The 41,052-nt window shown below is 60.0% G+C and carries 37 protein-coding genes and 4 pseudogenes; 20 read left to right on the forward strand and 21 right to left on the reverse strand.

Annotated elements, in window-relative coordinates:
- Positions 1-133: 133 nt before the first annotated feature.
- Positions 134-703, forward strand: a complete 570-nt coding sequence (locus tag QCE48_RS30375) for a hypothetical protein (protein ID WP_309784545.1) — start codon at positions 134-136, stop codon at positions 701-703.
- Positions 704-742: 39 nt separating this feature from the next.
- On the opposite strand, the gene QCE48_RS30380 is transcribed toward QCE48_RS30375, so the two are convergent.
- Positions 743-1,882, reverse strand: a complete 1,140-nt coding sequence (locus tag QCE48_RS30380) for a porin (RefSeq protein WP_309784544.1) — start codon at positions 1,880-1,882, stop codon at positions 743-745.
- Positions 1,883-2,438: 556 nt separating this feature from the next.
- Between QCE48_RS30380 and QCE48_RS30385 the strand changes: the two are divergent.
- A pseudogene (locus QCE48_RS30385) lies at positions 2,439-3,242 on the forward strand (acetyl-CoA hydrolase/transferase C-terminal domain-containing protein); the annotation flags it as partial.
- 1,214 nt (positions 3,243-4,456) lie between these two features.
- Here the strand turns inward: QCE48_RS30385 and QCE48_RS30390 are convergent.
- The 4 genes from QCE48_RS30390 to QCE48_RS30405 form a co-directional block, all read right to left on the reverse strand.
- Positions 4,457-4,756: a porin gene (locus tag QCE48_RS30390; protein WP_309794413.1), complete on the reverse strand. Its 300-nt coding sequence runs from the start codon at positions 4,754-4,756 to the stop codon at positions 4,457-4,459.
- A 127-nt stretch (positions 4,757-4,883) separates the two neighbouring features.
- Positions 4,884-5,096, reverse strand: coding sequence for a hypothetical protein (locus QCE48_RS30395; protein WP_309784542.1), 213 nt, complete (start codon positions 5,094-5,096; stop codon positions 4,884-4,886).
- On the reverse strand, positions 5,097-5,363 hold the full coding sequence (locus QCE48_RS30400) for a hypothetical protein (RefSeq protein WP_309784541.1): 267 nt from the start codon (positions 5,361-5,363) through the stop codon (positions 5,097-5,099).
- A 34-nt stretch (positions 5,364-5,397) separates the two neighbouring features.
- On the reverse strand, positions 5,398-5,685 hold the full coding sequence (locus tag QCE48_RS30405; RefSeq protein WP_309784540.1) for a hypothetical protein: 288 nt from the start codon (positions 5,683-5,685) through the stop codon (positions 5,398-5,400).
- 59 nt (positions 5,686-5,744) lie between these two features.
- On the opposite strand from QCE48_RS30405, the gene QCE48_RS30410 reads away from it, so the two are divergent.
- The 6 genes from QCE48_RS30410 (at position 5,745) to QCE48_RS30440 (ending at position 11,278) form a co-directional block, all read left to right on the forward strand.
- Positions 5,745-5,873, forward strand: coding sequence for a hypothetical protein (locus QCE48_RS30410; protein WP_309794416.1), 129 nt, complete (start codon positions 5,745-5,747; stop codon positions 5,871-5,873).
- A gap of 983 nt (positions 5,874-6,856) precedes the next feature.
- A complete protein-coding gene (locus QCE48_RS30420; RefSeq protein WP_309784538.1) occupies positions 6,857-7,789 on the forward strand; it encodes an MBL fold metallo-hydrolase in 933 nt (310 codons plus the stop codon).
- Positions 7,790-7,892: 103 nt separating this feature from the next.
- Positions 7,893-8,459 (forward strand): YbhB/YbcL family Raf kinase inhibitor-like protein, encoded by a 567-nt coding sequence (locus QCE48_RS30425; RefSeq protein WP_309784537.1) that lies wholly within the window; start codon positions 7,893-7,895, stop codon positions 8,457-8,459.
- A gap of 215 nt (positions 8,460-8,674) precedes the next feature.
- Positions 8,675-9,673, forward strand: coding sequence for a bestrophin family ion channel (locus tag QCE48_RS30430; protein WP_309784535.1), 999 nt, complete (start codon positions 8,675-8,677; stop codon positions 9,671-9,673).
- A 36-nt stretch (positions 9,674-9,709) separates the two neighbouring features.
- Positions 9,710-10,630: an RNA polymerase sigma-70 factor gene (locus tag QCE48_RS30435; RefSeq protein WP_404982528.1), complete on the forward strand. Its 921-nt coding sequence runs from the start codon at positions 9,710-9,712 to the stop codon at positions 10,628-10,630.
- Positions 10,631-10,798: 168 nt separating this feature from the next.
- Positions 10,799-11,278 carry a carboxymuconolactone decarboxylase family protein gene (locus QCE48_RS30440; RefSeq protein ID WP_309784534.1) on the forward strand — a complete coding sequence of 160 codons (480 nt, stop codon included), beginning with the start codon at positions 10,799-10,801 and terminating at the stop codon, positions 11,276-11,278.
- 327 nt (positions 11,279-11,605) lie between these two features.
- Here QCE48_RS30440 and gudD read toward each other — a convergent pair.
- From gudD to QCE48_RS30460, 5 genes and pseudogenes are all read right to left on the reverse strand, one after another.
- Positions 11,606-11,745: pseudogene (gene gudD, locus QCE48_RS32010) on the reverse strand (glucarate dehydratase); the annotation flags it as partial.
- A gap of 155 nt (positions 11,746-11,900) precedes the next feature.
- Positions 11,901-12,503 (reverse strand): hypothetical protein, encoded by a 603-nt coding sequence (locus QCE48_RS30445; protein WP_309784532.1) that lies wholly within the window; start codon positions 12,501-12,503, stop codon positions 11,901-11,903.
- 64 nt (positions 12,504-12,567) lie between these two features.
- Positions 12,568-13,737 (reverse strand): zinc-dependent alcohol dehydrogenase, encoded by a 1,170-nt coding sequence (locus QCE48_RS30450; RefSeq protein ID WP_309784531.1) that lies wholly within the window; start codon positions 13,735-13,737, stop codon positions 12,568-12,570.
- A gap of 626 nt (positions 13,738-14,363) precedes the next feature.
- Positions 14,364-15,854 (reverse strand): arylsulfatase, encoded by a 1,491-nt coding sequence (locus tag QCE48_RS30455; RefSeq protein ID WP_309784530.1) that lies wholly within the window; start codon positions 15,852-15,854, stop codon positions 14,364-14,366.
- A 156-nt stretch (positions 15,855-16,010) separates the two neighbouring features.
- Entirely contained in the window at positions 16,011-17,447 is a 1,437-nt protein-coding gene (locus QCE48_RS30460; RefSeq protein ID WP_309784529.1) for an anaerobic sulfatase maturase, read from the reverse strand.
- Between the two features lie 476 nt (positions 17,448-17,923).
- Between QCE48_RS30460 and QCE48_RS30465 the strand changes: the two genes are divergently transcribed.
- Together QCE48_RS30465 and QCE48_RS30470 are read left to right on the forward strand one after the other, a co-directional pair.
- Positions 17,924-18,325: a DUF202 domain-containing protein gene (locus tag QCE48_RS30465; protein WP_309784528.1), complete on the forward strand. Its 402-nt coding sequence runs from the start codon at positions 17,924-17,926 to the stop codon at positions 18,323-18,325.
- A gap of 97 nt (positions 18,326-18,422) precedes the next feature.
- The gene (locus QCE48_RS30470) at positions 18,423-19,244 is read left to right on the forward strand and encodes a hypothetical protein (RefSeq protein ID WP_309784526.1); all 822 of its coding nucleotides are present in this window, start codon (positions 18,423-18,425) and stop codon (positions 19,242-19,244) included.
- Positions 19,245-19,347: 103 nt separating this feature from the next.
- Here QCE48_RS30470 and QCE48_RS30475 read toward each other — a convergent pair whose 3' ends face one another.
- Genes QCE48_RS30475 through QCE48_RS30490 form a run of 4 tightly spaced genes read right to left on the reverse strand, consistent with a single transcriptional unit; the run spans position 19,348 to position 23,399 of the window.
- Complete coding sequence (locus tag QCE48_RS30475; RefSeq protein ID WP_309784525.1) at positions 19,348-20,241, reverse strand: DUF2950 domain-containing protein; 894 nt, start codon at positions 20,239-20,241, stop codon at positions 19,348-19,350.
- A gap of 25 nt (positions 20,242-20,266) precedes the next feature.
- The gene (locus tag QCE48_RS30480) at positions 20,267-21,463 is read right to left on the reverse strand and encodes a DUF3300 domain-containing protein (protein WP_404982523.1); all 1,197 of its coding nucleotides are present in this window, start codon (positions 21,461-21,463) and stop codon (positions 20,267-20,269) included.
- A 54-nt stretch (positions 21,464-21,517) separates the two neighbouring features.
- Positions 21,518-22,306 carry a hypothetical protein gene (locus QCE48_RS30485; protein ID WP_309784524.1) on the reverse strand — a complete coding sequence of 263 codons (789 nt, stop codon included), beginning with the start codon at positions 22,304-22,306 and terminating at the stop codon, positions 21,518-21,520.
- Positions 22,307-22,358: 52 nt separating this feature from the next.
- Positions 22,359-23,399 (reverse strand): HAD family hydrolase, encoded by a 1,041-nt coding sequence (locus QCE48_RS30490; protein ID WP_309784523.1) that lies wholly within the window; start codon positions 23,397-23,399, stop codon positions 22,359-22,361.
- A gap of 497 nt (positions 23,400-23,896) precedes the next feature.
- Here QCE48_RS30490 and QCE48_RS30495 point away from each other — a divergent pair, with 497 nt between their 5' ends.
- The 3 genes from QCE48_RS30495 (at position 23,897) to QCE48_RS30505 (ending at position 27,246) form a co-directional block, all read left to right on the forward strand.
- Positions 23,897-25,603: an arylsulfatase gene (locus QCE48_RS30495; protein ID WP_309784522.1), complete on the forward strand. Its 1,707-nt coding sequence runs from the start codon at positions 23,897-23,899 to the stop codon at positions 25,601-25,603.
- Between the two features lie 142 nt (positions 25,604-25,745).
- On the forward strand, positions 25,746-26,879 hold the full coding sequence (locus tag QCE48_RS30500) for a formylglycine-generating enzyme family protein (protein WP_404982625.1): 1,134 nt from the start codon (positions 25,746-25,748) through the stop codon (positions 26,877-26,879).
- 73 nt (positions 26,880-26,952) lie between these two features.
- Positions 26,953-27,246: a DUF4148 domain-containing protein gene (locus tag QCE48_RS30505; protein ID WP_309784520.1), complete on the forward strand. Its 294-nt coding sequence runs from the start codon at positions 26,953-26,955 to the stop codon at positions 27,244-27,246.
- Positions 27,247-27,747: 501 nt separating this feature from the next.
- Here QCE48_RS30505 and QCE48_RS30510 read toward each other — a convergent pair.
- From QCE48_RS30510 to QCE48_RS30520, 4 genes and pseudogenes are all read right to left on the reverse strand, one after another.
- Positions 27,748-28,064: pseudogene (locus QCE48_RS30510) on the reverse strand (helix-turn-helix transcriptional regulator); the annotation flags it as partial.
- A gap of 85 nt (positions 28,065-28,149) precedes the next feature.
- The gene (locus tag QCE48_RS32015; protein WP_404982521.1) at positions 28,150-28,383 is read right to left on the reverse strand and encodes a penicillin acylase family protein; all 234 of its coding nucleotides are present in this window, start codon (positions 28,381-28,383) and stop codon (positions 28,150-28,152) included.
- 309 nt (positions 28,384-28,692) lie between these two features.
- Positions 28,693-28,980, reverse strand: coding sequence for an integrase core domain-containing protein (locus tag QCE48_RS30515; protein WP_309784518.1), 288 nt, complete (start codon positions 28,978-28,980; stop codon positions 28,693-28,695).
- Positions 28,981-29,267: 287 nt separating this feature from the next.
- A complete protein-coding gene (locus QCE48_RS30520; protein WP_309784517.1) occupies positions 29,268-30,152 on the reverse strand; it encodes a LysR family transcriptional regulator in 885 nt (294 codons plus the stop codon).
- Between the two features lie 141 nt (positions 30,153-30,293).
- Here QCE48_RS30520 and QCE48_RS30525 point away from each other — a divergent pair, with 141 nt between their 5' ends.
- A complete protein-coding gene (locus tag QCE48_RS30525) occupies positions 30,294-30,713 on the forward strand; it encodes a heme-binding protein (RefSeq protein WP_309784516.1) in 420 nt (139 codons plus the stop codon).
- A 272-nt stretch (positions 30,714-30,985) separates the two neighbouring features.
- Here QCE48_RS30525 and QCE48_RS30530 read toward each other — a convergent pair whose 3' ends face one another.
- The gene (locus QCE48_RS30530; RefSeq protein ID WP_309785067.1) at positions 30,986-31,615 is read right to left on the reverse strand and encodes a tyrosine-type recombinase/integrase; all 630 of its coding nucleotides are present in this window, start codon (positions 31,613-31,615) and stop codon (positions 30,986-30,988) included.
- Between the two features lie 838 nt (positions 31,616-32,453).
- On the opposite strand from QCE48_RS30530, the gene QCE48_RS30535 reads away from it, so the two are divergent.
- Together QCE48_RS30535 and QCE48_RS30540 are read left to right on the forward strand one after the other, a co-directional pair.
- On the forward strand, positions 32,454-34,718 hold the full coding sequence (locus QCE48_RS30535) for a filamentous hemagglutinin N-terminal domain-containing protein (protein WP_309784514.1): 2,265 nt from the start codon (positions 32,454-32,456) through the stop codon (positions 34,716-34,718).
- 487 nt (positions 34,719-35,205) lie between these two features.
- Positions 35,206-35,577 (forward strand): YciI family protein, encoded by a 372-nt coding sequence (locus QCE48_RS30540; protein ID WP_309784512.1) that lies wholly within the window; start codon positions 35,206-35,208, stop codon positions 35,575-35,577.
- A 266-nt stretch (positions 35,578-35,843) separates the two neighbouring features.
- Here the strand turns inward: QCE48_RS30540 and QCE48_RS30545 are convergent, their stop codons facing one another.
- Positions 35,844-36,677, reverse strand: coding sequence for an oxidoreductase (locus QCE48_RS30545; protein ID WP_309784511.1), 834 nt, complete (start codon positions 36,675-36,677; stop codon positions 35,844-35,846).
- A gap of 153 nt (positions 36,678-36,830) precedes the next feature.
- On the opposite strand from QCE48_RS30545, the gene QCE48_RS30550 reads away from it, so the two are divergent.
- The 3 genes from QCE48_RS30550 to QCE48_RS30560 all read left to right on the forward strand — a co-directional run bounded on the left by QCE48_RS30550 (position 36,831) and on the right by QCE48_RS30560 (position 39,737).
- Positions 36,831-37,742, forward strand: a complete 912-nt coding sequence (locus QCE48_RS30550) for an AraC family transcriptional regulator (protein WP_309784510.1) — start codon at positions 36,831-36,833, stop codon at positions 37,740-37,742.
- A gap of 417 nt (positions 37,743-38,159) precedes the next feature.
- A complete protein-coding gene (locus QCE48_RS30555; RefSeq protein ID WP_309784508.1) occupies positions 38,160-38,540 on the forward strand; it encodes a YkvA family protein in 381 nt (126 codons plus the stop codon).
- Between the two features lie 792 nt (positions 38,541-39,332).
- Positions 39,333-39,737, forward strand: coding sequence for a hypothetical protein (locus QCE48_RS30560; RefSeq protein WP_309784507.1), 405 nt, complete (start codon positions 39,333-39,335; stop codon positions 39,735-39,737).
- A gap of 493 nt (positions 39,738-40,230) precedes the next feature.
- On the opposite strand, the pseudogene QCE48_RS30565 reads toward QCE48_RS30560, so the two are convergent.
- Positions 40,231-40,458 (reverse strand): annotated as a pseudogene (locus tag QCE48_RS30565) (transposase); the annotation flags it as partial.
- An 87-nt stretch (positions 40,459-40,545) separates the two neighbouring features.
- On the opposite strand from QCE48_RS30565, the gene QCE48_RS30570 reads away from it, so the two are divergent.
- Positions 40,546-40,752 carry a DUF1488 family protein gene (locus tag QCE48_RS30570; RefSeq protein ID WP_404982518.1) on the forward strand — a complete coding sequence of 69 codons (207 nt, stop codon included), beginning with the start codon at positions 40,546-40,548 and terminating at the stop codon, positions 40,750-40,752.
- The last annotated feature ends 300 nt before the right edge of the window (positions 40,753-41,052 follow it).

The following is a 41,052-nucleotide window of genomic DNA, read 5'->3' on the forward strand; positions in this document are numbered from 1 at the left end:
ATTCGCCATTCGAGGTTTTCGCTGCGACACTTGCCTCAGCGGGACAACCTCAAAACGCTAAACATTAACCCCCTCGTTGCACTTCGGTTTGAAACCGCCAGGGAAAACCGTCGCGGTCGGGCCGAAGCTCGGCTTGCTGCATACCCTCATGCTGCAACTGATGAAGGAAAAGGACATCGACGCTTCGACCATCGACTTCGTCGATCATGGCAGCAACGACCAGTGCTTCGACGCAGTCGCGAGCGGTGCAGCCGATGCTTGCTGCGCCAGCATCTCCCATCTCAACGACAATGCGGGTCCGAACATTATCGGCGAAGGGAATCTGTGGCAGGCGCTACCGAACTGTGTGTTTCAAACGGCGTACGCATCGGATTCGGCGCTCGGCGCAAAGCACGAAGGACTGGTGTCCGTCATGGCCGCTTACGGCGCGCTCTACGAATATCTGATGTCGCCCGCGTCGCATGACCCTTTCCTCGACGCACGCAAACGCACCCAGAAGAAATTCGACGTTGCATCGGCCCAGGCGATCTGGGACTTCAATCAGACGCAGCGGCCGTATTCGAGGGATCTGTCGCTGACTGAGAAAGACGTTGGATATCTGCAGGACATGGATATCGGCGTGGGAAGCTTGAAACGGAAGCAAGCGTTCAGCGCAGTGGCCGATATGTCGGCGGCAAGCGCCGCCGCGAAGCTGCTTCGATGAACGATTCACGGGGAAGCATGCGCTTCCCCGCAGCCTCGCTCAGAACGTATGCCGAATGCCCGAAATGACCGAGATCTGCGATCCACCCGCGGGAGGCGTCGGCACCGGAGAAAGCGTGGTCGCCGCGAGCGCCAGGTTACCAGCGTTGTGAATGTGCTCGCCGGTCAGGTACAGTAAAGTACGCTTGGATAGCAGGTATTCGCCGCGCAAGACTTCGATCAGCGCCTTATTGGGAGAATGCTCGTATTTGAGTTGCGCCAGCATGCCGTCGATATGGAAGAACGGCGTCACCGGGACCGTTCCCGTCACCCACAGAAGGTTGCTTTTTGGCGTGGCGATCCCCTCGTTCACGCGCCTTATCCATCCCACGCCAAACTTCGCCTTGTGGATGATGAAGTAACCACCTAGTGTGAAGCGGCTATCCGTGAGAGCCGGAGATGTCAGGCCGCCCCATGTCGCGGAGGTGCCGCCATAGTTGCGCTCGTAGGAAGTCGCCAGTCCCCATGTGTGGCCCTCGTATTTGAGCAACGCCGAATACTCTCTGCATTGATTCGAAGGAGAGGTCTGGCCCGGGCAGTTTGTGGCGACGCTACTGTTGCCGGCAACGGCATCGCGGCCGAAGCTGTAGTTGACGCCGCCTTCGAAGTCGCCCATGAAATAGCGATAGCTCACGGAGTTATCCGCGCGTGCGTTGGCGATCCCGTTGTCGAGTGTCGTGAGGCCTTGCGCGCCAGTCCCAAAGGGATTGATGAAGGAGATGCCGAAAAAGCGCATCGTGTATTGGCGGCCGAACGTCAGACGGCCATATTTCCCATCGATGCCGACATACGACTGTCGGCCAAAGAGACGTCCACCTTGCCTCGATGCGCCAGTCGTCGGACTGAAGCCGCCCTGCAAATCGAAGATCGCCTTTACGCCGCCCCCCAGATCCTCACTGCCCCTGAATCCGAAGTAAGAGGTGGCGGTTCCGTCGCCGGTGCGCCATCCGTTGGCGGTCGTGTTCTTGCCGGTGGCGACGTTGTTGACGAACTCGACACCCTGATCAATCAAACCGTAAAGCGTCACAGAGCTGGCGCCGACGGGCTTCGGGGGCGGTGCGTCTTCTTCTATGTCTTGCGCCCATGAGGATGAAGCGCCAAGAAGTGCAGCACAGACGCACATCGCGGTCCGGTATTTCATTTCTCGTGTCTCCGTCATGTCGCTCAATGAGGCGAGAAAGCGGTGTAAAGACCGCCGCGCGCCTGTGAGTTTTTCGATTTGTTATCGCAGTGTTCAAATTCTGCCAGCGCGATGCCATCTGCAAGTTGAAAAAAGCCGCATTCCGGTTGAGGAAATGGTTAATACCGCCCCGCACGCGCCACGACCCAGTCGATCGAAACCAAGGCAATGGCGCTTCGGGCGCCCTTATGATCGTGGCTTTGTAGTGGGATTGCGACTCCGGTGACTCGCTTCTTAAGGAACCGAATGACGGGTTCGTGAACCGAACCGACGTCGAGATGTCCGGTTGTCCCGCGCCGGGAAAGGAGCGTTACTGGCGGCCCGCGGTCACCCACCCGTGCACGGATTCATACGCGCGGGCCAACCGCTGGACACACCCTTGATGTCGAGGCGATTTTGAAATGTCGTAGCGCCGGCTAAATACAGATGTCGTCTTTTGAATGGGTGATTTACTCTGCCCTCAACGGTTTGAATCCACGTAGTGTTGAAGGACGGCCCTGATCGGACAGGGGCGCGTCAGCATGAAGTGCGGCGCGGACGCATGCCCGGGCGGTTGCCGCCGTTGCAAGCGGGCATAGGCACAATTGCTAACGCGGTACTAGCTGGCTTCGTCGATGCACCATTTGACGCTTTTGAAATCTATTCTGAAGTGCCGCAGGATTCCACTTTCGACCTGATGGATGCCGGCAAGGTCACATTTGCCTCAGGGGCGTCGATCACCTTGTCCGCTGCGCGTCAGGCGCAGGTGTTTGGTGAACCCGAACGATACCGCAGTCGCTTGGTGCTGCGCCTCCAAGAAGTCAGCAACCATCCGGAAGTGATTCGCCGGCTCGGACTGATCGCTTTTAACACGGCGTTGGAGTTCGACATTTACGGCAATGTAAATTCAACGCATGTGGGCGGTACCCATATGATGAACGGCATAGGCGGATCCGGCGACTTCTCGCGTAACGCATCGTGCGCGATCTTCGCGACGAAGTCGACGGCGAAGGGCGGCTGCATCTCCAGCGTCGTGCCCATGGTTCCGCATTGCGATCACAACGAACACGACGTCGACGTGGTTGTCACGGAGCAGGGCCTGGCCGATCTGCGCGGTCTGGCGCCGCGCGAACGCGCCGCGCTCATTGTTCGGAACTGCGCGCATCCGCAGTATCGCGAGTTGCTGCGCGACTACTATCAGGACGCTTTGCGAGGCGGAGGGCATACCCCGCATCGGCTGGAGCAGGCTTTCGCGTGGCATACGCGGCTGCGCGACACCGGATCGATGTTGCCGTCAGCACCAACCAGTGCCCAAGCAAGCGTGACACCGGCGAGAGCGTAAAGCTGCCAGGCTTGCGGTAGGATTTCTGCGCAGAAGCTCGAACAGATCCACCTCGACAGGAGGCCGCAATGACGCGCACTGGAGCGCGCTTCTTGGGGCAAGGTGTCCGTTCGTCCCATTCCTATCCAGCGCATCTTCACAAAATCTGGTTCCGGCGGATTTTCGCGCGAGAGAATGTTCGCTGTCAGCTTTTTTTCGGCGGCGACGCGCGTTGAATAGTCAGCAAAAAACCGCCCCTTGGTACTCGAACTCAAGTCACGCCCGCGCTGCACGTTCGGGCCGCCCTGCTCACCCGAACGTTATGACAGCGACCGCCGCGGGGCAGGGCTAGCAGTCGGATTCGTGCTAGGAGCTGTCTGCGTCGGGCCACTGACGGCCAGCATCGAGAGAGACGTCCGTCTCCCGCGCATCCCGCCGAAGCCGCCTCGTCGTACCGCTCGTCGCGATTGGGATTACCTGAGGGTCGAACTCACGACTGGTGTGGAGACTAACGCTGCCGCCCGCCGGTCCGGCAATGCTGATCACCATCGCGGTCATGTTCGTTACTGCGCGTTGGGACCTCGGTCTTGCCGTTGGCCCTGCCCTCCTTCTCGCCTCGGCGCTCGCGCGACCGATTCGGTGCTGGCCAATGAGTTGCGGGTTGATGAGGTTGGCGACGATGAACCACTGCGTTTCGCCTTGTCATCGGAGAGTATCGACGGCGGGGCGTCTTTTGACTAGGATTCATCGGTCAAAGTTGTTCCTGCGGACGAGGCCGCGTTGGTCGAACCACTGCCGAAGAATGGCTTCAGCTTTTTTTACCCGCCATGGGAACCGCTCACAACGTACCGGCCTCCTAATGCGCGGACTGGCGCCGGCGAGGCCGGCCGTCCCCGAGTCATACGCGACGCTCCGCTGACGCCGAGCGAATCAAAACACGTGCACGATCCCGACGACCACCGTGAGCTGATTGGCTCCGGTCGCAACTACGCCTGTCGACTCCGTTGCGCTCACAGCAGACTTCGCGCTGTTGATCACGTAGGTCACGTCTGTGTATAGGCTGGTGCGTTTAGACAGCAGGTAGTCTGCATTGACACCAGAACTCACAGCATGAGCCGAAACCGTCCGAAACGCGTGATAGTACGAAGCAGTCGACACTTGAAACGCGGGGGTTATCTTGTAGCGAAGGCCTCCGAATGCCATAGTCTGCGGCGGCGATGCGGCGAGGGTTGCAGCTATATCGTTAACGCCTGGCGGCAGAACAGCCGGCCGCCCTGCTGCAGGGTGCCGGTGTTCGTCGCGAAGCCGGATTCCAGAGTGAATATGGAGCGCAAACCCGCTCCGAGGTCTTCCTTGCCTGTGAAACCCCAACGCGAATTGATGCGATTGCCGGTGTTAAGACGAAGCAAGGTGCCAGAGCCTTGCTTCGAGGCATGCGTTACGTATTCGGCGCCCGAGCCAAGAATGCCGTATAGCGTGACCGACGACTGAGCGTGTGCTGCACTAGCCGACGAGCATATCGTTGTGGCGAGCATGGTCCTTGCCCATCGCGTAGCGTGGTTCGATTTCAAACACGTCTCCTTGCTTTTTGAAGTTCTACTAGCTTGATCACGCCGCGACGCAAGTCTATTCTTTCCGACTTGCGTCCGACTCGGCGTCGAATCAGATCCGTGCGATGCGCCTGCTCACGAACAACATCGCAATCAACCCGATGACCGGCCTGATGGCAAGCGTGAGCACGGCAAGCACGATCGAATGTGTGCCGCCATAGACATGGCCGACTGCCAGAGGAGACACGGCGCTACCCATTTGCCAGATGGCGTTCGTCCAGCCAGCGCTCGCGCCTGCCAGCCGCTTTCCGGATGCATCGCTCACCTATGCCATCAGCACCGGCAGATAGCCGTATGAAAATGCGCCCAGAACCGGTGCGACGATATAGAACTGCGTGACCGTTGAGCACATGCCGAACACCGTCAGCGTGATGGCAAACGCGATCTGCACCAGAATGGTCATGAGTCGGCGCGAGATACCCGGCAGGTCGGAGACGCATCCGAGCGTCGGCTTCGCGATGACGGCGCCGATGCCGAAGGAGGCGATGATCGAGCCGGCCACGACGGGGGAAATGCCGTATTGCCGCGTCATCAGCGCATTGCCCCATGCGCCTGCGCAACCCGTGCTACGAAGTCTCTGGGAGAGCACCTCCGAAACCGTCGCGCTCTTCGTTCCCGACGATACGTATCGGCTTTGCGTCGCGGAACTGGAGAGCAATCAGCCGCTCAACTTTCGACGCGGCATCGGCTATCGTGAGAAGCTCGCGCGCGGAGCGAGCGGCCGCACCATTCTTTCGCAGATGCAACTCACCCCCAACGAATTGCGGCGCTATCTCGTCGATCCCAATGAAGATATGGCAGCGGTGCTGAACGACATCGAACGAATTCGCGCAAAGGGATTCGGGACGAGTCATCACGAATTGATCGAAGGGCCGTGGCGGTCGCAGCGCCATTCTTCAACGGGGCAAATCAGGTGGCGGGTTCACTATGTATTTTTGGTCCCAGCGTTCGGGTCACCGAGCAGCGCGTCGAGGAGTTCGGGGATCTGCTTAAGCGCGCAACGAAAGACTTGTCCAGACTTCTGGGTCACCAGAGCGCGTGAAAGGCCGGATAATTCAAGCGTCCGGGACTACCGAAGTTCATCCAGGCTAATCGCCTCAAGAGCGCGTACGCAGGACCGCTGCAATAGCAATGAGCGGGGCCGAAGCCCTGGGCGGCGACGCCCAGAGATCGTCATGACCCATCGTCAAGACAGGGAGGTCGAATCGACCACCGCGGAGACCAGGTTGGACGGCCGCAGTCAAATGTGCAGTTGCCATCCGACCGTCTCCGGGTGATTGTGGGCGAGCGTCGCTTCCTGGCCGATACCGCCAGTTCGATGAACGGATCTCAACGCGGCCGTTCGTTTCATCAACGGCTCGCTTTGGCGCGGCTGGTGTAGACACGTGCCGCCGGCCAGAAGTCGACATTCGGCTACGCGTTGCTAACGGTGGATCCCGGCTTGTAAGGGGCCGCTCGATGTTTGCCGCGCGCGCGTTCATGCGATCTGTGCTCGATCGGGGCTAACAGCCACCAAGCAAATAGTGGGATGCTTCCTTCATAACTAAGGACCCGCCGCACTTATCTGCGTTGTGGCTGCCCGTGGAGGCCCACGTCACCACATCGTCACCGATGCCAAAGGCGTCCCGGCTCGCCACTAGCCAGATAGGCGCGAACGTCAACGACGTCAGGCAATCAGTGCGGCCGATCTACGCGATTCCACCGATTCACGGAACGCGCGGCCACCCACTGCAATGCCCGCGCGGGATCTACCCCAATCGGGCCTCAACTCCGAGCGGCGTCGTCGGCCGTTCCGCAATCGCGCGATCGACCCGCCACTCATCGTCTGTCCGTCGTCGAATGTCGCCACTAAGGCAACACGGTGTGTGCGTTCGCGATGCTACTGGCGCTCGCCGCCTCTAACTACAATCCGTCACACGCTCGGTCGAAATGCGAGCAACCCGAAGCGCGCGGCATGCGTGGTCGCGCTAATGAACCGCGCCGCGCAGTGCCGCTTACTCCACTAATTGAAGAGGACTGTCGAAGATGAGCGCAACAACCCGCAATGTGCAGCCCGTTACCGCCAACATTGGCAAAGAAGGTTCAGGCGAACTCGTGCCTTCCCGCTACGCCGTGCGCGTGGGTGACGTCGACGTCGTGCTGATCAGCGATGGCGTCCTGCCGCTGCCTACTTCCACCATGTCCACCAACGTAAGCGAAGCAGACCGCAACGAATGGTTCGATGGTCGCTTCCTGCAACGCGACATGTTCGATTGGGCTTTGAATATCGCGCTCGTGCGCAGCGGCGAACGCCTGATCCTGATCGACTCGGGCGTAGGCGACGGTTTCGAATACTTCTCCCGCGCCGGTCAGTCGGTGATGCGCCTGGAATCGGCTGGCATCGACCTGGCTGCGATCACCGATATCGTGGTTACGCATATGCACATGGATCACGTCGGCGGGCTGAACGTCGATGGCGTCAAGGCCAGGCTGCGTCCGGACGTGCGCATTCACGTGTCGGCCGCAGAAGTGGAGTTCTGGAAGAATCCAGACTTCAGCAAGACAGTGATGCCTGAAACGGTTCCTCCCGCGCTCCGCAAGGCTGCTGCAAAGTTCGTGAAACTCTACAGCGAAAACATCTTGCAGTTCGAACACACCGTGGAAGTCGCAGCGGGCGTGTCGGCGCGCGTGACCGGCGGCCACACGCCGGGGCACTGCGTAGTGGATGTCGCATCGAACGGGGAGAAACTGACGTTCGTAGGCGACGCGATTTTCGAAGTCAACTTCGACAATCCCGATTGGCACAATGGCTTCGAGCACGATCCTGAAGCGGCTATGGACGTGCGTATCGCGCTGTTCAACGAAGCCGCTGAGACCGGCGCGCTGCTTGCCGCAGCGCATGTCGCGTTCCCGTCCATCGGTCACATTGCAAAGACCGGTGAGGGTTTCCGTTTCGTACCGGTTCACTGGGACTACTGATTGATGCTCGACTATCCGCGGTTCATGAATGCTCACCAAGCCAGCTCCGGCTTTTCGAGGAGCAGTGCGAGGTGGCGTCATGGTTCAACATAACGGACTCGATATGAAACTCAACCCTCTCCTGCCAGCCTTCTGCACGGCTTTGCTTGCAATCGTACCGGCCGTCGCGGTTGCAGATTCCTTCACTGTCAAAGTCGATGGGCTGAATCGCGGCCAGTTCGACAAGGAACAGGTGTATGGCGGATTTGGCTGTCACGGCGATAATGTGTCACCGCACATCTCATGGTCGCATGTTCCGGCCGGGACGAAGAGCATCGTCATCACGATCCATGACCCCGACGCGCCCACGGGCGGTCTTGGCTGGACGCACTGGCAAGTGGCAAACATTCAGCCGTCGCAGACATCGATTGACAAGGGCGCGTCGGGCAATGCCCGACTGCTGCCAGCAGGTGCCATCGAGACGCTGACCGATTTCGGCGCCTCGGCTTATGGCGGACCGTGCCCGCCGCAAGGCGAATCCCATCGATACATCGTGACGGCTTCGGCTCTGGCGGTTCCCAGCCTCGATGTCAAAGCGGGGTCCAGTCCGGCGCTCGTCGCCTACCAGATGCACGGAAAAGTCATCGGCCAGGCGCGCTACGTGGCGCGCTATCACCGTTCGGCGGGGTGAGCGGCGAATCGGCGGGAGGTCGCTTTGCGACGTCCCGCCAGCGCCAATGGCGGATCCGATTACAGCATTCGTTTGTTCGAACAGACCGCAGCCGGGTATGTCGCGGTGAAAAGAATCGTCGTTGTGTCACAGATTGCGGGCGTCGCACGTCTTAAGGAGGACATCACGGTCTACCTGGCCTCTTAACCCTCCCTAACCGAATACAAACGCGCGATATGCATCTTGGAAGATCCTATCGGCTAACCGAGTTCCTCGTCTGGACGCGCAGGCAGATTTACGCACTCCTGCTTTGCGGCTCCGTGCCGGTGATTCTCTACAAGTGCGCGTCGATGAGGTGGCTCTCGGTGCCGCTTACCATAGTCGTTCTTCTTGGGACGGCGACCTCGCTTATCGTCGGTTTCAAGAATGTACAGACCTTTAACCGCTCGCAGGATGCGCAGATTGTGTGGACAAGCATCGTTGGCATGAGCCGCCGATGGGGCCACTTAGCATGCGCGTTTCGAACTGGCCTTGATATCAGCCGAGAGCTCATTTTTCGGCATCTGGCCTGGCTTACTGCGTTACGTTACGAACTGCGCAGTCCCCGCATCTGGGAAAGCATGAGCCGGCCCTTCAATCTTGAATACCGCCGCCACTACCATGTCCCCGAGTGGGAATCCGCGCTCGGCGAGGTTTTGACAAGTTATCTCTCCTCGTCGGAGACTGCGCGCGCGCTTGCATCGCCCTCGGCAACAGCCGCAGTCTTGAGCATGCAAAGCGACCACCTCCAGACGCTGAATCATGCCGGAAATCTCAACCTCTCGTTCTATCTTGAGCTCCAGCGCGCAATCGGCGAATTCATTGCGCTTCAGGCGAACGCCGAACGACTGAAGAACTTTCCTTACCCTCGTCAGTACGCAACGATCAGCGCATTGTTCGTGAGGTTTTTCTGCTTATTGCTTCCGTTCGGGTTGTTGCAGGAGTTTGATAAGCTTAACGACGTGAATACCGGGCCGATGCACGGCAATATGGTCTGGCTCGCCATTCCGTTCAGCGTGATTGTGTCTTGGATGTACACGTCGCTGGCGCAAGTAGGAGAAAGCACGGAGAATCCGTTCGAAGGGAGCGCAAATGATGTTCCTATCTCAAGCCTCTGCGCCGCCCTGGAGCGCGATCTTCGTTCGATGCTTGGGGAGACCGTCGGGCACGCGGCACAGGAAACCATTGCGCTTTGAAAGCGACCGAAACCAGTGGAATAGACGAGGGGAGCGATGAACAAGGCGGTTTCAGCGGGCCCGGCCCCGAACGATATCGACGACGCAACGCGTTCGTTTAACGCCGTGCGCCGACGCCTGCACGGCATTGCATATCGGATGCTTGCGTCGGTCGCAGAAGCGGAGGACGTCGTGCAGGACGCGTGGCTGCGCTGGAATTCTGCGTCGCGCGCTGACATCGACAACCCGGAGGCGGGGCTCGTTGCCGTCACCACGCGCCTGTCAGTCGACAGCTTGAGGGCGGCCAAAGCGCAGCGTGAACGTTATACGGGGATCTGGCTACCGGAGCCCTATGTGATCGATGCGCCCGTCACTCCCGAGGAGATCAAAGAGCGCGCCGACGAAGTTTCCGTCGCCTTCTTGATGCTGCTGGAACGGCTCAGTCCGGACGCACGCGCTGCGTTCCTGCTGCACGAAGTCTTCGATGTCGATTACGATGAGGTCGCCAAGACGCTAAGCAAGTCGGAGGCGGCGTGCCGTCAACTGGTTAGCCGGGCAAAGGCGCAGCTGCGCGAAGGCCGCTCGCGCCTAACTGTGCCGCGCGAAATCCATCTGCGCTTGCTGACGCAATTCGCACAGGCGCTTGAGAGTGGTGACTTCGCAGCGATTAACGGCTTGCTTGCGGAGGATGCCGTCCTCGTTGGCGACGGCGGCGGCCGTGTGCCGAGCTTTCCAAAGCCGATGCAAGGCGGCAGGCGCATCGCGCAACTCTTCTACGCGTCCAAACTACGCTTCGAGGCCAAATTGCGGATTGAACTGGCCGTTCTCAATGGGCAATGGGCGCTGCTGCGATTCATCGAGGGAAAGCTCGAATCGGCGCAATCCTATGAGACTGACGGCGAGCGCATTGTGCGCATCCTTGTGCAACGCAATCCGGACAAGCTCGTTAGACTTGCCATTGCCTTCGGAGGTTGCTGAGGTCTCTCCCCCGCGCATATGACACCCAATTGGTGTCGCGCGAGCAACGGAGTGAGCCGCGACGCGTGGCTTCCGGCACGACGAGGGGATAACTAAGATGGTTGTGTACGGCAATCGCCGGCACCGCTGCGCGGAGCACGTGCAGCTCTCACCCTCGCTGGAGCAACCATGACTCAACGCATCAATTACGTCCAACAATCGCCCGAGCTTTTTAAGAAGTTCCTCTCTTTCGGCTTGGCGGTGAAGGAAAGCGGTATCGAGGTGTCCATCTGCGAACTGGCGTCACTGCGCGCATCGCAACTGAACGGCTGCGGGTTCTGCGTCGACATGCACGTGAAGGAGGCCAGGATTCATGGCGAGCGCGAACTCCGCCTGCATCACGTGGCGATCTGGCGCGAGTCGACTCTGTTCTCGTTCCGTGAACGCGCCGCGCTTGCGTGGACGGAAATCGTAACGAAACTGCCCCATGACGGAGTGCCCGACGATCTGTTCGATTACGTGCGCACTCAGTTCACAGACCAGGAACTGTCGAACCTGACGTTCCACGTAATGGCGATCAACGGCTGGAATCGCGTGAACGTCGCATTCCGGACAGTACCAGGATCGTCGGACTCGGCGTTCGGGCTCGAGAAGGCCAACTTCACCTGATCATGCTCGGACCAGCCGAGACGTTCCACAAAGGGCCGAACGACGTACATACTGTCGGTCGGAACGCCAGCCGCTCGTATTGGTGCCGGTAAAGGTACGGATGCCGGGCCCGCAGGCCGCCTGCAGGAGATGCGGCGGCCGCGTCACAATCTGTTCGTGGCGGCGAAGATTCACTTGCTAGCAGCTTCGCCACGAGACGCCCCCACCCGTCGAGATGGGATAAGGCATTTCACGCCTTAGCGCAGCAGGCACGGGCGCTCGTTATCGAACGTCCGAGCTTGGAATCAAACACCGCATCGTGGTGACGCGCCGAAGCCGTGCTGCTGATACCCAGTGCGTATCGATCGCGGTAATCTTTCCGGCGCCGCAGCCGCGACATGCGTAAGCATCGCGAGCGAGATGGCTAAGTGGTTGTTCGAATGCGAACCGCACGTCAGGCCCCAGTCGTTGCACAACTGCGCGACGCACAGAGGGTCCGCCTTCGTCCGAAAACGCCCTGCGGACTCGCGACTCGTCGCTCCTTGCTATGTAGACGCCGTCACAGACGTTTCTTCGTCGATGCTGAGGTGAGCGTTTTGGAACAACGCTTTGATCCCAGTCAGGCGGCACGTACGGATATCGGTTATCCATTCGCGGCGGCGGCGCCGCTTTGGCCGTCTCCGCGCGCGTAGGGTAACAGCGCGTCGGGTGCGCGCATGTCGCGCGGCGTCTCGAAGTCCCTGCGCGCGACACCGCGCATCGTGTCGGGCGCGGCCGGGAAGCCCGAGCGGGCGCTGTAGTCCCGTACCGGCGCTCGTCGTGCTTCGACGCGTTCGCGGCTCGACCCGCGCGCTGCATAGACGTCGAGCGCCGTGACACCCATCACGTTCACAGCCGCGCGCAGCGCGCGGGCGCGGTCGGCGGCGCTTGACTTGTTCGATTGAACCGTGAGGGTGCCGAGATCCAGCACGTCGCCGCCGACGCGCGCCCACAGGAACGGCGTGGCGTCGCGCGCGGTCAGGATCCCGATGCCGCACGCAAGTTCGCGCAGACCGTAGAGGCGCATGAGCGCGGTGGTGTCGTCGACGCCGGTTATCCGCAACATCGCGCGCGGCGCGACGAGTTCCGCGAGCCCGAGCGCGATGCTGAACCAGCCGAGTCCGCGCGCGATCGTCTCGGGTCGCAGGGTGTGGGCGCCATGGCTGGTCTGATCCGAACCTCTTGCTAAATGCAGTGCTTGATCCATGGCTTCACCTCATTGCTTCGGTTGGAGTCAATAAGCGAGCGCGGTTCGCGCCCGGCGCGAGCCGTTACGGCTTTAAGACGACTTTGATGCAGCCGTCCTCCTTGTCGCGGAATTTTTTGTACATCGCGGGCCCGTCGTCGAGCGACATCGTGTGCGTAATCACGAACGAAGGATCGATCTGCCCTTCCTGGATGCGCCGCAAAAGGTCGTCGGTCCAGCGGTTGACGTGTGTCTGCCCCATGCGCCACGTGAGCCCCTTGTTCATCGAGGCGCCGAACGGGATCTTGTCGATTAGCCCGCCGTAGACGCCCGGCACCGAAAGCGTGCCCGCAGGTCGGCACACATAGATCATTTCGCGCAGCACATGCGGCCGGTCCGTTTCCAGCATCACGGCCTGTTTCGCGCGGTCGTACATCGCATCGATGGAACGCGTGGCATGCGACTCCATTCCCACGGCGTCTATGCACTTCTCCGGACCCTTACCGTGCGTCAACTCCTTCAGTCGTTCAAGAACGCTCTCTTCTTTAAAGTCGATCGCGACGGCGCCGCCCGCACGCGCCATCGCGAGCCGCTCCGGCACGCAGTCGATGGCAATCACCTGCTTCGCGCCCAGGAGCACGGCGCTACGGATCGCCATCTGCCCGACAGGCCCCGCGCCCCAGATCGCGACCGTGTCGGTCGGCTCGATGTCGCATTGCACCGCTGCCTGCCATCCGGTCGGGAAGATGTCGCCGAGGAAGAGTACTTGCTCGTCGCTGAGCCCGTCTGGAATCTTGACGTGAGTGCAGTCCGCGTAGGGGACGCGCACGTATTCGGCCTGGCCGCCAGCGTAGCCGCCTGTCAGATGCGTATAGCCGAAGAGGCCGGCGGTGGTGTGGCCGAACACCTTGTCCGCGACATCTTTGTTGCGGTTGCTCCGTTCGCATACGGAAAAATTGCCTCGCTTGCACTGCTCGCATTCGCCACAGATGATCGTGAACGGCACGACGACCCGGTCGCCTACTTTGAGCGCGGTGTTGCCTTTGCCGACCTCTGCGACTTCGCCCATGAATTCGTGGCCCATGATGTCGCCGGCTTCCATGCCGGGCATAAAGCCGTCGTACAGATGCAGATCCGAGCCGCAAATCGCGCACGACGTGACCTTGACGATCGCGTCGCGCGGGTGCTCGATCTTCGGATCGGGCACCGTATCGCATCGAATGTCCTTTTTACCATGCCATCTGAGCGCTTTCATGTCGCCTCCGGGTCGCCGATTACAGGGAGCTTGGCCGGCAAGCGCAGCAGCGCGCTCTCGCACGGCATCCCCTATGCCAGCAATGGATGTACCGCATCAAGGCGATGCGCAGTACGCACGAGGCGCAGCCCGCGCGAGGGTATCGCCCACGCGCGGGACCGTCCGGCTGGTGAGCCATAGCGCGCGGCTTTTTAGGGTTCAAGGGAGCGTCGACGCCCGATGCGGACTCGCGACCGCTGTGGGACCGTCCGGCCACCAGGCGACCAGGCCGTGGCACCCCGGCGGCACCAGCACATCAAGAGCATTCAGCACATCGTCCTTTACATCGTCTGGACCATCAAAATCCAAGCAGACTTTTACTTAAAAGCATTTCCAAAATAAGCGCGGCGCGCCGAGAGAGACCCCGGGCGCGTACTTGTCTGGGCTGCGAGCCGACGGATAGGCAACCGTCGCAGCAGTTGCGCGCGATCGCTCACGGCAGATCCGCCGCGCTTCGGCTCGAAGAATCGTGAGTTCTTGCCCGACCCTGCGCTCAAAAGCGCGTGTTTTCCTGGCGACTGCTTCAGAACGACTACCTCGTGGCAGACGTCACCTTCAGCAATCCGCACTGAGCGCCGGGCCTAAGATCAATGATGAGCACCGCCGCCCGCATCGTCCAGTTGCCGCAGCACGGCGTCGAGATTAAACGACGCCGGCTTCTGCCGCGGTGGAAACGCCTTGAAATTCTCAATCTGCGACCCGACCACCGCTTGCATCGCGTATAGCAAATAAGCGTGGGAGATCATCCAGTCGTAGTATGTGTTCGAGTTCTCGTCCGCACGCTCGAACGGGTCCCGCCGAAGATGGAACATCTTTGGAATCCGCAGCCGAACAAAGGGTTCCGCCCAACACGCCAACTGCTTGGCGCGTTGCTCTAGCAAGACCATTTTCCAGTCACGCACGCGGATCGCCATCACGTCGCCGTCGTCGCTCATATAGAAAAACGATTCGCGCGGGCTTTCTTGAACTTCCCCGGTCAGATAGGGAAGCATGTTGAAACCGTCAAGGTGAACCTTGTACGTTTTCGCGCCAGCTTTATGTCCCTTAAGCAGCTTTTCCTTGACTTCCGGCTCGCCTGCCGCCGCGAGTATGGTCGTCATCCAGTCCTGGTGTGTAACTATCCCGTTAAGAACGGTTCCAGCAGGTATTTTTCCCGGCCACCGAACGAACGCTGGAACGCGCCAGCCCCCTTCCCAGTTCGTATTCTTTTCAGACCGGAATGGGGTGATGCCAGCATCCGGCCAGCTATTGAAGTGAGGGCCGTTATCCGTCGAGTACATGACGATCGTATCGTCGGCAATTCCCAATTCTTCCACCTTCGCCAGCATCCTGCCGATGTTCTCGTCGTGCGCGACCATCACGTCGTTATATTCGCCCTGTCCGCTCTTGCCCTTGCGCTTTTCTGCACAGTGGGTCCGGAAATGCATCGCCGTGGTGTTGTACCAGACGAAAAACGGCTTACCATCGCTATGAGCCTTATCGATGAATGTGCAAGCCAGATCGGTCGTTTCATCGTCGATTGTCTCCATGCGCTTTTTTGTTAGCGCGCCGGTATCCTCGATCCGCTGACCGCCCTTGCCATCAGACCAGCAGTGAAGCACACCTCTCGGACCGAAACGTTTCCTGAACGCAGGATCCTTCGGATAATCGGGATCCTCAGGCTCTTCCTCCGCATTCAGGTGATACAGGTTGCCAAAGAACTCGTCAAACCCATGCATGGTCGGTAGAAACTCGTCCTTGTCGCCCAGATGGTTCTTGCCGAACTGTCCAGTGACATACCCCAGAGGCTTGAGCATCTCCGCGATGGTGGGGTCTTCCGCCGACAGGCCGACGTCGGCGCCCGGCATACCGACCTTGGTCAGTCCCGTTCGAATGGGATTTTGCCCAGTTATGAATGCTGCGCGTCCGGCCGTACAACTCTGCTGTGCGTAGTAATCTGTAAATGCCACGCCCTCATTTGCAATGCGATCGATATTGGGTGTGCGATAACCCATCTGCCCACGGCTGTTGAAGCTGATATTCCACCATCCGATATCATCGCCCCAAAGAATTAGGATATTCGGTTGCTTTGTCGCCATGATTGTTCCCACTCCTTTCAGATGACGCCCGGTCTGCGTTGGGCAAGCCGGGCGAAGAGGCTGCATCAATCATTTCAGTGAGCCAACATGTCGCTCGCTGGTCCCTGCTCCATGAGGATGTCGGAACACCGACGTCTTTGGGCGCCAACGTCCCGATCATGAGGTGCGCCGCTCCTCACTGATCGCCGTGTCAAACGAACGAGGCGGTGCATTATTGCCGTGGCAGAATTTGAGTTTCCTGCCACTGCCACACGGACAGGGTGCATAAGGGCCGCGCCGCTTATCTTCGATTGCGGTCATCGCCATCACCTCGGACGGCGGCCGGCCATTGCGAAGGAGTTTCGCCATCGTCTCCATCGCATGCCGCGATCGCGTGAAGAACAACTCGAGGCCGGAGCACAAATAGTTTTGCCCCGCCTCGCCGTCCCGTGAAAGCGCGAAACGGTCCTTCGGACATCCGCCGTTACACAGCGCCCTCACTTCGCAACTCCTGCACTGGGCCGTGAGCGAGTCGCGCTTGTCGAGTCCAAACTTGCGCTGTTCGGGCGATGCCAGGAGCTTGAGCATGTGTGTTTCGTGAATATTGCCTAATCGGTATCCGGGTTCGACAAAGTGATCGCATGAATATAGATCGCCGTTGTACTCCAGGGCGGGGCCGAGGCCGCAGGTCGGAGCATGGATGCACAACAGATGGCGACCGAAGAGGGCCTCTAGCGTCACGTCGAACAATTGCACGAAGACGCGACCGACGTCGCGGCGCACCCACTCCTCGAAGACATCCATGAGGAACAGACCATATTGCTTTGCGCCGACTGAACGTTCGGTGACGAGATTGCCGGTTTGTGTGTACAGCACGCGCTTGTGACCCGCCTGTTCGCTCCAGCCCCGATTCGCCAGCTGGATCGTCTGTTCCGTTGCACGCTCGATGATCGGAATAAACTGGATCCACCGTGCGCCGAGTTCATCGCGGAAGAAGCGATAAATCGAGCGGCCGTGATGCTGGTTGGCGGAGTTGACCGTGCATAGGATGTTGAACTCAACACCATGCTTGCGTAGTTGATTCCACCCGCCCATGACCAGATCGAAGGTACCGTGCGCACGACGATCGACGCGAAAGGTGTCGTGAAGTTCACGCGGACCATCGACACTTAGCCCCACGAGAAAGTGATACTCCTTGAAGAACTCGCACCATTCATCGTCGAGAAGAATGCCGTTGGTCTGAAACGTGTGTCTCACAGACTGTCCCGGCCTGCGGTACTTTTCAACTAGTTCGACCGCGTTCCTGAAAAATTCGACCTTCATCAGCGTGGGTTCGCCGCCTTGCCACGCTACGGTGACCTCCGGCGTGCGATGTGACTCCAGCAACTGACGAATGTAGGTTTCCAGCGTCGCCTTTGACATCCGATGCTTTTCATTTGGATACAGCGCCTCTTTCGACAGGAAAAAGCAATACTTGCAGTCGATGTTGCAGGTCGAGCCACTTGGCTTCGCCAGCAGATGAAAGCATGGCGGCGCATCCGAGCGCTGGCTTTCGGCCGTTTGAGGATCATCAAGAATCGATGTTGATGTGTGAGACAGCAACGTGTCTTCCATCACGGGAGTGCCCTTTGATTGTCAGGTGCCAAAAGATTGCACGACAAGGCGCAAACGCCTCAAGGTAGAACGGATACTTATACGTCGGAAGCAGTCGCAGAAACAGACGTGATTGAAATTAAAGGCAGCCAGCGTTGAGAAAGCAAACGCAATTTCGTAACTCTGATCTAAAAGCGTTGCGCGAAGTTGCCTGTTCCGACACGCAAGACGCGTCGTCATACGATTGAAACGTAGGAGGCATGGAAAGTTAAGCAACGCCGGAACTTTTATTGAGGCAGATAAATAATTACTTGATCGAATCCTGTTGGAATGTACTCATCGGGAGATCGTCGAAGGTTTCATCTGACTAACCAGGCACGCATGCGCCACACCTTGGCAGCAGGAGGTTCTCGCTATCTCGCGCCCCGTGAAGTAGATTAACGTTGATGCGTGGGTGCGGTGTATTTTCCGTTGTGAGAAACCATCCGGAGAACGGTGTGGCTAACGTGGAGGCACGCTCGTCGAATCAACTGGCCGAGGAGCGGACTGATCTCGCAACGACACGCACGCTGATGGCGGCCGACCGCACCTTGATGGCGTGGACGCGCACTGCGCTTTCCATGATCAGCTTCGGCTTCACCATCTACAAGGTGCTCGACGGATTCAGGGAAGCGGGCGTTCATCTTGCCCATCCGCACAGTCCTCGAAGCATCGGCCTCTTTCTTACAGGTTTAGGCACGGTTTCGATGGTGCTGGGAACGATCGAGTACTGGCGAATGATCGTCGGTCTGCGTAACTATCAGCCAGTAAGCCTCTGGCGGCCCGCTTTTTTAGTCGCGTTGGTGATGGCCTTTTCGGGCAGCTTTCTCTTTCTAAGCATCATCATAAGGTTGCTCTGAGCGTACTCACGACGCCAAGCGCAGCGGTGTCCCTGTATCGGATAGATCGCATCCCGGATCACACGGTGGCTTTACCGCTTCGAGAGGTGCCAGTGTCGTGACTGAAACCCTGATGATCCTGCTGAAGATCTCCATTGTCGTGGTGATCGCGTGCGTCGGAGCCGGGACATCGCCTGCCGAGCTGACCTATCTATGGCGGCGCCCCGCGCTATTAGTACGTTCCCTTGCAGCAATGTATTTGCTGGTTCCGCTGCTTGCGTTCGGCCTCGTGCAAATCATGCCCATCGAGCGAGGGGTCAAAGCTGCGATGCTGGTGCTCGCGGTGTCCGCGGGAGCCCCGCTGCTTCCCAGAAGGCTCAAGAAACTGAATAGCCAGCAATACATCTTTAGCTTGCTGATCACATCCTCGCTCGTCGCCATTGTCGCCGTGCCGCTGTGGGCGGCGTTCTTGAGCACCTACTTTGACATTGCGGTCGAACTATCCGTAAGCACTGTCGTGTCAGACATTGCTAAAACCATTCTGCTTCCGATTATGATCGGCATGGCGCTTCGCTTCATTCTCCCGGCCTGGTCTGAACGGTTGTCGGACCGGCTAATCATGGTTGCCGGCGTTGTCCTGGTGGCGTCCGGCATCATCCTGCTGGTCGTCCACAGGCAGCACCTAGTGGGTCTCAGCTGGCAAGGTGTGCTCGCGCTCGTGGCACTGATGGTGTTTGCGATGCTCATCGGTCATCTTCTTGGCGGATCCAAGCCGGGTGACCGGACGGCGCTGGCGATCGCCTGCGCAACGCGGCACGTCGGCATTGCGCTGGTGGTTGCAACGGAGTTTGTCGGCGTAAGAATAGCCGTACTGGTTGTTGCGTACTTCGTCACTGCCTTCATCGTGTCGAGCATCTATCTGACGTGGCGACGACGATAGCTTGCCGTAGCAAGCACGCTCAAGACCTCACAGGTGACCACGAGCCGGAGAGATCGAACGATTGGAGCCGTGACGCACGGCGTCCTGATTGCGTGACACTGCGTCAAGGTTTCACCGGCGACCACGATTCGTCCGGATCGAACGAACTGAGCCGGCCCACGATGCGCGTGGTTTGCGGGCCAAAGTTCTTCTGAACAAGCTTCCCTTTGTCGTTGACGAGGAACGTCATCACGCCCGTCGCGCCGTACGTGACGGGCCACGCCACGAGCGCGCATCCGTCCGCGAGCACGCCGTCTTGCTCATGGTTCTTGCGGCCGCCGTTCTCGTGCGCACCTTGCGCCGTGAGGATACGGTAGTGATAGCCGTGATAGCCGCCCGCAGGAGCGCCGTTGCCTTGTTGCATCGCGATCGCGAGGGGGCCGAGCGGGCTCTGCATTTCGCCCTGGGTTGCAGGCCAATAAAGACCGTCGCGCTGTCCCGGCCTGCTCACCAAGCGCTGTGCATAGTGGTGCGTGAGCGCGCGATAGTCGCGCTGCGCATCGAGATACGCGAGCGACGTCCGCATTGCCGCGCGCTCGTTGCGGCCGATACGCCGCGTCAGCAGTTCATTGCGGCCGGCGACCGGATCGAAACGCCAGCCGCGTTGCGTCTCCACGAGCGGAATGGGCAGCGTCCACCCGTCTGTGCCGACCGCGATGTGTACGACCGCTGGCTTCTTTTCCGAAGCAGGCTCGGACACGATCTCATGCCCCTGCGACCACGCCCCGAGGAATCGATAGACATCGTCCTGATTGACATCCTGAGCGGGAATGAAGCGTCGAAAATCGCTGCCGAGCACGACCTGCATGGCTGCGTCGTCGTTGCTGGCAAGCGCGTCGACGAAGGCGCTGGCTCCAGCTTCGGGCATCGGAAAGACGGCTTGCGCGCGGGCGCCCTGCACGCTCGCAATCAGAAGCCACGCGGCGAACAGTGTACAGTTCAGGAAAGAACGGGTCATCTGAATCTCCAGTCGCGCTCACGTGCTAACGGCGAAAGCGTCCGCCGAATCCACCGCCGCCAAACCCGCCGCCGCCGAACCGGCCTCCTTCGCCGCTGAACCGGTCGCCACCGAATCCGCCGCCGCCAAAGTTGCTGGCGAGCGAACTGCGGCTCTCTTCTCCGCGCTGCATGTCCTGTCGTGCGCCGTCGCCATCGCCGGCATCGCGCAGCGCGTTGTCGCGATTCGCATAGTCGGCGTGGCTCTGCAAGTCGCTCGCGCTGAACCCGCCCTTATTGATGCCCTGCAAGCGCTGGCTCGCCGATCCGCTCATGTTCTCCCCGGTGCGGCTGTCGAAGGCCTGCATCGCCTGGGTGCGCGATGTGTCATAGCCGCGATACGCGTCGTGTTGCGCGCCGCTGAAATTCGCATTGCGATTCCAGTTTGTCGTGCTGCCGCTTGCGCTAAGCCGGTTGTTCACGTTGATGTTGTTGTAGTGATTGACGTTGACGTTCACTTCGTGACTGTTCCAGTTGAAGCCGCCCCACAGCGCGTTGGTCACCGCGATGCCGGTGCCGAATGCAAGGCCCGCGGCAAAGCCGCTCGCCACCGCATATCCGGCCGGCGGCGGAATATAGACGGGCGGATACGCTGGGTACAGCCACGCTCCGTACACGAACGCGGGGTTGTAGGTCGGCACGTACACGACCTGCGGATTCACCGGCTGAATCTGGATGGTGCTCTGCTCGATCACGACTTTCTGCTGATCACCCGATTGAAGGTTCCCCGCTTTGTGTGCCTGCTTGCGCAACCGCTGGACGGAATCCATCACGTCGTTGGGTTGTGCGAGAAACGCGTCGCCGATCTGCCTGACCCAATCGGGCTTGGACGCCATGGTGGCAAGCACCTGCGGAAACGCAACGAGCGATTGCACACTCGGGTCCCACGGCTGCGACGCGACCGCCTTCACGGCTTCATCACCGGTCATCGATGCGTGGGCCTTCGACCACGTCGCGGCCGATTCCACTTCCTTGGGATAAGTGGCGGCCATTAGCACCTGCGCGAGCAAAGGATCGGGATACAGCGCGATCGGCGCTGTCAGTGAATCGAGCTGTTGATTCGAAACCTTGAGCGCGGCTTGCGCGCGGGCGATGCCCGGTAACGCGATATTCGTCATGAGCGGCACGGCAAACGCCGCGCAAAGCACGAGCATGATGCGAGCAAATTCTCTGAATGACTTCACAATCGAGTCCTCCCAAGCCGCCAGTTCACACCTGCGCGCGCATTCTCGCCAGTTTTAGAACTTGATATGCACACCGGCAAATGGGCCGGCGGTCCTGATGTTGTAGTAAAACGATGAGGTGTTGTAGTTTTGCGCGAGAATCCGATATCCGGCAGTCATGCCAATCGTCCTTGCGACATCCCACGACACTGACGCAATCAACTGCCACGAATACTTGGCCCCTCCGGTCCCGACATCCGCATAGCCCATGACGGACCATCTGTCTGTGAATCGGTAGAAAGCACGCACACCCACTAGGGCGTCGACCCAGTCGACATTCGTGCTTCGTTGGTCACCGGCCGGCAAAACCGGACTGGGCGAAAAGGAAAGCTTCGCGTTGAGATTCGTGTATCGCAGGCCCGCTATGAGATCCACGGGCGCTTTGTCGCCTGGCAGAACACGGTAAGCGCCGCCCGCCTGAACGATTCCATTGTCCAGCTGCAGGCGTGCCGTACCTAACCGCCCGCCGAGTATCGGGTCTGACGTGGTCGATACGTTGACGTAAAACCCGTCGACGATGATCGCCCAGCGATCCTTGCGCGCTTCGAAGGTCGCCATCATGCCGAAGTCGAGATCTCGCCAGATATTGGAGAAGTGGGCATCCACGTTCTGACCGGGAACCACTTGCCCGATGCGAACGTTGCCGCTCTGTCCCGCGAGCCACAAGTAGGGCGTCAGCGAGAACTGCCAACCGTCCGGGTTGGACGACGTCTGCTGCGCTTCAGCGCGTGCTGTTGCCGCGACTGCGGCCAGCGAGGCGCACACCACCCATCCCGCCATGCGTCGCCGTGATCTGGCTTTCATGCCCGCACCTTCATGATGACACTCCATCAGTTAGCCGGGCTTGCCGGATCATTCAGTTTCGGGGGAACATCCGGTTCCAGTCCTGCTTCATGTCCACGACGATCCAGCCGTTGCCCGGTGCCGCGTCGAGTGCCCTGTCGAGCTTTCCGACTTTCGAGGTGCGGTCGTATGCATACTCTCGCGCTGCATCCGTGTGGTGAATGATCACGCCGAGTCGGGCACCCGTTCCGCTGGTCGTCCATCTGAGCATTTGCAGGTCGCCGTCCGAATTGCCAAACGCCGCCACCGGCCTTCTGCCGATGACCCTCTGGATCGTGACCGGCTTGCCCGGACCGTCATCCACGTTTTCCAGCTTCGCGATGCGCATGAGCGTCGGCTGACCCGCGACTTCGGTGTACTGGTACTGGATGCTGCTGCCGATGACCTGTTCAGGCGGGATGCCATACGCCCGGTCTGCGAATCCGCGCATGAATTCGACGCCGCCGCCCGATACGATGAATGTCTTGAACCCATTTGCCCGCATATAGCTCAATGCCTCCAGCATCGGCTGATAGACGAGTTCGGGATACGTCCTGGCAAAGCGCTTGTCGCGCGCGGAGGCCAGCCAGTCGCGCGCCTGCGCGGCGAATTGATCGGAGGTCATTCCCGCGTGGGTTGCCATGATCAGTTTCATCGCGTTCGCTTCACCGTTTTTGGCGAACACACCGGCCATGTTGCCGGCGAGCGCCGAGCGGTAAGGCTCCTGAGTGCGCCATTCAGGATGCTGAGGCGCCAGCGCCTGAAGCCGCTGGAGTGCAAACACGAACTGGACGTACGCAGGCTGTTCGATCCATAGCGTGCCATCGTCATCGAAGACGGCAATCCGCTCGGGCGGCGGCACGAAGTCGGCCGAGCCGGCAGTCGTCGTCTTTCGAACGAAGTCGACGATGGCTTTCTTCTGAGCCGTGTCGTTCCATGAAGGGAGAGGGTCGACAGCGATGGCGCCCGACTGCGCAGCGTCCTGGCGCGCGGGCGCGGAACCGCAAGACGTCAGCACGCATGCAAGCGCTAAACATGCGGACAGCCGAAGCGCGACTTCAATCAAGCGGGACATTTTCGTTCCCCTTCTCAGCGAATCGCCTGAACACGCGACATGCGGCTAGGCAATCGCGTCATGAGGCGCGTTGATTTGCCTTCGATAAGTCTCATTCAACACCAGAGTCACCATCGGTCTGATTGTCCCCGAACGATTGTTGGTGCACTCGTTAAGTCTTTTCAATAAGACTTTGGTCCAATAGCGACGATCGTTCTTAAATGCTACCGTCAATAAGCGTGATGCACGCCCGCATGCCACATTAGATAATATTTTTAGCGCAACTTATCACTGCGTTGATGACGATCCGGAACATTATCCCAAGATAAACTCCGCTTTCATCTGGTCAGCTTCGCCCTGTTGTTCCCTGTTTTACATATATAAGCAATTCCACACAAAATAATTGGCTTAGCTGAATTGCCATCGCCAGTGTATGGAACGTCGTCTGGACCATCGTTTTTGGGGTTGATTGCGCACGTCAAGACTTCGCTTTTCACTAGACGATCAGGAGTCTGCACATGAAGCCAAGAGCATGGTTATCCGTTTCCGTCTCTATACTCGCGCTCGCGTTAGGCGCTCAATCGCCTGCGATCGCGCAGCAGAAGCCCAACATCCTGGTCATCATGGGCGATGACATCGGCTGGATGCAGCCAAGCATCTACCACCGAGGCTTGATGGTCGGAGAAACACCGAACATTGACCGGATTGGGACCGAGGGCGCGATTTTCATGCACTACTACGCAGAGCAAAGCTGCACCGCAGGGCGTACGGCCTTCTTCACCGGCATGCATCCGCTGCGTGCGGGCATGATTCCGCCGCAGCTTCCGGGCAGCCCGACCTACCTTCTGCCCGGCACGCCGGCGCTCGCGAAGTTTCTGCTCGATCTCGGCTACAACACCGGCGAATTCGGCAAGAACCACCTCGGCGACCACACCGACGCTTTGCCGACCGCGCACGGATTTCACGAGTTCTGGGGTTACCTGTATCACCTCGACGCGATGCAGGGCGTCAGCTTCAACGACATCAACTCCTCGCCGACCCAGCAGGGCATCGCTCCGCCCTGCAAGAACACGCCGGTCCCCGGACTGCCCGACGTTCCAGGCGCAGTGGACCCGAAGACAACGATCTGTCTGACGCCGCCGCGTCCAGTGATTGCGTGCAAATCGTCCGATGGCACGGCGAAGAACCAGACCTGCAAGGACGAAGGGCCGCTGACGCTCGATCGATCGCGCACGGTCGACGAGGAGATCTCGGCCAAGGTCATCGACTTCGTCGATCGCAATGATCCGAAGAAGACTGGCAAGCCGTTCTTCGTGTGGTACAACCCGGCGCGCATGCACATCACGACGATGCTGTCGCCGAAGTACGAAGCCATGCTCGGCGAAAAGGGCGGCAAGGACTGGGGCATTAACGAAGCGGGCATGAAGCAGATGGACGACAACATCGGCTATGTGCTGAAGAAGCTGGAGGAAATGGGCCAGCTCGACAACACGATCGTCGTCTTCACGACCGACAACGGCGCCGAAACCATCACTTTCCCGGATGGCGGCACCACCCCGTTCAAGGGCGGCAAGCTGACGACCTGGGAAGGCGGCATGCGCGCGCCGGCGGTTGCCCGCTGGCCCGGGCACATCAAGGCGGGCTCGGTCATGAAGGAGATGTTCGCGTCCCTAGACTGGCTGCCCACGCTCGTCGATATCGCCGGAGGCCCCAAGGGCGACCAGCTCAAAAAACAGATCGAGGCGGGAAAATACCCCGGCATCGTCAAGACCACACTCGACGGCGTCGACCAGCGCGATTACCTGGAGGGGAAATCGGCGAAGTCGGCCCGCGAGGTGTTTTTCTATTACACCGGACCGATACCCTCGGCGGTGCGGTACAAGAACTGGAAGTTCTATTACACGATGGTGGGAGACTGCGCGACCTGTGGCCTCGTCGGAGCCACGACGTATCACTGGACGCAGGTCGACAACATCATGCGCGATCCATTCGAGACCACGGTCGGCGCCGACAGCAAGTCGTTGCTGGGCTATGGCGGCGGGCTGGCCGCTCCGAGCACGGCCTATCTATACAACTGGAATACCCTGCCTATCGGGCAACTGCTGTGGCTGAAGGAACTCGAAACCTACACCGCGTTCCCGCCGATGCAGGACCCGGCCAGCTACAACCTTAGCCGGATCTTGCAGGAGGTCAAGCAGAACGGTCACCGTCACCCGAGCGAATGATCCTGCGAGCAGGCTCAAGGCAAATGGAGAGCGAGGCATGGCGAATCGAAAGTGTGTAACGGAGAAAACAAACGGCAAGTCCAGTGCTGCCGCCCGCCCTTCTGGTGCGGTTGCGCGCTCGCGCCGGCTGCTGCTCTGGGGCATGCTGCTCGTGACGTGCCCCGCTTTGATCGGGTTCGCGGCAAACTGGGCCGTCGACACCCACTCGAAAGCCGCCTCGAAAGCGGTCCAGGGCGACGGCGTGCGTGGTCCGCGGGGGATGGCCTGGGTACCGGGCGGCGAATTCCTGATGGGCAGCGACGCGAAGATGGCGCAGGCCAACGAACGTCCCGCGCACAAGGTGCGCGTGCACGGCTTCTGGATGGACGAGCATCACGTGACGAACGCAGAGTTCCGCAAGTTCGTCGAAGCCACTGGCTACGTCACGACCGCAGAGAAGAAACCGGACTGGGAGACGATCAGGGTTCAGGCGCCGCCCGGCACACCTCGTCCGCCAGACAGCGTGCTGGTGCCGGGGGCGATGGTGTTCGTCGGCACGAACGGGCCGGTGTCGCTCGACGACTTCTCGCGCTGGTGGCGCTACGTGCCGGGCGCGGACTGGCGGCATCCGACAGGGCCAGAGAGCACGATCGCCGGCAAGGACGATCATCCGGTCGTGCAGGTGTCCTACGAGGACGCCGAAGCGTATGCGAAATGGGCCGGCAAGCGTCTTCCGACCGAGGCCGAGTGGGAGTTCGCCGCGCGCGGCGGGCTCACGCAGGCCACCTACGCGTGGGGCGACACGTTCACGCCCGACGGCAAGCAGATGGCGAATGTCTGGCAAGGCCAGCAAGCGCGGCCGTTCCCGGTGATGAGCGCGAAGGCGGGCGGCGCGGCGGGCACGAGCCGCGTCGGCACCTTTCCCGCCAACGTCTACGGTCTCTCCGACATGACGGGCAACGCGTGGCAATGGGTCGCCGACTGGTATCGCGCGGACCAGTTCCGGCGCGAGGCATCGACGGCGAGCGTGGTCGACAACCCGGCGGGCCCAAGCGACGCGTGGGACCCGGCCGATCCGGGTGTCCCGGTCGCGGCGCCCAAGCGCGTGACGCGCGGCGGCTCGTTCCTCTGCAACGAAGACTATTGCCTGAGCTACCGCCCGAGCGCGCGACGCGGCACCGATCCGTACAACAGCATGTCGCATCTCGGCTTCAGGCTCGTAATAGACAAGGACAACTGGGAGCATTTGAACGAGCGGCGCCAGGCCGCTAGCGCCGATGCACAACCTCGCTCTTGATCGTTCGAGAAGGAGCCGGAACCCCTTCGACGTTCTGAGCGACGTAGCGTGCAACACTAGAGGGAGACGTAAATTGAAGAACTCGCCGAAGATCTGGCCGATGGTTTGCGTGTTGACGCTCTCCCTTATCGGCTGTGCCACAGGCGGCATGCCGGAAGGCGCTGCGCATTTGAGCGCAGCGGAATGCCGCGATCTCGCCGCTAGCAGAAGCAACGCGCCCATCACGCCCGAGCGCAATAGAAGTGAGCTGGCGGCGCTAGAGAAGGCGGGGTACAACCCATTTCAAGCCTTTGATCCGAACTATCCAGAAGATCTACAGGCGGCACAGCGTCAGGTCGATGTTTGGTATCACACGGATTGCCATTAGGGACCGCAATGACACGTCAGTTCGCCGCCTTAGTCGCGGTTGAACTGCGGGCCAATCAGCAACTTGCGAGACGGTGACGCGGGTGTGTTACGTCTGCGGCCCGTTCCTGCACTGCACCTGAAGCCCGGTCTATGGCACTAAGGTTCCCGTGTCCGGTGACGCGCCTACGCATCCCTTATTAGCGCTCGCACATCGTTAGCTGTGGATTTAGCTTCTTGCAGTTGGCGAATGCGCCGCCATCTGATTGTTGACCGCCTTTCTTCGCGAGTAATGTGCTGTGTACCAGCGACCAAAAGGATCATCCGAATCTTCGGGTCAGGCGTCACCACTGCGGGACCGTCGCGCCTGGATCGGTTGATTGCTAATAATTCGAAGGGAGTCGAACGGCTGTTGCTGCCCGGCCCAAGCCCGCCCGCGGCACCCATCTGAGTACTTGTGCGGCCGACGCAGCGCCGCCGTCGTCTGTCGCGATTCTCAGATTGCATTTGCCCGCCTCAATGCTCACTTGTCCATATACCTTCCCGGCGTCACACCGAAGGTTCGTCGGAACATCGATAAATGCGCTGATATTCTCGTAAGCGAGTCCAAGCGCGATCGCCGTTACGGACATGGCATCCGCCAAAAGCTCCAGTGCGCGAAGCATCCGCGCCTGCTGACGCCATTGCGCGAAGGTCAGCCCGGTGTCGACGACGAACCGCCTGCTCAACGTTCGCGACGCCATGCCTGCCCGCACGGCCCATTCTTCCAGCCTGCTGGTTATCCCCCAGGTCGGCAGCAAGCGAGTCGGTGATTTTAACGAGCCTGACACCACGTGGACGCTGGACGAAACTTACGGCATAGAACGTCCGCTCGATGGGGCAAAGTACGTAGCAGGCTATCGCGGACCGACAACCATGACACTGCTCACGCCGGGCGCCGAAACATGGCACGCTCTGAGAATGGAAACCGATTCCACTCCTTGCGCACGTAGTCCCGCGTCGCGTCACCGTGATGAGGCGAGCCTGGATCATCGGGCTCCGAGGGCGCGAGCAGCGTATCGGCCTGCGGACCGTCGTCGCCGAACGCGACCACCTGCATGTAGCTGTTGCCGTGCGCCCTGCGATCGAGCGTGTGACCCCGACCGTCGAGGGGATGCAATGCATAGGCGACCCTGAAGTACCCTTCCGTGTCGCAACCCCGTGTAACGGAATCTTGGCACCGTTCCGCCAGGAGAGTCTAAGATATCCCAAGAGAGGTGCAATACCCAAGACGAGATGACCACCCCACGCACAGGATGGCTGGGACTTCCCTGAGACGCTCGCGAATCAATGGTATATCCTCGGTTTGCCAATGCCGGAAACTATTTGCGCAGCGGCGACACGCGCCCCGTGGCTCGGGTGCATGCGTTTGGCCGGGTGAGGCGAGGCGGTAGAGCGATCTCGACGAAACGAGTGCGCTGAGCATTGGTCATGTTATTTCGGACAAGCAGATGGGTCCTATCACTGTCGGTTTCGCCTCGTAGGCAGGGGGCGATGCATAGCCCAAAGTCGAATGCAGTCGTACGGCGTTGTAGATACCGACGATGTGCTGGTTGATAACACGTCGAGCTTCATTGTGGTTGGGGTACTGGCTCTGCCATGCGCCTTCCATTTTCAGGTTCGGGAAGAATCGCCCCATCACCGAGATGTCCCAGCGATTTCCCTTGCGGCTCATGCGGCAAACCACATGATGCTGTTCAGCAAGGCTGGTATTCATCGCTCGCGTACTGCCGAACCCGGTCCGACGTTGAGCCCGCGGAGTGCTCTGCCCTTGATCGGTCCGCGCACGGCAGAAGTCGACCCACTTCGGCCCGTCGATCAAGGGGACTTCAACTGCAGCTTCCAAAGTACAACGGCCGTTCGCCGATTCGCGTACGTAGGCCGTGTTCTGCCAGACCGGCCGGTCACGCCTGCACGATGACCGACGATCTGCAATGACCGTTTTAGAGCGAACCGGGAGACGCGATCCGCCGCCGACGAGCCGTCAGATAATACCTTCCCCTTTTATCCGGCGACGAGGCGCACGGCCAGAAAGTCAATCAGTGCGCGTATGCGACGCGGCACTGAGCGGCCCCCCGCCCATACTAGATGAACGGGTACGGGTTCGGGCTCGAACGAGTCGAGCACCGTCACCACCTGACCCGCGTCGAGAAGCTTCTGCACCTGAAAGATCGGTGCTAGACCTATTCCTGCTCCGGCCGCGGCCGCGGCATTGCAAGCTAGCGCGCTTGTCGACCGGAAGCGCCCTGCGACCTCGACTGCGCCCCCTGTGTGGTTGAAGGTCCATGTCTCGCGCAGGGCGTGCTGGCGCAGGATACAGTCGTGAAGGGCAAGCTCGGACGGATGAATTGGGTAGCCGTGCGAGGCGAAATACTCCGACGTGCCAAAGACGACGCGCCGCAAAGTGCCCACTTGCTTCGCGCGCAGGTTCGAGTCCGGCAGAGGACCAAGGCGGACCGCGAGATCGATGTTTGCTTCGGTTAGCTCAAGATGCTGCTCGGCGAGCAGGAGTTCTACCCTGACGTTTTCGTGAATTGCCAAAAACCGCGCGACGAGCGGCGAAACGAATTCCGCGCCAAATGCTGTCGGCGCGCCGACGCGAATACTGCCGCGCAGCTGGGTTGCGTGGTCGACGAGTTCATCACGTGCTGCGTCGATTTCTCCAAGTGCGGGTCGAATCCGTGTGGCGAACTTCAGGCATGCCGCGGTAGGCTGCACACGGCGCGTCGTTCGGTGAAACAAGGTCGCGTTCAAATCACGCTCGAGCGCTGCAATGGCGCGGCGCACCGACTGCAACGTTCGGCCCAGCGATCGCGCTGCGGCTGTCAAACTTCCTTCTTCAAGAATAGCCAACAGTACTTCATATTCGTCCCTGTTCATGACCGTCATTCTCTCGTTTCGTGGAAGAATGTCTGACGGCTCGCGCACCTATGCGTGGTTTGGTCGCCGCCGTACATTCTAGTCATGTTGACATCCGATTGGATCCGAAGGAGACGACTAATGACTCAATGTAACGAGAATGCAGCGCCCATGAGCTACAGCAACCGGTTCAACCTCACCGATGCACGCCGGGTCGTGGCTGCGGCCGAAGAGGAGGCAACACGTCACGGTTGGCCTATGGTGATCGCAGTTGTGGACAGCGGCGGACACCTGGTGCTTCAGCAACGACTTGACGGAGCGCAACTCGGCAGTATCCACGTTGCGAGACAGAAGGCCGAAACAGCCGTGCTGTTCCGACGTCCCACGCGCGTTTTTGAAGACGCAATCGCGCAAGGCGGACTGCACCTGCGCCTGCTCGGTATGAATAACCTCGTGCCGCTGGACGGAGGGATTCCACTGATTCGCGACGGTGCAGTGGTCGGCGCGATAGGCGTGTCGGGCATGCGTTCTGACCAGGACGCGCTGGTCGCCCAGGCCGGCGCTGACAAGCTAATCGCAGCGCAGCCATGAGGACGGCACCTGCCCAAGGTCCGGCCGCGACAAGACGGCGTAAAGCTGTCAATGTAGTCAAGACGCAGCAGGTCGCAATTGCCTGTTCGCGAACTCCGGAAGCGGTCGCAATCGATTGAACGCGACCGGCGAGTTTGACCGGTGAAGTAACACTCGTCCTCGCGAATTGAATGGCCGCTTGCCGGGGGGCGGATCTGACGTGTGAACGTCTGAACTCACGTGCGTGCGAATGTCGCCTCCTGGCCGGCAATCGCCCGCTCACCGGCCAGCAGCTATTGCACTTCGGTTTGTTCGGCCATCTCAAGCGCGTCGTCTACCTCGATACCGAGGTATCGCACTGTGCTCTCAAGCTTCGTATGGCCCAAGAGCAGCTGAACCGCCCGCAGGTTCTTCGTACGTCGGTAGATCAACGACGCCTTCGTGCGGCGCATCGTGTGCGTACCGTAGGCGGCGTCGTCGAGCCCGATTGACGCGACCCAACGATGCACGATGCGGGCATACTGGCGCTTCGAGACGTGCGCTGACGTGTGCAGGCGACTTGGAAACGGATAGTCGGATGGCGTCAGGCCGCGAGCTGAGATCCACGCCGCGACACTCTGCCGAGTCAGCTCCGTAATTTCGAACTGGACAGGTCGTTGCGTCTTCTGCTGCATGAACGTGGCTCGCGAGACTACATGCCCTCCCATGCAGACGTCCTGAACCTGCAAGCGCGTCAAATCGCACGCTCGAAGCTTACTGTCGATCACGAGATTGAACATCGCCAACTCGCGAGCGTTGGTCGACATCTGCAGCCTCGTTCGAATTGCCCAGAATTCCCGGAGCTTCAGCGGTGGCGTCTGGCCGGTCAGCCTACCCTTGTTCCACGGCACCCGACGAGCGCCGGAAGAATTAAGCGTTTCCATGACAATCTCCTCTTCAACGAAGGGAGATCGATTTTGCGCTTGCGGAGTGGTCATTCTTCGACTCGTTGCCGACGGTCGAGCCGTCAGAGGTGCAACGGCAGGTACCAGAGTCGAGCAGTCGTTCGGTACAGCCACTCCAGACAAAAACATATGTCGGCCAATACTGTCATCCATGACGCTTGGCAAGGAAGGCCAACGCCTAGAACAACAGTTCGAACAGTCTCTTCAGGAGGTACTCCGGGGACGTCATCGTCAGTGCCAGCGGCACGATCGGCACATGTACCGCAACCCGAGGCGCACAATGGCATCCTTGGTAATCGGGGGCGCCTGCATCGTCCGGACCATTTCGAAATGTTGGCGAGATCCGCAAGGGACTGAATTTCTCCGCTCCCTACCAACGCGTCGCCGGCGGGCGAGCCGCCCCGTAGCCACGTGGCATCGAACTCGTGCACATTCCGTTCCGCCACCATGCCGTATTCGCTCAGGTCCGTCCTTTCTACTGGGCCAGTTGAGGCGTGAAGTCCAGCAACGGAGCAAAGCCAAGGCACAACAAGCTTCAGCGATCGAAAGAAACGCGCCGGTCGCCAGTGTTGGCGCTTGGTCCGGGCCGTGATCCATTGCAGCGTCGATCTTCCGCCGCGCCATTGCAGTTGATCGGATTGCGTCTATTCTTACATTGGATCTTCGCCAAATACTGATGCCAGTAATGCTTTAGGTGGTTGCGGGAGGAGTTATGCATCACTTTGTGCCTTGTAGTTCAGCTATGCAAAAGCAAGCGCCTCTCACCTGGGGCCATCGTCACGCTCGCCACAGATACTGGTCCGCCTTGTTATCCGGGATGCTCACACATGGAGCATGTGCGCTCGCGGCCGGCCCCCTCCCCAGCGGGGGACAGTTCGTTGCTGGCACGGGTTCGATCTCGTCGAACGGCTCAGCGCTCAACATCACTCAAAGCACGCCGCGCGCGGTCATCGACTGGCGCGGCTTTTCGATCGGGATTGCCAATAGTGTGACAGTGAATAACGGCGCCGGTGCAACGCTCAACCGTGTGACCGGTATCGATCGCTCCGTCATCGATGGCAGGCTGAGTGGCACGGGTAGTATCTACCTGATTAATCCGCAGGGCGTACTTATCGGCACGAGCGGCGTCGTCACGACCGGTGGCCGCTTCGTCGCCTCGACACTCGATGTGACCAATGACGCCTTCATGAACAGGGGCGCATTTTTCTTGAGCAGTACGAGCGAGGCCAGCATCATCAATCTCGGGAGGATCAGTTCAAGCGGCGGCGACGTATTCCTGATCTCGCGCAAGCTCACCGAGAACGACGGTTCGATCGACGCGCCCAAGGGCACGGTGAAACTTGCCACCGGCGCTCAGGTGTTGCTGATGGATTCGTCGAGTGGCAGCCAAGTGTTCGTGGAACCCGGTACTCGAGGGGATGTGGTCAACAAGGGCATGATCCGTGCCGCGCATATCGCCCTCGAAGCAGCCGACGGGAACGTGTTCGCGCTCGCGGGCACGCGAGGCGAACTCCGCGCAACTGGCACCGCCACGCGCGATGGTCACGTGTGGCTGGTGGCCCAACGCGGCACGGCGCACGTCCACACGAACGTCGCGGCATTGAATGCGGACGGCAGCGGCGGCACCGTGGATACGAGCGGCTACGTGCTCCATCTCGACGACGCCGTCATCGATGCCGGACGATGGAATTTGACGGCGCCCGAGTTCAACGTGGGAGGGGTGGCCGCGGCGATCCTCGCCCGTGACCTGTCGAGCGGTACGTCAGTCAATGTGAACACGACGGGCGCCTACGGCAAGAGCGGTGACATCAATCTCCAGTCGACGCTGCGCTGGAGCGGCGACGCATCGCTTGCGCTCAACGCGCAACACAATGTGACGATCGGCGGGGCCGTAACGGTCGCAAACAACGGCGCGGGCAACCTCACGCTGCGAGCCGACGCAAACGGCATCGATAATGGTGCCAGCGTCGTGAACCGCGGCACCATCGACTGGTCTCGCAGCACCGGCGTCGTCGCGGCGCTCCATGACACGAACGGCGGTTACCTCGCTGGCACTGTGACGAGCAATCCATCGTGGGCCCCCGCGCCGTTCAGCGGCCTCAACACGCAAGCGACCGCGTACCGGCTCGTCAATTCGAAAGTAGCCCTCGAGAACGTGTCGAACAATCTCGCCGGCGTATACGCGCTCGGCAGGGACCTCGACCTAGGTGGATGGGACAATCAGTTCCAGAGAATCGGAGGAGCGAATGCGGCGTTCACGGGCCAGTTCGACGGCATGGGTCATGCCATCGGCAACCTGTACCAATATCAGGAATCGGCCGGTCTGTTTGGCGACATCGGTACAACAGGCGTCGTGCGGAATCTGAGTGTCAATAATGCGTATATGACCGCATCGGGCATGTTCGCAGGCGGCGGCGGAGGCATCATCGCGCTACGTAATCGGGGGCTCATCACGAACACGCATGCGTCGGGCAGCATCAGTTCGTACCGGGGCGCCGGCGGCCTCGTCGTGGTGAACGATGGCACGATCGAGCGCTCGTCGACCGGAGCCGGTCTCAACGGCGATGGCACGTTTGCCGGCCTCGCGAGGGTTAATAACGGAAACATCGTCCAGTCGTTCGCGACTGGCTCGGTGAGTGGCGGATCGCACGCGTCGGGCGCCGGCCTGGTTGCCAGCAACTACGGATCGATAATACAGTCCTATGCGACCGGCTCCGCGACAATGTATACCACCGGCGGCCTGGTCTTGTATAACGGCGGAACGATCAGCGAATCGTTCGCTACCACGCACCAAACTCCACTGTTCCCACCCGACCAAAAGGCCGGCGTGGCCTTTACGAATGCCGGAACCATCGCGGACAACGTCTTCTGGGATGTGCAAGCAAGCACTGCAACCAATAGCGTATACAGCGGCAAGGCGCTGCCCGCCGCGAACGGCCTCACGACCGCGCAGATGAGCACGACCGCGAGCTTCGGACCGACGTGGGACTTCGGTCCGACCGGCACGTGGGTGATGCCCGCGGGAGGCACGCATCCGATCCTGCGCTGGCAACAAGATGCGCAGCGAGCGCATTTCGATTGATGGCAGGCTATCCGGAGTCGCAGGTAGGCGCCGATCCCAGTCTTCATCTTGTTCAAACGGGCATCCTTCGACGCAGAGATGCCGCGGCCTGCCCGCACGACTCGCTCACGTAGGGGCGAGATTGTTGGCGTACGGCCGAGTGTTGTAATTGGATACCCGGCATTGAAGTCGCGGGACCCCAAGGGCGGAGAGGGTTGAAAGTACATGCGCTGCCAAGTGAACCTGACGCTCGCGGTATTGTCGCGACCGCCCATTCAACGAACTGAAGCGGACGTCTGAACGTCCGCGCAACGGTTTAGGCGAATGACGCTTCATGGCCGAACCCGGTCCTCTCGAATCTTGCATTCTCTCCCCATCCATCTGTCTACGTCGCGCACGAGGAACCCAAAGCGGACAGGCTGGCGAAACCCGCTACAAAATAGCTAGGGCATTGTCGATTTCCGATCATCACGTTCGTCGTCAGTGAACCCCATTCAAAGGATCTCGCATGAAATACCTCGGCCTGGCCTACTTCTCCCCCGAAGAATTCGCCGCGATGGCGCCAGACGAACTCAAGGAATTGGTGAGCCAGTGCCCAGCATTGGACGAGAAAATGCGCGCTACTGGCAAGGTTCTGATTTCCGCCTCCCTTGGCGATCTGGACAAGTGGAGGACTCTCCGCTCGCGTGCTGGAGAGACGCGCGTCACCGATGGGCCTTACACCGAGTCGAAGGAAGTCGTGGGCGGCCTATTTATCATCGAGGCTGACAGTCCTGATGAGGCGTTACGCATAGCGTCCATGCACCCGGCTGCCACGCTCGGCGAACAAGGCGGATGGGCCGTAGAGCTTATCCCCTTGGAGTTCTATCTGGCGACATGAGGAATCGGACGCCCGTCTCAAGAAGGCGCTTGGCGTTCTTTTCATCACAGACTGCTTCACTGTGTCGGGAGTCATCGCGGGTCATCGCGGCGATGTCCGCCGTTGGCCGCACCGAGCCCGACGGCATCCGGCTCAGGACGGCCCGAGGAGGGAAGCACGAACGTCCGCTTCACCTTGCCAACGGACTTTCGTATCGGGCAAACTTTGCATCATTCGCACCCGACGCGCGGGACCTGTTCTCCACAGAATCTCCGTCCCGGCGGTCATCAGCCGTCCGTCGACACGGTGGTAGCCTCCCACGCACCGATCTCAACGTTCAATGCCGACAACTTGTCCCGAACGAGCCCGAGTGCGTCGCTGCCGAGCAATAGATGTGTGGGCGGATGATCCGCTGCAATCGCTGCCAACATTGCGCGCGCCGCTTTCCCGGGATCTCCCAATTGCTTGCCGCTTTTTTCCTCGCGAGCCTGACGGATAGGATTGAAGATATCGTCGTAATCCGAAATCGAGCGGGGGGTCCGCGTCATCGAACGACCGGCCCAGTCAGTGCGAAATGAGCCCGGCGCCACGGCCGTCACAGCAATACCGAAGGGCTTGACCTCTTTGCCAAGCGCCTCGGAGATGCCCTCCAACGCAAACTTGCTGCCACAGTAATAAGCGATTCCCGGCATGGTGATGTAGCCGCCCATCGACGTGATATTTAGAATGTGGCCGCGGCGGCGTTTACGCATAAATGGCAGGACGGCCTTCATCATGGCGACCGCACCAAATACATTCACGTCGAACTGGCGGCGCATTTCAGAGAGCGGAGATTCTTCCATGATGCCCTCGTGGCCGTAGCCAGCACTGTTGACCAGCACATCGATTGGTCCGATGACAGTCTCGATTTCCGCCACGACGCCGTCGATCGTGTCGAAGCCGGTCACGTCGAGCACACGTCCCCGAGCGGCATTCAAGGATAGGGACTCGAATTCATGCTTTGCCTCGGCACTTCTCACCGTACCGACGACCTTGTGACCCACCGCCAGCGCTTCCTGTGCGAGCGCGCGGCCAAAGCCGCTGCTGACGCCGGTGATGAGCAGAGTTTTGCTGGATGTCATTAAAGCTTCTCCCGATGTCGATTGGAGAGTGCATGCTAATCTGATGAGCGAGGCAATTTCAGCCTGGTTTCGATAATTTTCTTGCACAAAACTATGAACACGTTACGCGTTTCGACTCAGCACCCAGCTCTATCCACTCGAAGCCAGAAACGCATGGTTACCCTGCTACGCGCCTTGGGGCCCGACGAGGGCTACAACCTGACGGCACTGCCGAGTGTCCGCATCTTGCGGTCGAACCGGGCGCTATCGCGCACGCCCGTTCTTTACGACCCAGGTATCGTGATCGTCTGCCAGGGCCGCAAGCGAGGTTATTTCGGCGACCGGCTCTACCTCTACGACGAGCGTCACTACCTGGCCGTGTCCGTGCCCGTGCCGTTCAGCATGGAGACCGATGCAACCGAGGAGCGCCCGCTGCTCGCGCTGTATCTCCACCTCGATTTCGCATTGGCCGCCGAACTTGCGGAGCAGATCGACCGCGAAGGCGAGGCAGAGCGCGCACCAGCACCGCAGAGCATGATGTCGACACCGATGGATGACGCGATGCAAGCGTCCGTGCTGCGCTTCCTCGAGGCGATGCATCGGCCGCTCGAAGCTGCTGTGTTGGGCGCCGGACTGCTGCGTGAACTGTATTTCCGAGTGCTGACCGGACCCCAGGGAAGCTCGTTGCGGGAGGCTTTGGCGATGCGAGGACGGTTCGGCCAGATAGGCCGCTCACTCCGCCTGATTCATGCAAGCTATGCGCAGCCTCTCGACGTAAGGCGACTGGCCGACGAAGCGGGTATGAGCATTCCGAGTTTCCACAGCCACTTCAAGGCCATTACGCAGGTCTCGCCGATCCAATACGTAAAGTCGACACGCCTTCATCAGGCTCGCCTATTAATGGTGCGTAAAGAGCTGACCGCAGAGACGGCGGGACACGCTGTGGGCTACACGAGTCCGTCCCAGTTCAGCAGGGAATTCAGGCGTCTGTTTGGCTTGACGCCGGCCGCGGAGGCTAAGCGAATGCGCGAAAGTTTCACGATCCCGGCAGTATTCGCTGATACGCCTTATGTCTCGTCGCACTGAATTTGGCATGCTTCGATTCGATCGTAGATCCGTGATCGGACGTCCACGAATATGTGCTAGATGTCAGGAAGCACGCACCCGCAACATTGTCATGGCGGCGATGACTGGCCGGTTTATGAAATCGCAGTCTGAGCGCGTCCAATCGCGGCGCAAAGCTTCGGCACCCGACGCCATTGCGGCCCTTGGCCTCCGGAACGCGCGAACGGCCGTTTTGCAAAATTGAACGGTCATACGTCCGGCGGCCGAACCTGATTGGTCGAGCGCTGCAGTCGATTTGATGGCCGCAGAGGCGCCCGGCCGCTGTTGTCAGAGCGGTTACATATCGTGCGGCGCCGGTCACTGCAACGGGCGCTAAAATCCCATAGATGAGTCTTTTCAATGCCAGTCGGCGCACTCGCAAGCGGGGCGTAACGCCAAATGCTGCAACCACTCAAGGCTTGGGCAACGCGGCTAAAGCGAGACGTAGTCACGCTTATGTTCGCCGGTCGCGATCCGGTCACGCCGTTGGTTGCGAAATTTCTCGCGTTCGCAACGGTGGCCTATGCGCTTAGCCCTATGGACCTTATTTCCGACTTCATACCGGTCCTCGGCTATCTTGATGATCTCGTCGTCGTACCGCTTGGAGTCTGGCTTTGCTTGCGCCTCATTCCAAAGGCAGTCATCGAAGCCAATCGCGGGAGGGCCGAAGTCTGGCTTGCGAGCAAGCCGGTGAAGCCAAGAAGCATGCTCGGTTTGGCTGCTATTCTGACTATCTGGGCATTCTGCGCTTGGTTGCTGTGGCGTTGGCTTGCTCGCTGAACTGGGGTCGCGGGCCTCGCAAGTTGCGCGCAAGCCGACATAGCGGTGGATTGAATGTCCGGCAAATCTGTGCAGCGACCGGTCGGACGTTGCCGCAACAAGTCGAACGAATGTCCCTTGATGGCCGCTTTCCACCCTCTCCATCGTTGCAACGTGCGTCGGGGAAGCACCGAATGTTGTCCGAGAATGCTCATCAACGTCCTCGCGTTCGGCTGGCCCCGATCTTCGAAATATTGTTCTCTGCGCCGACAACGTTGCTATCGCCAGCGAAGGACCGTGAGCTACCCCTGACGCGCCTTTCGCTGTCCTGGGATGGCAGTGACCGCTTTCGAAATGTTCATGCGCCGTTGATGAGATCGATCGCATTCCAGGGCCACGGTGTGAGAAGGTCCGCTTCGCTAAACCCCGGATGGCCAAGCAGGGCCGGTGCCAAGGTGGACCGATGCGACAACCAGGTCCCATATCGCACATATTTTAACTGCCCAAGCCGTAGGCAAGGTGCAATAACCATAACCACAGGCATTCGGCGAAATTGTCCCGCATGGCTAGGGCTGGCGGTAAGCGCCTGGCAGGCCGATCATTCGCGGACGCTCCCAGTCTCGGCGCTGCACATAGGCGCCCAGGCCGCGAAATCTTTGTTCATATAACCGCGCCCGGTCGTGAGCGTTTCTAGGCCGGCCTCGTCCGAGAGACGCTGGCGCTGAGTCAGCGGAGCCCTCTTCGCCCTCCGATCCCATCGGCGGCTTTCGCCTGACTTCGTGCGTACCGGCCTCTGCCTGCGCGGAACATCCCGTGCCAAGTCCGAACCGCCTCGGCAAGACGGGACGCTGCGGCTGTTTTGTCTGTTTTATGCCGTTTCGGAACAACTGTAATAAACGTAAAACTACGCACCGGACAAAAGCTGAGCAGTTATTCTTACCTGCCATACACATAGCATCGCTGCTGCGCACCAGAGTGCTCAGAGAGACACCAATGCTTCATATGAACAATGTCATATACAAGGGACATGTGCTTAGCGCAATCGCGGTAACGGACCGCGAGGTCTACTTGGCGACGCTTGTCGTCCGCGATCCGAGCGGTGTTGAGCACCGCAGTGGGGCGCTGGGAACGTTTGCTAGCCCGATAGGCGCTCTGCGCTATGCATTCGCTTATGGCATGGCCGAAATTGATCATTGGAAAGTGCCGCCTTCCGAATGATGCCTCGCTAGCCTATTCGCGAACTGATCCGCTGCCCGACCGCCGACGCCGAACTGGTTGACGTGCCGTTTGCGCGTCCATCACGCACATGCTCACGCTATAAGCCGTGGCACACCACGATCCTTGGAGGGGACCGTATGAACTTCTATCACCGTGGAGTACCGTTGGAGTTGTCCGTCACGCCTTTGGGCAATGCCTTCGTTGCATCCGCATTGATATTGGAAGAGGACGGTCATGCGACGTCCTTGGGGAAGTTAGGCATATTTGCAAACGCCGACGGGGCGCTCCAGTTCGCGGTCCGATGCGCGACCGCTTTTATCGATGGTGATGTTCTTCCCGTACCACCATTTCAGCCGACTTAAAGCATCGGTTGCCGGCGAGATCGAGGGTCTTAGGGGCAGGATATCGGAGCATCACCAACGCGAGCCAGTTTGGAACCCAATTAACACTTCGACGGCACTCAAGAAGTCGGCTCCTTCAACACGATTCGAAACTGCCAGTCACGCAGGCGACGCCAGCAACTCATGCCGCTGCCGCAACCCATCTCGCGAGGAAGAAGGTCACCACGAAGGCCGGTCTGCGAGACGAAGAGGATGCCGGTGAGCCCCGCACGATTGTCGAGCGGTTTGCGCCCTGGGTAACGGTGGCGCCGTAGTTTCGGAGGGGGCAGCAGCGGTTCGATGAGTGCCCAGAGTTCGTCGTCGAGTATCGGCTTTGCCATGGCCTTTTCGTCGCGCAAACAACGAAACGGTTAACAGGATTCATCGAGCGTTAACAGCCCCTGTGTTCATTTTTTGGGGCTTCTAACTTGATTGAGGTATCTCAATCTTGGAAGCCGCAGCGGCAGAACCCCGCATTCCTCGCAAATGGCCGCGGTGTCGTGTTCGACCTCGTACGAGGGAACGGCGCAGTCGAGTGCGTGGTCACCCTCGAGGCGCTCGAAGCGTCTTTCTGGCTTGAACCGGTGGCAAGCGACGCTCGCACGCTCAAATGCTTCGGCGATGGCTATGAGTGAATCGCCGCGCTGGCGGCACGCAAGGCGCTCGCCCATCCATCAGCAAACGTCGAGTTGACGCCGTCGGATTTTGCGCGGCGTACGTGAGATCCCTCGGGTTCGGCTTGGGTTTGGATAGGGCCCACTCCGACCGGTTTGGTGGTCAGCTCAGCTGCCGCAACGATGCCTGATCATGCGCCCAGGTCCAGTAGGTCCGTCAGGTGGATACCGTCAAGCAGCATGTCCGGTTTACCGTCAATCATCTTGGCCGGTCGGTCGGGATGATTGACGCTGCGTCAGGTTGTCATGGTTGTCGCTCCG

Origin of the sequence: Caballeronia sp. LZ024, from assembly GCF_031451455.1 — a bacterium.
Lineage (GTDB): Bacteria > Pseudomonadota > Gammaproteobacteria > Burkholderiales > Burkholderiaceae > Caballeronia > Caballeronia telluris.

Excerpts from the sequence above, each read along its gene's own strand:
- QCE48_RS30380 (WP_309784544.1), bottom strand. The coding sequence starts at position 1,882 with ATGAAATACCGGACCGCGATGTGCGTCTGTGCTGCACTTCTTGGCGCT.
- QCE48_RS30390 (WP_309794413.1), bottom strand. The coding sequence starts at position 4,756 with ATGCTCGCCACAACGATATGCTCGTCGGCTAGTGCAGCACACGCTCAG.
- QCE48_RS30400 (WP_309784541.1), bottom strand. The coding sequence starts at position 5,363 with ATGACGCGGCAATACGGCATTTCCCCCGTCGTGGCCGGCTCGATCATC.
- QCE48_RS30405 (WP_309784540.1), bottom strand. The coding sequence starts at position 5,685 with ATGACTCGTCCCGAATCCCTTTGCGCGAATTCGTTCGATGTCGTTCAG.
- QCE48_RS30420 (WP_309784538.1), top strand. The coding sequence starts at position 6,857 with ATGAGCGCAACAACCCGCAATGTGCAGCCCGTTACCGCCAACATTGGC.
- QCE48_RS30425 (WP_309784537.1), top strand. The coding sequence starts at position 7,893 with ATGAAACTCAACCCTCTCCTGCCAGCCTTCTGCACGGCTTTGCTTGCA.
- QCE48_RS30430 (WP_309784535.1), top strand. The coding sequence starts at position 8,675 with ATGCATCTTGGAAGATCCTATCGGCTAACCGAGTTCCTCGTCTGGACG.
- QCE48_RS30435 (WP_404982528.1), top strand. The coding sequence starts at position 9,710 with ATGAACAAGGCGGTTTCAGCGGGCCCGGCCCCGAACGATATCGACGAC.
- QCE48_RS30440 (WP_309784534.1), top strand. The coding sequence starts at position 10,799 with ATGACTCAACGCATCAATTACGTCCAACAATCGCCCGAGCTTTTTAAG.
- QCE48_RS30445 (WP_309784532.1), bottom strand. The coding sequence starts at position 12,503 with ATGGATCAAGCACTGCATTTAGCAAGAGGTTCGGATCAGACCAGCCAT.
- QCE48_RS30450 (WP_309784531.1), bottom strand. The coding sequence starts at position 13,737 with ATGAAAGCGCTCAGATGGCATGGTAAAAAGGACATTCGATGCGATACG.
- QCE48_RS30455 (WP_309784530.1), bottom strand. The coding sequence starts at position 15,854 with ATGGCGACAAAGCAACCGAATATCCTAATTCTTTGGGGCGATGATATC.
- QCE48_RS30460 (WP_309784529.1), bottom strand. The coding sequence starts at position 17,447 with ATGGAAGACACGTTGCTGTCTCACACATCAACATCGATTCTTGATGAT.
- QCE48_RS30475 (WP_309784525.1), bottom strand. The coding sequence starts at position 20,241 with ATGACCCGTTCTTTCCTGAACTGTACACTGTTCGCCGCGTGGCTTCTG.
- QCE48_RS30485 (WP_309784524.1), bottom strand. The coding sequence starts at position 22,306 with ATGAAAGCCAGATCACGGCGACGCATGGCGGGATGGGTGGTGTGCGCC.
- QCE48_RS30490 (WP_309784523.1), bottom strand. The coding sequence starts at position 23,399 with ATGTCCCGCTTGATTGAAGTCGCGCTTCGGCTGTCCGCATGTTTAGCG.
- QCE48_RS30495 (WP_309784522.1), top strand. The coding sequence starts at position 23,897 with ATGAAGCCAAGAGCATGGTTATCCGTTTCCGTCTCTATACTCGCGCTC.
- QCE48_RS30500 (WP_404982625.1), top strand. The coding sequence starts at position 25,746 with ATGCTGCTCGTGACGTGCCCCGCTTTGATCGGGTTCGCGGCAAACTGG.
- QCE48_RS30515 (WP_309784518.1), bottom strand. The coding sequence starts at position 28,980 with ATGAATACCAGCCTTGCTGAACAGCATCATGTGGTTTGCCGCATGAGC.
- QCE48_RS30520 (WP_309784517.1), bottom strand. The coding sequence starts at position 30,152 with ATGACGGTCATGAACAGGGACGAATATGAAGTACTGTTGGCTATTCTT.
- QCE48_RS30525 (WP_309784516.1), top strand. The coding sequence starts at position 30,294 with ATGAGCTACAGCAACCGGTTCAACCTCACCGATGCACGCCGGGTCGTG.
- QCE48_RS30530 (WP_309785067.1), bottom strand. The coding sequence starts at position 31,615 with ATGGAAACGCTTAATTCTTCCGGCGCTCGTCGGGTGCCGTGGAACAAG.
- QCE48_RS30535 (WP_309784514.1), top strand. The coding sequence starts at position 32,454 with ATGCTCACACATGGAGCATGTGCGCTCGCGGCCGGCCCCCTCCCCAGC.
- QCE48_RS30540 (WP_309784512.1), top strand. The coding sequence starts at position 35,206 with ATGAAATACCTCGGCCTGGCCTACTTCTCCCCCGAAGAATTCGCCGCG.
- QCE48_RS30545 (WP_309784511.1), bottom strand. The coding sequence starts at position 36,677 with ATGACATCCAGCAAAACTCTGCTCATCACCGGCGTCAGCAGCGGCTTT.
- QCE48_RS30550 (WP_309784510.1), top strand. The coding sequence starts at position 36,831 with ATGGTTACCCTGCTACGCGCCTTGGGGCCCGACGAGGGCTACAACCTG.
- QCE48_RS30555 (WP_309784508.1), top strand. The coding sequence starts at position 38,160 with ATGCTGCAACCACTCAAGGCTTGGGCAACGCGGCTAAAGCGAGACGTA.